At 62.2% G+C, this 57,671-nt stretch carries 52 protein-coding genes (2 of these 52 cut by a window edge); 24 read left to right on the forward strand and 28 right to left on the reverse strand.

The window, feature by feature from the left end; translation table 11 throughout:
• From DIE21_RS14515 to DIE21_RS14525, 3 genes are all read right to left on the reverse strand, one after another.
• A protein-coding gene (locus tag DIE21_RS14515) for a proline racemase family protein (RefSeq protein WP_124498343.1) crosses the window boundary here: on the reverse strand, nucleotides 1-510 show its beginning. 528 nt of this gene lie to the left of the window's left edge; only the first 510 of its 1,038 coding nucleotides appear in the window; it begins with the start codon at nucleotides 508-510; its stop codon lies off the left edge, out of view.
• 101 nt (nucleotides 511-611) lie between these two features.
• Complete coding sequence (locus DIE21_RS14520; protein ID WP_124498344.1) at nucleotides 612-2,105, reverse strand: aldehyde dehydrogenase family protein; 1,494 nt, start codon at nucleotides 2,103-2,105, stop codon at nucleotides 612-614.
• Nucleotides 2,106-2,154: 49 nt separating this feature from the next.
• Nucleotides 2,155-3,189 carry a proline racemase family protein gene (locus tag DIE21_RS14525; protein WP_124498345.1) on the reverse strand — a complete coding sequence of 345 codons (1,035 nt, stop codon included), beginning with the start codon at nucleotides 3,187-3,189 and terminating at the stop codon, nucleotides 2,155-2,157.
• Between the two features lie 342 nt (nucleotides 3,190-3,531).
• On the opposite strand from DIE21_RS14525, the gene DIE21_RS14530 reads away from it, so the two are divergent.
• From DIE21_RS14530 to DIE21_RS14545, 4 genes are all read left to right on the forward strand, one after another.
• Entirely contained in the window at nucleotides 3,532-4,656 is a 1,125-nt protein-coding gene (locus tag DIE21_RS14530) for a LacI family DNA-binding transcriptional regulator (protein ID WP_124498346.1), read from the forward strand.
• Between the two features lie 500 nt (nucleotides 4,657-5,156).
• Nucleotides 5,157-6,536, forward strand: coding sequence for a cytosine permease (locus DIE21_RS14535; RefSeq protein WP_124498347.1), 1,380 nt, complete (start codon nucleotides 5,157-5,159; stop codon nucleotides 6,534-6,536).
• A gap of 197 nt (nucleotides 6,537-6,733) precedes the next feature.
• Entirely contained in the window at nucleotides 6,734-7,861 is a 1,128-nt protein-coding gene (locus DIE21_RS14540) for a porin (RefSeq protein ID WP_124498348.1), read from the forward strand.
• Between the two features lie 100 nt (nucleotides 7,862-7,961).
• Nucleotides 7,962-9,110 (forward strand): branched-chain amino acid ABC transporter substrate-binding protein, encoded by a 1,149-nt coding sequence (locus DIE21_RS14545; RefSeq protein ID WP_124498349.1) that lies wholly within the window; start codon nucleotides 7,962-7,964, stop codon nucleotides 9,108-9,110.
• Between the two features lie 55 nt (nucleotides 9,111-9,165).
• On the opposite strand, the gene DIE21_RS14550 is transcribed toward DIE21_RS14545, so the two are convergent.
• The 7 genes from DIE21_RS14550 to DIE21_RS14580 all read right to left on the reverse strand — a co-directional run bounded on the left by DIE21_RS14550 (nucleotide 9,166) and on the right by DIE21_RS14580 (nucleotide 15,060).
• Nucleotides 9,166-10,335, reverse strand: coding sequence for an MFS transporter (locus tag DIE21_RS14550; RefSeq protein WP_260432489.1), 1,170 nt, complete (start codon nucleotides 10,333-10,335; stop codon nucleotides 9,166-9,168).
• Nucleotides 10,328-11,380: a glycosyltransferase family 4 protein gene (locus DIE21_RS14555; RefSeq protein ID WP_124498351.1), complete on the reverse strand. Its 1,053-nt coding sequence runs from the start codon at nucleotides 11,378-11,380 to the stop codon at nucleotides 10,328-10,330. The genes DIE21_RS14550 and DIE21_RS14555 overlap by 8 nt, the downstream gene beginning before the upstream one ends.
• Nucleotides 11,381-11,499: 119 nt before the next feature.
• Entirely contained in the window at nucleotides 11,500-12,084 is a 585-nt protein-coding gene (locus DIE21_RS14560; RefSeq protein ID WP_124498352.1) for an NIPSNAP family protein, read from the reverse strand.
• Between the two features lie 15 nt (nucleotides 12,085-12,099).
• The gene (locus DIE21_RS14565) at nucleotides 12,100-12,852 is read right to left on the reverse strand and encodes an SDR family oxidoreductase (RefSeq protein WP_124498353.1); all 753 of its coding nucleotides are present in this window, start codon (nucleotides 12,850-12,852) and stop codon (nucleotides 12,100-12,102) included.
• Between the two features lie 11 nt (nucleotides 12,853-12,863).
• Nucleotides 12,864-13,736, reverse strand: coding sequence for an aspartate dehydrogenase (locus tag DIE21_RS14570; protein WP_124498354.1), 873 nt, complete (start codon nucleotides 13,734-13,736; stop codon nucleotides 12,864-12,866).
• Complete coding sequence (locus DIE21_RS14575; protein WP_124498355.1) at nucleotides 13,733-14,494, reverse strand: alpha/beta fold hydrolase; 762 nt, start codon at nucleotides 14,492-14,494, stop codon at nucleotides 13,733-13,735. The genes DIE21_RS14570 and DIE21_RS14575 overlap by 4 nt, the downstream gene beginning before the upstream one ends.
• A gap of 14 nt (nucleotides 14,495-14,508) precedes the next feature.
• Entirely contained in the window at nucleotides 14,509-15,060 is a 552-nt protein-coding gene (locus DIE21_RS14580; RefSeq protein ID WP_124498356.1) for a cupin domain-containing protein, read from the reverse strand.
• A gap of 382 nt (nucleotides 15,061-15,442) precedes the next feature.
• Between DIE21_RS14580 and aspA the strand changes: the two genes are divergently transcribed.
• The 4 genes from aspA to DIE21_RS14595 all read left to right on the forward strand — a co-directional run bounded on the left by aspA (nucleotide 15,443) and on the right by DIE21_RS14595 (nucleotide 18,871).
• On the forward strand, nucleotides 15,443-16,873 hold the full coding sequence (gene aspA / locus DIE21_RS14585; protein ID WP_124498357.1) for an aspartate ammonia-lyase: 1,431 nt from the start codon (nucleotides 15,443-15,445) through the stop codon (nucleotides 16,871-16,873).
• Nucleotides 16,874-17,029: 156 nt separating this feature from the next.
• On the forward strand, nucleotides 17,030-17,188 hold the full coding sequence (locus DIE21_RS37205) for a hypothetical protein (protein ID WP_185642773.1): 159 nt from the start codon (nucleotides 17,030-17,032) through the stop codon (nucleotides 17,186-17,188).
• A gap of 33 nt (nucleotides 17,189-17,221) precedes the next feature.
• Complete coding sequence (locus tag DIE21_RS14590) at nucleotides 17,222-17,929, forward strand: HAD family hydrolase (protein WP_124498358.1); 708 nt, start codon at nucleotides 17,222-17,224, stop codon at nucleotides 17,927-17,929.
• 51 nt (nucleotides 17,930-17,980) lie between these two features.
• Nucleotides 17,981-18,871 carry a LysR family transcriptional regulator ArgP gene (locus DIE21_RS14595; RefSeq protein WP_124498359.1) on the forward strand — a complete coding sequence of 297 codons (891 nt, stop codon included), beginning with the start codon at nucleotides 17,981-17,983 and terminating at the stop codon, nucleotides 18,869-18,871.
• An 87-nt stretch (nucleotides 18,872-18,958) separates the two neighbouring features.
• Here the strand turns inward: DIE21_RS14595 and DIE21_RS14600 are convergent, their stop codons facing one another.
• From DIE21_RS14600 to DIE21_RS14610, 3 genes are all read right to left on the reverse strand, one after another.
• On the reverse strand, nucleotides 18,959-20,257 hold the full coding sequence (locus DIE21_RS14600; protein WP_124498360.1) for an MFS transporter: 1,299 nt from the start codon (nucleotides 20,255-20,257) through the stop codon (nucleotides 18,959-18,961).
• 100 nt (nucleotides 20,258-20,357) lie between these two features.
• On the reverse strand, nucleotides 20,358-21,701 hold the full coding sequence (locus DIE21_RS14605) for an aminotransferase class I/II-fold pyridoxal phosphate-dependent enzyme (RefSeq protein ID WP_124498361.1): 1,344 nt from the start codon (nucleotides 21,699-21,701) through the stop codon (nucleotides 20,358-20,360).
• Between the two features lie 15 nt (nucleotides 21,702-21,716).
• A complete protein-coding gene (locus tag DIE21_RS14610) occupies nucleotides 21,717-22,622 on the reverse strand; it encodes a fumarylacetoacetate hydrolase family protein (RefSeq protein WP_124498362.1) in 906 nt (301 codons plus the stop codon).
• Between the two features lie 509 nt (nucleotides 22,623-23,131).
• Here DIE21_RS14610 and DIE21_RS14615 point away from each other — a divergent pair.
• From DIE21_RS14615 to DIE21_RS14630, 4 genes are all read left to right on the forward strand, one after another.
• A complete protein-coding gene (locus DIE21_RS14615) occupies nucleotides 23,132-24,493 on the forward strand; it encodes an MFS transporter (protein ID WP_124498363.1) in 1,362 nt (453 codons plus the stop codon).
• Nucleotides 24,494-24,514: 21 nt separating this feature from the next.
• A complete protein-coding gene (locus DIE21_RS14620) occupies nucleotides 24,515-25,516 on the forward strand; it encodes a LysR family transcriptional regulator (RefSeq protein ID WP_124498364.1) in 1,002 nt (333 codons plus the stop codon).
• Nucleotides 25,494-26,909 (forward strand): aspartate ammonia-lyase, encoded by a 1,416-nt coding sequence (locus DIE21_RS14625; protein WP_124498365.1) that lies wholly within the window; start codon nucleotides 25,494-25,496, stop codon nucleotides 26,907-26,909. Before DIE21_RS14620 ends, DIE21_RS14625 begins: the two co-directional genes overlap by 23 nt.
• Before the next feature lie 89 nt (nucleotides 26,910-26,998).
• The gene (locus DIE21_RS14630) at nucleotides 26,999-27,484 is read left to right on the forward strand and encodes a prolyl-tRNA synthetase associated domain-containing protein (protein ID WP_185642774.1); all 486 of its coding nucleotides are present in this window, start codon (nucleotides 26,999-27,001) and stop codon (nucleotides 27,482-27,484) included.
• Nucleotides 27,485-27,799: 315 nt separating this feature from the next.
• Here DIE21_RS14630 and DIE21_RS14635 read toward each other — a convergent pair whose 3' ends face one another.
• The 14 genes from DIE21_RS14635 to DIE21_RS14700 form a co-directional block, all read right to left on the reverse strand.
• Nucleotides 27,800-28,588, reverse strand: coding sequence for an SDR family NAD(P)-dependent oxidoreductase (locus tag DIE21_RS14635; RefSeq protein ID WP_124498367.1), 789 nt, complete (start codon nucleotides 28,586-28,588; stop codon nucleotides 27,800-27,802).
• A 202-nt stretch (nucleotides 28,589-28,790) separates the two neighbouring features.
• Nucleotides 28,791-30,263 carry an aldehyde dehydrogenase family protein gene (locus DIE21_RS14640; RefSeq protein ID WP_124498428.1) on the reverse strand — a complete coding sequence of 491 codons (1,473 nt, stop codon included), beginning with the start codon at nucleotides 30,261-30,263 and terminating at the stop codon, nucleotides 28,791-28,793.
• Nucleotides 30,264-30,372: 109 nt separating this feature from the next.
• The gene (locus DIE21_RS14645; protein WP_260432490.1) at nucleotides 30,373-31,215 is read right to left on the reverse strand and encodes a proline/glycine betaine ABC transporter permease; all 843 of its coding nucleotides are present in this window, start codon (nucleotides 31,213-31,215) and stop codon (nucleotides 30,373-30,375) included.
• Between the two features lie 10 nt (nucleotides 31,216-31,225).
• A complete protein-coding gene (locus tag DIE21_RS14650; protein ID WP_124498369.1) occupies nucleotides 31,226-32,050 on the reverse strand; it encodes a proline/glycine betaine ABC transporter permease in 825 nt (274 codons plus the stop codon).
• A 14-nt stretch (nucleotides 32,051-32,064) separates the two neighbouring features.
• The gene (locus tag DIE21_RS14655) at nucleotides 32,065-33,159 is read right to left on the reverse strand and encodes a glycine betaine/L-proline ABC transporter ATP-binding protein (protein ID WP_260432491.1); all 1,095 of its coding nucleotides are present in this window, start codon (nucleotides 33,157-33,159) and stop codon (nucleotides 32,065-32,067) included.
• A gap of 95 nt (nucleotides 33,160-33,254) precedes the next feature.
• A complete protein-coding gene (locus tag DIE21_RS14660; protein ID WP_124498370.1) occupies nucleotides 33,255-34,106 on the reverse strand; it encodes a glycine betaine ABC transporter substrate-binding protein in 852 nt (283 codons plus the stop codon).
• Between the two features lie 52 nt (nucleotides 34,107-34,158).
• The gene (locus tag DIE21_RS14665) at nucleotides 34,159-35,031 is read right to left on the reverse strand and encodes a dihydrodipicolinate synthase family protein (protein WP_124498371.1); all 873 of its coding nucleotides are present in this window, start codon (nucleotides 35,029-35,031) and stop codon (nucleotides 34,159-34,161) included.
• 28 nt (nucleotides 35,032-35,059) lie between these two features.
• Nucleotides 35,060-36,406, reverse strand: a complete 1,347-nt coding sequence (locus DIE21_RS14670) for an FAD-binding oxidoreductase (RefSeq protein ID WP_260432492.1) — start codon at nucleotides 36,404-36,406, stop codon at nucleotides 35,060-35,062.
• 459 nt (nucleotides 36,407-36,865) lie between these two features.
• A complete protein-coding gene (locus DIE21_RS14675) occupies nucleotides 36,866-38,014 on the reverse strand; it encodes a porin (protein ID WP_124498372.1) in 1,149 nt (382 codons plus the stop codon).
• Nucleotides 38,015-38,739: 725 nt separating this feature from the next.
• Entirely contained in the window at nucleotides 38,740-39,345 is a 606-nt protein-coding gene (locus DIE21_RS14680) for a short chain dehydrogenase (RefSeq protein WP_124498373.1), read from the reverse strand.
• Nucleotides 39,346-39,462: 117 nt separating this feature from the next.
• On the reverse strand, nucleotides 39,463-40,071 hold the full coding sequence (locus DIE21_RS14685; RefSeq protein WP_124498374.1) for a helix-turn-helix domain-containing protein: 609 nt from the start codon (nucleotides 40,069-40,071) through the stop codon (nucleotides 39,463-39,465).
• A 145-nt stretch (nucleotides 40,072-40,216) separates the two neighbouring features.
• Nucleotides 40,217-41,164, reverse strand: coding sequence for an electron transfer flavoprotein subunit alpha/FixB family protein (locus tag DIE21_RS14690; RefSeq protein WP_124498375.1), 948 nt, complete (start codon nucleotides 41,162-41,164; stop codon nucleotides 40,217-40,219).
• Between the two features lies 1 nt (nucleotide 41,165).
• On the reverse strand, nucleotides 41,166-41,915 hold the full coding sequence (locus DIE21_RS14695) for an electron transfer flavoprotein subunit beta/FixA family protein (RefSeq protein WP_124498376.1): 750 nt from the start codon (nucleotides 41,913-41,915) through the stop codon (nucleotides 41,166-41,168).
• Between the two features lie 54 nt (nucleotides 41,916-41,969).
• Complete coding sequence (locus DIE21_RS14700; RefSeq protein WP_124498377.1) at nucleotides 41,970-44,420, reverse strand: FAD-dependent oxidoreductase; 2,451 nt, start codon at nucleotides 44,418-44,420, stop codon at nucleotides 41,970-41,972.
• A gap of 322 nt (nucleotides 44,421-44,742) precedes the next feature.
• Here DIE21_RS14700 and purU point away from each other — a divergent pair, with 322 nt between their 5' ends.
• The 4 genes from purU (at nucleotide 44,743) to DIE21_RS14720 (ending at nucleotide 48,698) form a co-directional block, all read left to right on the forward strand.
• Nucleotides 44,743-45,633, forward strand: a complete 891-nt coding sequence (gene purU / locus DIE21_RS14705) for a formyltetrahydrofolate deformylase (protein ID WP_124498378.1) — start codon at nucleotides 44,743-44,745, stop codon at nucleotides 45,631-45,633.
• 26 nt (nucleotides 45,634-45,659) lie between these two features.
• Complete coding sequence (locus tag DIE21_RS14710) at nucleotides 45,660-46,505, forward strand: tetrahydrofolate dehydrogenase/cyclohydrolase catalytic domain-containing protein (protein ID WP_124498379.1); 846 nt, start codon at nucleotides 45,660-45,662, stop codon at nucleotides 46,503-46,505.
• A gap of 355 nt (nucleotides 46,506-46,860) precedes the next feature.
• Nucleotides 46,861-48,336 carry an FAD-binding oxidoreductase gene (locus DIE21_RS14715; RefSeq protein WP_260432493.1) on the forward strand — a complete coding sequence of 492 codons (1,476 nt, stop codon included), beginning with the start codon at nucleotides 46,861-46,863 and terminating at the stop codon, nucleotides 48,334-48,336.
• An 11-nt stretch (nucleotides 48,337-48,347) separates the two neighbouring features.
• Nucleotides 48,348-48,698, forward strand: a complete 351-nt coding sequence (locus DIE21_RS14720) for a cupin domain-containing protein (RefSeq protein ID WP_124498380.1) — start codon at nucleotides 48,348-48,350, stop codon at nucleotides 48,696-48,698.
• A 169-nt stretch (nucleotides 48,699-48,867) separates the two neighbouring features.
• Here the strand turns inward: DIE21_RS14720 and DIE21_RS14725 are convergent, their stop codons facing one another.
• The gene (locus DIE21_RS14725) at nucleotides 48,868-49,521 is read right to left on the reverse strand and encodes a helix-turn-helix domain-containing protein (RefSeq protein ID WP_124498432.1); all 654 of its coding nucleotides are present in this window, start codon (nucleotides 49,519-49,521) and stop codon (nucleotides 48,868-48,870) included.
• Between the two features lie 106 nt (nucleotides 49,522-49,627).
• Here DIE21_RS14725 and DIE21_RS14730 point away from each other — a divergent pair, with 106 nt between their 5' ends.
• The 8 genes from DIE21_RS14730 to DIE21_RS14765 all read left to right on the forward strand — a co-directional run.
• Nucleotides 49,628-50,917: an MFS transporter gene (locus DIE21_RS14730; protein ID WP_124498433.1), complete on the forward strand. Its 1,290-nt coding sequence runs from the start codon at nucleotides 49,628-49,630 to the stop codon at nucleotides 50,915-50,917.
• A 22-nt stretch (nucleotides 50,918-50,939) separates the two neighbouring features.
• Nucleotides 50,940-52,466 (forward strand): amidase, encoded by a 1,527-nt coding sequence (locus tag DIE21_RS14735; RefSeq protein ID WP_124498381.1) that lies wholly within the window; start codon nucleotides 50,940-50,942, stop codon nucleotides 52,464-52,466.
• 16 nt (nucleotides 52,467-52,482) lie between these two features.
• Nucleotides 52,483-52,836 carry a RidA family protein gene (locus DIE21_RS14740; protein ID WP_124498382.1) on the forward strand — a complete coding sequence of 118 codons (354 nt, stop codon included), beginning with the start codon at nucleotides 52,483-52,485 and terminating at the stop codon, nucleotides 52,834-52,836.
• Nucleotides 52,837-52,846: 10 nt separating this feature from the next.
• Nucleotides 52,847-54,082 carry an FAD-binding oxidoreductase gene (locus tag DIE21_RS14745; RefSeq protein ID WP_124498383.1) on the forward strand — a complete coding sequence of 412 codons (1,236 nt, stop codon included), beginning with the start codon at nucleotides 52,847-52,849 and terminating at the stop codon, nucleotides 54,080-54,082.
• Nucleotides 54,082-55,215: a LysR substrate-binding domain-containing protein gene (locus tag DIE21_RS14750; protein ID WP_311767447.1), complete on the forward strand. Its 1,134-nt coding sequence runs from the start codon at nucleotides 54,082-54,084 to the stop codon at nucleotides 55,213-55,215. The genes DIE21_RS14745 and DIE21_RS14750 overlap by 1 nt, the downstream gene beginning before the upstream one ends.
• A 130-nt stretch (nucleotides 55,216-55,345) precedes the next feature.
• Nucleotides 55,346-56,311 (forward strand): hydroxymethylglutaryl-CoA lyase, encoded by a 966-nt coding sequence (locus DIE21_RS14755; RefSeq protein ID WP_124498384.1) that lies wholly within the window; start codon nucleotides 55,346-55,348, stop codon nucleotides 56,309-56,311.
• Nucleotides 56,311-57,546, forward strand: coding sequence for a CaiB/BaiF CoA-transferase family protein (locus tag DIE21_RS14760; protein ID WP_124498385.1), 1,236 nt, complete (start codon nucleotides 56,311-56,313; stop codon nucleotides 57,544-57,546). Before DIE21_RS14755 ends, DIE21_RS14760 begins: the two co-directional genes overlap by 1 nt.
• A gap of 66 nt (nucleotides 57,547-57,612) precedes the next feature.
• Nucleotides 57,613-57,671 carry the beginning of a gamma carbonic anhydrase family protein gene (locus DIE21_RS14765; RefSeq protein WP_124498386.1) on the forward strand. It continues 466 nt past the right edge of the window, so only the first 59 of its 525 coding nucleotides appear in the window; it begins with the start codon at nucleotides 57,613-57,615; its stop codon lies beyond the right edge, outside the window.

A 57,671-nucleotide genomic window follows, 5' to 3' on the forward strand; every position in this document is an offset into this window, starting at 1 on the left:
GTACGCCACGTCGACCTTCAGCGTGCCGAGACCGGGCACGTCGACGGGCAAGTCGAGGCCGAACACGAAACACGGCACGTTCGAGAACCGCACGTTCACGCATTTGCCGTCGCGACATTCGGCGCGCACGCGCACGAGGCCGCCCGGCGCTTCGAGCGTGACATCGGTGTACGGCTCCTGCATCGGGATCATCCCGGTCTCGAGCAACGCGGTAACCGTACAGATCGTGTTGCTGCCCGACATCGGCACATAGTATTCGGCCTCCATGATCACGAAACCCGCGTCCGCTTCCGGATCGCACGGCGGCAGGACCAGGTTCACGCATTGCGTGACGCTGCCGCGCGGCTCGTGCAGGAGAAATTTGCGCAGATCGTCCGCTTGCGTCTCGAGATGGCGCATTTTTTCGAACATCGTGTTGCCGGGCACGTCGAGCACGCCGCCGGTGATGACGTCGTTGCGCTCGCCGCCGGTATGGACGCCGACCACGTTGACCATTCGCTTCAGTTTCATTTTCTCGCTCTGTGCTGGGGCCGGCTCGCCACCCGAGCCGGCCCGATCGTACCTGCTGCCGGCCGCCGCATCGGCGCGGCGAAGCCGGCGAACCCCGCCCGTCAGCCCGCGTCGACGACCGTCGCGGGCAAGGCCGGCGCGCGCTTGCCAAGCTTGATGAAGGTCGATTTGACCTCCGTGTACTCGAGCAGCCCGTCCAGCCCGTTCTCGCGCCCCACCCCGCTTTCCTTGAAGCCGCCGAACGGCATCTGCGGCGCGGACTCCAGGTAGGTATTCACGAATACGGTGCCGCTGCGCAGTTGCTGGGACACCGTGATGGCCTTGTCGATATCCTTGGTCCACAGCCCGTTGCCCAGACCGTAGTTCGTATCGTTGGCAAGCCGCACCGCTTCGTCCGCATCCTTGAACGTCGTGACCGTCAGCACCGGCCCGAAGATCTCCTCGCGGAAAATCCGCATCTCCGGCGTGACGCCGGTGAAGATCGTGGTGCCGACGAAAAAGCCCTTGTCGAGGCCGTTCCCCGTCACGCGTTCGCCACCGACCGCAAGCGTCGCGCCTTCTTCCTTCCCGATCCGAATATAGTCGAGCACCTTGTTCAGGTGCTGTTCGTGGATCAGCGCACCGATATCGGTCCGATCATCGAGCGGCAAGCCGACGACCACCCGCTTCGCGCGTTCGACCAGCTTGCCGACAAACGCGTCTGCGACCGATTCTTCGATCAGCAACCGCGTACCCGCAACGCACTCTTCGCCCTGGTTGAGGATCGTGCCGAACAGCACGCCGTCCAGTGCCGCATCAAGATCGGCGTCCGCAAACACGACGTTCGCCGCCTTGCCGCCGAGCTCGAGCGCGACATGCTTGACCGTTTCCGCCGCATTGCGCGCGATCTGCTTGCCGACCAGCGTCGAACCCGTAAACGACACCATGTCGACACCGGCGTGCTTCGACATCGCCTCGCCGACGATCGGGCCCGTGCCGGTCACGACGTTGATCACGCCGCCCGGAATGCCGGCTTCCGTCGCGAGCGCCGCCACTTCGAGCGCCGTGCCGGACGTGAGTTCCGAAGGCTTGATGACGGTCGTGCAGCCGGCCGCCAGCGCGAACGGGAGCTTCTGGAACAACGTGACCAGCGGGAAGTTCCACGGCACGATCATCCCCACCACACCACGCGCTTCGCGTGTGACGAGACCGAGCTTGTCTGCCCCGAGATTGCTGAACGCGTCGCCACCCAGTTGCCATGCGAGCGATGCCGCATAGCGCGTCAGATCGACCGATGCCGCAACCTCCGCGCGCGCGAACCGGATCGGCTTGCCGACCTCTTCAGCCTCGATGCGGGCGAGTTTTTCCGCATCGCGTTCGATCAGCGCCGCCCACGCGTTCAACAGCGCCGCGCGGGTCGCGCCCGGCAACCGCGACCACGACTGATCGTCGAAGCGCGCGCGCGCCGCACCCACCGCCCGATCGAGGTCCGCCACGCTGCCGGCCGCATATTCGGCGAGTTTGTCGCCATGCGCAGGCGAGTACCGTGCGACGGATTCCGGCGTACTCGCGGCTTGCCATTGACCATCAATCCAAAGATCGTAACGACGTGTCATGCTCGACTCCTGTAATCGATTACCACAAAAAACAAAGAAAACGCATGGCTCAGACCATCTGAGGCCACGTGTCCGAGAGTGTGTAGCCAGACGCCAGCGGATCGGTCGCATCCAGGCAAACCTGGTGCATACCGGTGATCCATGCCTGCCCGGCAACGCTTGTAATGACCGCGGGATAAGGACCTTCCTGGGTTTGCCGCTCGATCGCGCCTTCGAAGCACGTACCGATGATCGACTCGTGAATCAGGGTCTCTCCGGGCGCGATCTGCTTGCGCCGGTGCAACAGCGCGAGACGCGCGGACGTTGCCGTCCCGCCGGGAGACCGGTCGAGCCGTCCCGGCGAGACGATCACCGCATTGCGCGAGCGGATACCGCGGTCGGTCCGCGTCAGCGCGCCCATGAACTGGGCCTGCGTGATACCCGTCAGCGCGGTATTCATCGGGTGGATGGCCTGCAGTTGCAGACTGGCGGCACGCTTGATCAGCTCGCCCAGTTCGCTCAGCTCCTTCGCCTCGTCGGCTTCCAGCCGCAGGCCCAGCATTTCCGCGTCGATCTGCACGAACGTTTCGCCGCCGTACGAGATGTCGACGGGCAACGCGCCGAAGCCCGGGACGTGGATTTCCTGCTGTTCGTAAAAAACGAACGCCGGTTGATTGACGAAGCGCACACGTGTCACCTTGCCGCCGGAACACTGGCAGGTCACCTGGACGGCCCCGGCCGGCGCCTCGAGAATGAACCGGGTCTCGGGCTCCTGCATCGGAACCATCCCGGTCTCGAGCAGCACGGTCGCGACGCACATCAGGTTGGATCCCGACATCGCCGGATAGTCAGTCGCGCCGGCGGTCACAAACCCGACGCGGGTATCCGGGTGCGCGGACGGCAGCACGATGTTGATGCTGTCGATCACGGAGCCGCGCGGCTCGGACAGGCAAAGACGCCGGATGTCGTCCCGGTGGAGCCGCAGATACTCGCGCTTGTCGAACATCGTCTCGCCCGGGACGTCCACCACCCCACCGGTCAGCACCTTGCCGACCTCGCCCTCCGCGTGGCAGTTCACGACCTGATAGTAGTTCTTCCACCGCATCTGCTGTCCCCAGCCGAAATGTAATCAATTACATCTCGAATCGCACACTGTCTCCGTTCGCTCACCACGCGCACCCGTGGCATTGACCCAGCCCGAACGCACATCGAGATTTTACAGAAAACCTGCGTTTTTTCAGAAAAATCTCATCTTCGAGGTGTATCATAGCAGCGTCACAGTGATACGTGTGGTGGAAAGTCGTCGATCGGCCGCATCCGGCCCAGAGCCCCCATCGTAAGTCACTGATATCAATGAAATTATTTGACGAGTCGCAGGATGCCGGCGTGGGTCCGCCACCCTATCGGAAAGTAATCGTTTTCTAATCCGATCCGAAAATTTGCCGCAATGCGCATCTGCGGGCTCGCTCGCGACCTACTTCTCCATTTCGAGCGCATTCACATGAACAAACCAGCGAAACAGCGGACCCAGAAGGTCAATGTCACGGACGTCGCCAAGGCGGCGGGCGTGTCCGTCGCGACCGTGTCGCGTGCGTTCAACCTCCCCCATCTCGTGCGCGAGGAAGCCCGCGAGAAGGTCATCTCCATCGCGCGAAAGATGGGCTACACGCCCAATCCATCGGCCAAGGCACTGCGACTGCAGAAAACGCACATCATCGGTGCCGTGATTCCGACGCTCGACTACTCGTTTTTCGCCCGCCTTGTCGACGGCTTCGAGGAACGCATCACCGCGGCCGGTTACAGCGTATTCGTGCTGACAACGGGTTTCGACAATACGCGGATGTTCGACAAGGTGCGCGCACTCGTCGAGCGCGGCGCGGAAGCGCTGCTGATGGTCGGCCGGGTCGACGATCCGGCGCTTCGAACCTATCTGCTCGAGAAACAGATTCCGTGCGTGACGACTTATTCGTATACGGCCGATGAGCACTTCCCGTCGATCGGATTCGACAACTACAGTGCGACAAAGCAGATGGTGGAATTCCTGATCAGGCTCGGGCACCGCCGCATGGTCATGATCGCCGGCCCCATTCATGGCAACGACAGGCAGCAATCGCGCATCCAGGCATTCGAGGAAACGCTGGCCGCCCACGGCATTACCGACGGATGCCACGTCATCGAGAAAAGCTACGGGTCCGCAGTCTTCCGCGGCGCCGAGGCGATGCGCCAGATCATCGGCGAATATCCGGAAACCACCGCGGTCGTCTGCAACAGCGACACGTTCGCGTTGAGCGCCATTGCCGAGTGCCGTCGAATGGGCGTGCGCGTGCCCGAGGATCTTTCGATCTCGGGGTTCGACAACGACGACTACGCGACCGTATTCGCGCCGGCACTCACGACCATCTCGGTGCCGGCGCGAGACATGGGCGAGCACGCCGCACAAGCGTTGATCGGCTCGCTCGTGGATCAGCGCAAGATCATGCCGATCCGCCTCGAAACGAATCTCGTGGTGCGGGAATCCACCAGCACCGCGCGCCGCGAACTGGCCGACAGCACCGCGACGCGCACCCACTAGACTCGCCCGGGAGCACGCCTCACCCGTCTTGCTTCCGCTTCTTTCGGGGGAATCGCGCGCACCACGGTGCTGCGCGACGCATCAAATTGCTGCATGGTTGCCGCCCCATCGAGCCACCCGCCTCCACTCCCCACCCCGCCGAACCCTCCTGGCATTCATCCGGGGCGGGCGCGCTCGTCTTCTGGCACGCCTCCTGCTTAGTTCGCTGTAATCCTTTACTTACCCGCCGAGAAATTCACCGTCTCCCGACGGATGTTTCGCCGCTTCCGACAACCCGATGAAGCGCGCCTGATTCAGCTCAGACAAGGCATTGCCAACGACTGCGCTACTCCAAATAGGGAAGACCCGCATTGATCTACGGATGTAAAGGATTACATTACGGACCAAGCCACAACACGATCGACGGCCCGGCCGGACGTCATCGAAGCGTCGAACGCCCGAGGAGCAGGACCCAGCGGTCCGGACTCCACGGAGCAACCTTTACCCCCTGTGAGGAAGCGATGGACATCGAAAACAGAAGCATTGAGTTCATTCCGGAGAATGAACGCTATGGGAAACCGAGCCGGCTCTTTACCATCTGGTTCAGCGCCAACATGCAGGTCACGACGCTCGTGGTCGGCACGCTTGGCGTCGCGGCCGGACTGAGCGTGTTCTGGACCATCGTCGGCCTGATCCTCGGCAACCTCATCGGCACGGTTTTCATGGCCGGCCACTCGGCGCAAGGACCTCACCTCGGCATTCCGCAGATGATCCAGAGCCGCGCCCAGTTCGGCGTCCTCGGCGCCGGCATCCCGCTGTTCATCGTCGTCGTGTCGTACGTGCTGTTCACGGCCGCCAACGGTGTCGTGATGCGCGACTCGATCAAGGCGATCTACCCGATGAGCGACAACGAGGCGATCATCCTCTTCGGCGTGCTGACGCTGATCATCAGCTACATCGGCTACGAGCTGATCCACCGGATGGGTGCCTACATGTCCGCACTCTCGGGGCTGATCTTCGCGGCGGCCGCATTCCTCGTGTACCAGCATCCGCTGCCGCCGCATGCCGCTACCGCCGCCGCGAGTCACGGCTACATCAACAGCGCGTTCATGCTGGTGGTCGCACAGGCGGCGTCCTGGACGCTCGGCTTCGGTCCGTATGTCGCCGACTATTCGCGCTATCTGCCGAAGAACATCTCCACGAAGCAGACGTTCTGGTACAGCTATATCGGCAACGCGCTCGGCTCGACGCTCGTGATGATTCTCGGCGCCGTACTCGCTGCCGGCATCGCCGACGTCACGAAGGATCCGGGCACGGGGCTCGCCAGCCTGTTCGGGGGTTGGGGGCGTCCGGCACTCGTGATCATCGTGCTCGGCGTGCTCGAAATCAACGTGCTCAACCTGTACAGCGCGTACATGTCGACGACGACGATCTTCACCGGCTTCAAGGGCATGGCACGCGTCAGCAAGTCGATGAAGTTCGTGATCATGGCGCTCATCGCCGTCATTGCGACGGTCATCGCGATCGGCACGCAATATCACTTCAACGACTACTTCTCCGACATTCTCGTCGCGCAGATCTACGTGCTGGTGCCGTGGAGCTCGATCAACCTCGTCGACTACTACCTGATTCGCAAGGGCCAATACAGCGTGCCCGACATGTACAACGAGGACGGCATCTACGGCAAGTACAACATCAGCACGCTCGTGATCTTCATCGTGGCGGTCGCCGTGCAGGTTCCGTTCATGGACATGTCCTTCTATCACAGCTACTTTGCACGCCTCATCGGTGCCGACGTCAGCTGGATCCCGAGCCTGCTCGTGCCGGGTGCGCTCTACTACTTCGTCAACCGCAATCGCGGCCTGTCGCTGGTTCCGAATCGCGCTTCGGCTGTGCAGTGAAGGGCCGTCAAGCAACATCGACCTGAATCGGGGTGCGCCATCGCGCGCCCTTCATCCAGGGTGTATTGCATCGATTTCCAGCAGGTTCGCGCTTCCCTGATTACATTTTTTTCGATAGATCATTAGGTATACGAATAAATGATCGTCGTAGCGTGACCTGCGATTTTCCACGGCAACACCAGAACGTGAGTGAGACAATGAACAAAATCCACCTGATCGCGGCCGCGGCACTCTGCACGCTCTCCGCTGCAGCCAGCGCGCAGAGCTCCGTTACGCTTTTCGGCATCGTCGATACAGGCATCGCCTACGTCCACAACAGCGGCGGCCAGCATTCGCAATGGAAGATGTCCTCCGGCAATCTCTCCGGGAGCCAGTGGGGCCTGAAAGGCACGGAAGACCTCGGCGGCGGCCTGAGCGCCGTCTTCACGCTGGAAAACGGTTTCGACGCAGGTACCGGCCAGCTCCAGCAGGGTAGCCGGATGTTCGGCCGGCAGGCATTCGTCGGCCTGACCAGTGCCCAGTTCGGCTCGGTGACATTCGGCCGCCAATACGATCCGGTCAGCGACCTGCTGCAGCCGTACACGGCCGATGCGTACAGCGGCTTCTTCGCGACGCCGGGCGACGTCGACAACTACGACAGCAGCGTTCGCTTCAATAACTCGGTGAAATGGACGAGCCCCGTGTGGGGCGGATTCACGCTGTCGGCGATGTACGGGTTCGGCGGTATCGCGGGCTCTGCCGGTTCGGGGCAAACCTATTCCGCTGCGATCGGTTACAGCCAAGGGCCGCTGTCTCTCGGCGCGGGTTACCTCCACGTCGACAACGGCAATGCAACCGCATCGACACGCGGCGTTTCGTCGGCCGACACCTTCTTCAACAGCTCGGTCAACGCCGCGTACGCATCGGCTCGCTCGGTCAGCATCGCGCGCGCCGGCGGCCAGTATGCGATCGGTCCGGTGACGGTAGGTGCGGCCTACAGCTTTTCCGAGTATTCGCCGGACGCGTCGTCGACCTTCAGCCGGTCCGAGAAATACCACAATGGTTCCGTGTTCGCGAACTGGCAGGTGTCGCCGGTCTTTGTCGCGGTCGCCGGCTACAACTACACGAAGTCGAACGGCGATTCGTCCGCGAAGTATCATCAGGTCAACCTCGGCGTCGACTACCTGCTGAGCAAGCGCACGGACGTCTATGCGACGGTCGGGTACACCCACGCCAGCGGACAGAACGGGCTCGGCGCCGCGCAAGCCGTGATCGGCTCGTACGACATCGACGCGGGCGCCAGTTCGCAGATCATCGGTATCGTCGGCATGCGCCACAAGTTCTGATCGTTTCCGCACGTGCGGCCGCGTCGCGCCTGGATGCGTCCGGGCGCGACGCGGCCGCGTACGCGCCACACCGCCCATGAACCAGACTCGCAGGAACGACATGAACAGAATCGTAGCCATGTACGTGACACTGATCACGACAGCCTGCCTCACCTCGCCCGCTCATGCCCAGGAACCGGGCGCAGCGGCGACCGTCGTGAAGCTCGGCTTCGCATCGCCGCTCACGGGTGCGCAGGCGCATCTCGGCAAGGACAATGAAAACGGCGCCCGCCTCGCGGTGGAAGAGATCAACGCGAAGGGACTCAAGGTCGGCGGAAAACCCGTGCGCCTCGAACTCGTGTCGGAGGACGATGCGGGCGATCCGCGCACGGGAACCGTCGTCGCGCAACAACTCGTCGACCTCGGTGTCGTCGCGGTCGTCGGCCACATGAACTCCGGCGTCGCCATTCCCGCGTCGCGCGTGTACCACAACGCGCAGATTGCGCTGCTGTCGAGTGCGTCGAATCCCGCGTACACCGCGCAGGGCTACAAGACATCCTTCAGACTGACGGCGACCGACGCAAGCCAGGGACCGGCGCTCGCGCAGTATGCGGCCGGGCGACTGCATGCGCGACGCGTCGTCGTCGTGGACGACGCCAGCGCCTTCGGTCAGGGGCTCGCCGACGAGTTCTCGAAAAAGGCCAAGGCACTCGGCCTGCAGATCGTGAGCCGCGAAACCGTCAGCGACAAGTCGATCGACTTTCGCGCGGTGCTGACCCGCATCAAGTCGGAACGGGCCGACGCGATCATGTTCGGCGGCATGGACGCCACGGCCGGCCCGCTTGCGAAGCAGGCGCGCACGCTCGGCCTCGCGCTGCCGATTCTCGGCGGCGACGGCATCTGTACGCCGACGATGATCAGCCTCGCGGACAAGGCCGCGGAAACCGTCGTGTGCTCGAGTGTCGGCACGCCGCTCGAAAAGCTTCCGCGCGGCGCCGCTTTCGAGCACGCGTATGAAGCGCGCTACGGCATGCCGGTGAAGTTCCTCGCGCCGTTCTTCTACGACGCGGTCTACCTGGTCGCGGACGCGATGCGGCGCAGCGGGTCGATCGACCATGCCGCCGTGCTCGCCGCATTGCCGAAGGCAGACTATGTCGGCGTCACCGGCCGGTTTGCCTATAGCGATCGCGGCGATATCAAGGATCCGGTGGTCACGCTCTATACGGTCAAGAGCGGGAAACTCGTTCCGGTCGAGACGGTTCGCATGTGAGCGAAACCGCGCCGATCTTTCGGCGCGGCGTCGACCGCGACCGCGGTTCGACTGATCAACGTGCCACTTTCAGCCCGGCGATGCCGGCCGCCAACAGCAGCGCGGCGAGCAATGCGAACGATGCGGCCAGTCCCAGCGCATGCGCGAAAAACCCGACAGCCGCCGGTCCCGCCAGGTTGCCGCCATAACCGAGCGTCGTGAGCGCGGTGATCGCGGCGGACGGTTCCATCGCGCGCTGACGGCCGGCCGCGGCGAACAGCAGCGGCACGATGTTCGCGCAGCCAATGCCGGTGAGTCCGAAACCGACGATCGCACCAATGCCCGACGGCGCGACGATGGCAACGACGAGCCCCAGTGCGCCGAGGATTCCGCCCGCCACGATCATCGCTTGTGCGCCGAACCGGTGAGCGAGGCCGTCGCCGAGCAGCCGGCCACTCGTCATCGCAATGGCGAATACGGTGTAGCCGAATCCTGCGCGCACCTGCTCGTACTGCTTGACGGTCGTCAGGAACAGCGCGCTCCAGTCGAGCATCGCACCCTCGACCAGGAACACACAGAGTGCGATCGCGCCCATCACGGCGACGATGCCCTGCGGCAAGACGAACCGCGTGCCGCCGCCGCCGCCCGCATCCGGCCTCAGATGTCGGCCGTAGAACGCGATCAATGCGACCGCCACCGCGGACACGGCGAGCGACACGGCAAGCGGCGGCGCGCCCGCCGACAGCAGCGCGCCGCCGGCCATCGAGCCCGCGATGCCGCCGACACTGAACAGGCCATGAAACCCCGACATCAGGCGCCGCCCCGTATCGCGCTCGACCAGCATCGCGTGAATGTTCATCGTGACGTCGATCATCCCCATGCCGGCGCCGAACAGCAGCAGTGCGGCCGCCATCGCGCCCATCGTGGGCATCAGCGCAAGCAGCGGCAATGCGATCGCGATCATCGCGGTGCCCGCGGCGACCATGCGCCGGCAGCCGAAGCGCCCCACCAGGCGCTGGCACAACGGCATGCATCCGATCGACCCGATCCCGAGGCACAGCAGCAGGAACCCGAGCTTCGCGTCGTCCACGCCGAGCCGATCCTTCGCATACGGCACGAGCGGTGCCCATGCGGCGACACTCATGCCCGCGACGAAGAATGCGGCCCGGGTCGCCGCGATGCCGTTCCCGGCAGCCGCTTTCCGGCTGGCCGCCGCGGCCGGCTCCGCGTCGCCGGCGTTATACAAGATGCACCTCGGGAACGCGGGCACCGATGATCTCGCGATACACGTCGACATAGTCGTTCGCCATGCGCCGCGCATCGAAACGCTGCTCGAATACCCGGCGAATGGCGCTTCGCGACAGCGTCTTCGACCGCTCGACCGCATCGACGGCCTGAGCGACCGTGTCGACGACGTAGCCCGTCACGCCGTCGTCGATGACTTCGGGAACCGAGCCGCGACGGAACGCGATCGTCGGCGTTCCGCACGCCATCGCCTCGATCATCACCAGCCCGAACGGCTCGGGCCAGTCGATCGGCAACAGCATCGCGCGGGCATTGGACAGGAATTCGGGCTTCTGCCGTTCGTTGATCTCGCCGATGAACTCCACGTTCGCCTGCTCCAGCAACGGCGCGATCTCGCGTTCGAAGTATGCGGCGTCGGCCTTGTCGACCTTCGCCGCGATCTTCAGCGGCAAGCCGGCTTCCGTGGCGATGCGGATCGCCGCATCGACACCCTTTTCCGGACAGATGCGTCCGAGGAACGCGAGATAGTCGCCGTCGCCATCGGCGTGCGGGGTCAGCAGCCGGTTCGGCAGCCCGTGCTGGACGGTCGCGGTCCACCCGGCGTGCGGCATCGGCAGACGCTGCGCGTCGGAGATCGAAACGAGCCGCGTATCGGGATGTTGCGCGAACACCGGATGGATTTCCGGCAGGTCGAGCCGGCCATGCAGCGTCGTCACGAACGGGACGCCGAGATCGCCGAACAGCGAAAACGGCAGATAGTCCAGATGGAAATGAAGGATGTCGAATTCATGGGCGACGGCCCTCACCTGTTCCAGCATCAGGAAATGCGGCGCGATCGGGTCGCGGATCGTCGGATCCAGACGCAGCGCGGTCGGCCAGCACGCACGCAGCGTCGCATCCGTGATCGAGTCGCCACTTGCAAACAGCGTCACGTCGTGACCGAGCTGGACCAGTGCATCCGTCAGATAGGAAACGACGCGTTCGGTGCCGCCGTAAAGCTTTGGCGGAACGGCTTCATGAAGGGGGGCAATCTGTGCAATGCGCATGATGATGGCGAAACTCGAGTTCAATAAAAAAGGCGCAGCGGCATGGCGGCTGCGCCAAAGAGGCTGAGAGCCTCACGCGTGAATGGCTTTCCCCGGCGCCATTCGCCTGGAGATGCCGCTCAATCGAGCGGCGGCTGATACGGGCCAGAGCCGATCCATGTGCTGGTGGTGTTCAAAACCCCAAGCGCTGCCAGCTCCGCGGAATCGGCGATCGGCGCGGCGCTGCCGTTCAGCAGATACACCTCGTTCGGATCGGGAAATTCCGCGACCCAAATGCCATCCGCCCCGGTGTGTGCACGCGCCAGGGCGGCGGCGACCTGAGCCGCCTTCCCGAGCTTGCAGCGAAGCACGTGCAACGCACGCGGCCCCTGCGTCACCGGACCCGCGCCGCCGTCGGCCAGCACGCCGGCTACCGGATTCAGGATCCTGATGTACTGCGAAGACACGCGTGCCGCCGCGCCAGGCAAGAATGCGCCGGTCCATTCGGGCACTTTTCCGAGCGCGGCGCGCTTCTCGGTGCGGTCCGCGAGCGACGCATACGACCAGAGATGCAGGAAGCGAATCGCGCCTTCGTCGATTACCCAGTTGCCCACGAGTCGCCCGTACTCGTTGCCACGTATCGGCATGCCGACGTCACGGAACAGCGTGAAATAGTCCGGCGCCTGCTCGCGTTCGATCACATATTCGCGAAGTTCGTGAATCATCCGTGCCCCCGGTGATCAGCGGGCCGTATAGCCGCCATCGACCGTGATCATCGAACCGGTGACGAACGACGATTCATCCGACGCCAGATAGAGGATCGCGGTGCTGATTTCCTCCGGCGTCGCATAGCGATTCACCGGTGCGCGTGCCTTCAGTGCCGCAACGAAGCCCTCCGGATCCGGCACTTCCTTCAGCATCTTTTCGTAGTAGTTGGACCACGTCACACCCGGTGCCACGCTGTTCACGCGAATGTTTTCCTCCGCGTGGTCGAGCGCCATCGCACGGGTCAGCGCAGCCACGCCGCCCTTGGCCGCCACGTATGCGGCGCGATCGGGAATCCCGGCGACCGACACGGTCGACGCGAGGTTCACGATCGACCCGCCGCCGCGCTTGACCATCTGCGGAATCGCGTATTTCGACACCAGGTACACGCTCTTCAGGTTGACGTCGATCAGGCGGTCCCACTCGTCCTCTTCGATCGTCACGACGCTGCCGCGCGTGCCGAGGCCCGCATTGTTCACGAGGATGTCAAGGCCGTCGAAGCGGTCGAGCGTCGCCTGGATCATCTCCTTGACCTGCTGCGCGCTCGTCACGTCCACCTGCACGGCGAATGCGCCGTCGCCGATGCTTTCCGCCACGTTGCGCGCGCCGTCGTAGTCACGGTCGGCGAGCACGACGCGCGCGCCTTCCTTCACGAAGCGCTCGGCCGTCGCCGCGCCGATGCCTGCAGCCGCACCCGTCACCAGCGCAATTTTTCCTTTCAGTCGCATTTCATCCTCACTCAGATCACGTGCTGAAGACGCCGCAAAATCGCGTCCTCGATACTCAATGCCGCCAGCCACGACGTCCGCGGGTTGTCGGGCAACGGGTTGTTTTCCAGTCGAATGACGAGCCGGCCAAACGGTCCGGTCGCTTCGACCTCGTGTACGTTCTTGTCGACACTCGGATCGGCCATCATCGTGACGACCGTGTTCTCGAAGCCGACGCCTGCCAGCGCGACCGCGGCCGTTACGTTTGCGTTCTTCGGATAAAGCCGGGCCGACTCCGCGGCGCTGCCCTCGAAGATCACGGTCGGCTCGGTGATGGCAGTCAGGTCGAATTGCGCTTCTGCCGGTGAACCGACCCACGCGCGCGGCGGCTTGCGGCCGATGTAGCGCACCGATTGAAGCCCGCTGCCGCGTGCGGCGCTGAGCGCATCGAGACCGCCGATCGCGCCCGACACCACGGTCAATTCGGACTGGCCGCTCAGTTGCGCGTCGTGAAGCTTCGCGCGCAGCGCATCGGACGACAGCGCGCCGACCGACGCAACGATCGCATCGACACCGCGCTCGAGGCATTGCGCGACGACGTGCTCGACGGCCTGGTGGCCCGCGCATTCGACGACGACCGTCGGCTTCCACGCGAGCAGTTCGTCGACGGTCGAAAACAGCTCGACGTTCAGGTCGCGCTTGAGCAACGCGGCGTCACCGTGCGGATCGAAACCCGCCACGGGCAGGTCGCCGTACGCACCCGCCCGGAGCGACGACACGACGCGGCGCCCCATGGCGCCCATGCCGATGACGGCGATCCGCTCTCCGTGCGGCTGCGACACGGACGAACGAACCGTCGAACTCGCCGCTGCAGTGGCGTCTTGATGGGCAGAAACGTGATTCATATGCGCTCCAGAAATGACCATACGAGCATCGCGAATGCGTCGGGGGCGACCTGCGGAAAGAAATGTCCGCCGTCGACCTTTTCCAGCTGGCTACGGGGGATGCGTTCCGCGAGGTCGGCCGAGTTGTAGAACGGGACGATGAAATCGTCCTCCGCGCCGACGACCAGGACGTCCTGCTCCAGGCGCGCCAGCTCGTCGGCGCGCTCGTACGCGAGCAACATGTCGATCCGGCTCGATACCGTCGCCACATCCATCGGCATCTCGGCACCGAAGTCGGGCGGCGCGTCGGCCGCAAGATGCCGGTCGTACCATTGCCCGTCGTAGCCGCCGAGTTTCGACAGCGCCGAATACGCCGACGGCCCGACCCGCTCCAGCAGATAGCGACGAAACGCGAACAGGTCCCGAAAACGCCGATCCGGCTTCGCCCATCCGCCGCTCAGCACGAGCCTGTCGCAGCGGTCCGGGTGATCGAGGCCGAGCGTCTGCGCGACGAGGCTGCCGGTCGAGTGACCGACGATGTGAGCTTGGCCGATCGACTCCCGGTCAAGCACGTCCAGCACGGCGCCGGCAATCGTCGGAATCGTCTGCGCGGCAGGCGGCGCACTGCGGCCGACACCCGGGTGATCGAACGTGAGCACCCGGAAATGCCGCGCCAGCAGCGGCACGACCGGCTTCCAGAACGCACCAAGCCCGCCGAGCCCGGCGATCAGCACGACCGCGCTGCCGTCGCCGTGGCTCTCGTAATGAACGGGGTTCATCGCGCTCGTCGCAGTCACTGCTTGCCCGCACCGGTCGTGAAGACGGTGCGCGCCTCGATCTCGGCCACGTTCTCCGGCCGGTCGAACGGCTCGGGGGTCGGCTCACCCGGCTGACGCGAACGGCCAATATCGCGGAAGAATGTCTCGAGCCCCGACGGAACGAAGAACCACGCCCAGTGCAGGTCGGTATCGCCGTCGTTGATGAACGTATGCGTGCGCAACTTGCCAAGGAACAGCGTCGTGCCGGCGCCCAGCCGATACTCTTCGCCGTCCAGGATCGCCTTGCCCGAGCCCGAGATGAAGTGCAGGACCTCCTCGTTCGCGTCGTGCGAATGCTTGCGCACGACACCGCCCGGCGGCAACGTCTGCGTGCCCGCCGAGAACGGCACGTCCATCGGCACGAGGTGCGGCGCGACATGCACCGACGCATGGCCGTTGGCCGGCTTCGGCTGCCAGTAGCTTTCCTCGCCATCGGGCGTCACGACCATGTACTTGCCACCGAGACGCGCAGCTTCCTGGATGGCGCTCGTCGTTTCCTGCGTATCTGATGTTGCCGGATGATTCATTTGTCACCTCATCTGAAAGCGGGCCTGCCGGTCAACCGAACGATTGCACCGTAAAAACCCTAGTAATCGATTACATTTTCCAGGCTGTTTTTCTCGACGTCCGTGCTTGCCTCGTTGCCCTGACAGCCATCGATTCGGCTTGATCAACCGCACGATCCGGACTCCTAGGCCGATGACTGCATCGTAGCGAGATTCACAACCAATGTAAAGGATTTCATTTTTTGCGGCATTCGACTATGATTTCGATCAAGCTGAGCTACCGGAGCGGATTCGCTGAAAACAGCGTCAGGTCGCCGTTTCAAGGCCCCGTACGTGCCGAGGGACGCAACGCGTGCAAAGCGAGCGTTACTGAAAAAGTTTTCACTTTCGACTGAGGAATGACATGAACGTCTTCGCTGATACCCGCGTCGAGCATGACCTGCTTGGCGATCTCCCGGTTCCGGCCAGCGCTTACTACGGCATCCATACGGCGCGCGCAATCGACAACTTTCCGATCAGCGGCATCGCGGTCGGCAGTTATCCCGCGCTGGTCCGCGCCCTCGCCGAAATCAAGGCGGCTGCCGCGCTCGCCAATGCCGATCTCGGGCTCCTCTCGCAAGACAAGGCGACCTGGATCGTCAACGCGTGCCTCGAGATTCGCGAGGGTGCCCTCCATGACCAGTTCCCGATCGATGTCATTCAAGGCGGCGCCGGCACGTCGACGAACATGAACGCGAACGAAGTCGTTGCGAATCGCGCGCTGGAGCTTGCGGGGCACCGCCGCGGTGAATACGCGTTCCTGCATCCCAACGAGGATGTCAACATGAGCCAGAGTACGAACGACGTGTATCCGACCGCGATCAAGCTCGCACTACAGCGGCTCATCGTCGAGCTCGTTGCGGCAATGGCGGAACTGCGTGGTGCTTTCGATGCGAAAGCCCGGGAATTCGCGACCGTGCTGAAAATGGGGCGGACCCAATTGCAGGATGCGGTTCCGATGACGCTCGGTCAGGAATTCGCGTCCTACGCCGTGATGCTCGCCGAGGACGAAGCGCGCCTGACCGAAGCCGCCGCCCTGCTTCGGGAGATCAATCTCGGCGCCACCGCGATCGGGACCGGCATTACCGCACACCCCGACTATGCGTCCAAGGTCTGCCGCCATTTGAACGCGATCACCGGCCTCACGTTCGAGACGGCATCGAACCTGATCGAAGCGACTCAGGACGTCGGCGCATTCGTGCAACTGTCGGGGGTACTGAAGCGTGTCGCAGTGAAACTCTCGAAGGTCTGCAATGATCTGCGCCTGCTGTCATCGGGCCCGCGCGCCGGCCTCGGCGAGATCAACCTGCCCCCGCGCCAGGCCGGCTCGAGCATCATGCCCGGCAAGGTCAACCCGGTCATCCCGGAAGTCGTCAACCAGATTGCGTTCGAAGTGATCGGCAACGACATCACCATCACGCTTGCCGCTGAAGGCGGGCAACTGCAACTGAACGCATTCGAACCGATCATCGCGCATAGCCTGTTCAAGAGCCTCGTGCATCTGAAAGCCGGCTGCGAAACGCTCACGCGCCGCTGCGTGGTCGATATCACGGCGAATCGGGAGCATCTGCTCGATGGTGTGCAGCGATCGATCGGCATCGTGACCGCACTGAATCCGTATATCGGCTATGCAAACGCCACCGAAGTCGCACGGCTTGCCCTTGAATCAGGGCGAAGCGTCTCCGAGATCGTGCTCGAACGCGGGTTGCTGAGTGCCGACGAGCTGGCGGCAATTCTGCGGCCCGAGGTGCTGACCGAACCGGCAAGCCAGGTCCGTATCCAGCTCGGCCGCTGAATCCGGATGCATTCGGGGGTGCGCCGACCGCACACCCCCGTCGGTCGCTTCAGGGTCGGCCCCGGGCTCGCACCCGCTCGAGACGCGGAACGGAACGCGTCTTGTCCTGACAGGCGCCGCTCGATTCTTCCGGGACAGCCTTTCGAATACATCATCGTGATCGATCGCCTCGTCGCTGCATCGTTTTCCTGGTACGACCTGCTGGCGCAGGCCATTCCGGTGCGTTATCTCACCATGGCAGGACTGGGACTGCTTGGCCTGATCGCGGTCGTGCTCGTGCTGGCAACAACCTGTTACTTCTCCCGCGGCAATTGACCCGTCAGCCGCGGAACGCCACTGGAGGCAAAATTGCCCGATCCCATCGTCACGGAAAATATCAGAGCGATCGCATTCGATTTCGATGGTGTCATCCTGGACTCCGTCCAGCTCAAGGCTGACCTCTTCGTCGAGTGCTATGAAGGCATGCTGGACGCACATCAGAAGAACGCCATTCTCGCCTACCAGGCGCTGCACGGCGGCATTGGCCGGGTTGAAAAGTTTGGGTATTTCGAACGCGCGGTCTTCGGCCGGGAGCCGGACCGCACCACCGTGGCGACGCTCGCGGATCGATACAGCCGGCTGCTGATGACGCGCATTGCGTCGTGCGCCGAGCTCCCCGGCGCGCGCGCGTTCCTGGAACGCATGCGTCAGAGATTGTCGCTGCATCTCGTATCCGGCACGTCACATCCTGATCTCGTCGCAATCACGGCGCAACGCCGTCTCGACCATTACTTCGAGTCCATCGTGGGTGCGCCCACCACCAAGGTCGAAGCATTCGGCGCTATCGTGAAATCCGGGCCCTGGCTGCCCGACCAGGTTCTCGCCATCGGGGACTCGACAACCGAGCTCGAGGCGGCCGAGCAGCTCGAGATGCCGTTCATCGGTATCGTTGCGCCCGGCGAGTCGAATCCGTTTCCACCGCGCATCACGGTATTCCCGAACCTGGACGCGTTGAATCGTGAATGGAGCAGCCCTCGAGGCCTTCAGCCTCTCGACGATCGCGGCAAGGTGACCTAAAGTCCGGAACGTTGGTATCGATTTTTCAACCCGGATCAAGCTTCTCGAACAATGCTCGACTATTCGTTACTGGAAGCGTTGGCTGAAGTGGTGCACGAAGGCAGCTTCGAGCGCGCGGCCCGGGTCTTGCATGTGACCAAGTCGGCGGTGTCGCAGCGCGTGCGACTCCTCGAGGAACGCGTCGGATGCGCATTGGTGGTGCGAAGTCAGCCATGTCGCGCGACCGCAACCGGCCGGCAGTTGTGCCAGCATTTCGACCGGGTGCGCCTGCTCGAAACGGAGTTGCGGGCGACGCTGCCCGCGCTGGATCCGCAAGGGGTATCCCGAGTCCGGATACCGATCGCCGTGAACGCCGATAGTCTCGCCACCTGGTTCGCACCTGTCTTAACGGCGTTCGCGGCCGAGGCATCGGTGTTGATGGACGTGGCGGTAGACCACGAAGGCCACACCGCCGAATGGTTGCGCACCGGCACGGTCCTGGCGGCCGTTACTGCCATGGCAGAGCCGGCGACAGGCTGCAGTAGCCGCCCGTTGGGAGAGATGCGCTATCGCGCCGTTGCCAGCCCCGCGTTCGTGGCTCGCCATTTCGGCAAAGGCGTGGACGCCGACAGCCTCGCACTGGCGCCGAGCCTGCTCTTCAGCACGAAGGACGATTTGCAGTCCCGCTGGGTGCAGCGCCATTGCCGGCACCACGTCGAACTGCACCGGCACACCATTCCGTCATCCCCCGCCTTCGTGACCGCCGCGCTTGCCGGCATGGGATGGGGCTTGCATCCCCAGGCATTGATCCAGCAACACATCGACGCCGGCACGCTCGTCGAACTGGTGGCGGACACGCCGCTCGACGTCACGCTGCACTGGCAACAGGCCCGCATGGCGTCCACACTGCTTGAGAGACTGACACAGGCGGTGCTGGGCGCCGCCAGCGTGCTATCCCGCTGACATACGAAGCCGATCGGTTCGGAATCTGGCGAGCGGGCCATGAAATTTCGCTTCCTCCGGTGGGCCGCTCCCGTCATCAAGCCTGAATCAGCTCGAACGCGCGTCTCTCCCCCGACTCGCGTCGAGTCGCCCACGATCCGGCGCGACGCCCACGCCGACAAGGGCAATCATCATAAGGCCGGTGACCGCCATCAATGCCATCGACAGCGAGACGACCGTCAGCACCGCACTAGCGACGATCACGCCTACCGCGTTGGCGGTACGCAGCAAAGCGAACACTTCGGCCCGTTTATGTGGAGGAGCCAGCGCATCAAGCGCAAGCGAATAGTGCGTCCCCAACGGGGCCACCATCGAGCCGATCAACACCGCGCCAAGAACAGTGACCCATAGCGACATCCCGAGCGCAGCGAGGAATGAACCCGTCGCCATGATCGAAAGCTGAGCCAGCACCTCCCGTTTCGTCGACATCCGGTTTCGAACGCTCACCCATATGCCTCCCGTTATGGACGCGAGACACAACGGGACAGTGAAAAAAATGGCGAGCGCGGGCTCGCGGTTGAACTTCAACGCCAGCGCGACGGCACCGATCTCGATCCCCGCCACCGCGGATGCTCCTGCAGCCGCACACATCAGCCATAAGGCGACTGGGAAATCAAGAATCTTGTCCACGACGACGTCCGGACTCCGGCCGTGCGAGAGACCGGTATCGGGAATGAGGAGCGCTGGAATGGTGCCGAGAGCGGCGATCGCCATCACTGAAAGGACCGGCGAAACAATGCCGAGCCCGGACGCGACAACCGGCGCCGACACGAATGTCAGTTCGTTGAGGGTAGCGGCGATGCCCAGGGTACGCGGCAACTTCGCGGCAGACACCAATTGATTGAGAACAACGCGAATGTACCCGTGGGCCGCACCGTTCACCAGGCCGGCGAGTGCGGCGAGCAGGATCAATCCATCAAGCGAAACGCGTACCCATGCGCCTATTGCGATCGACGCCAGTGCCAACGAGCGGACCGCCACCAATCCCCTCAGGAACCACCCTGCCGGGAATCTCGTGCCTAGCCGCGTCAACGGAACAACGCCTGCAACCTGAGCCACGGTCATCGCAAGAATCATTGCCGCGCCGCCGCTCGCCTTGCCGGTCAGGCTCACGGCAAGCAGTGAAAAGGCGACGGGCCCCGCGGCCTGCGGGACATTCAACGTTGCGGATGACGCAAACCAGCGAAGAAGTAACCGGCGGCCGACTCCCGCACCGGGTGATGGACGAGCCGTCTCTTTCGGAGAATTGTCAGGGCGATGGGGCATTGAGAAACGCGAGCAGCCGAAGGTGTTCAACGTGCGAAATCCGACCGAGTGGCCGACGTAATGCTCAACGATACGCTTCAAACCGGCCCGATGCAGCGCGACCCACGGTCGTCTCCAGCACAGTCACGAATAGACGCCTCGTCACGGCTCCGCCGGTCCACCGACCTGTAGGCCGACCGCGTCAGTCGGCCGGACTCCCCGCCACCGGGCCCGGTTCAGATGACGCTTTCCGCGCAACCGCCCGCCCCGCCGATTCGATCAACTTCTCCAGTGCAGCCAGGCGAACACAGATGCAGAACACGTCGATGGCGGCGCGCAGTTCCGCGTCCGACGGCAAGCTCGGTGCTATCCGGATGTTGGAATCGTCGGGATCGACGCCGTAAGGAAACGTGGCGCCGGCATGCGTCATGAGCACGCCGGCATCCTTGCATAACGCCAGGGTTCGCGTGGCGGTGCCCGGCATCGCGTCGTAACTGATGAAGTAACCGCCCTTCGGACGTCGCCAATGTCCGATCCCCAGATGCCTGATCTCTCGATCCAGGGTATCGCAGACGGCGTCAAACTTGGGTTTCATGATCGCGCCGTGCTGCTTCATCAGCCGCAACGCATGCTGCTTGTCCTTGAGATAACGAACGTGGCGCAGCATATTGACCTTGTCGTAACTGATGATCTCTGCCGACAGGAGCCGCTTCATGTAAGCGATGTTGGCCTCGCTCGTGGCAAACACGGCCACGCCGGCACCCGGCAGGGTTACCTTCGAAGTCGACGCGAATTCAAACACCATGTCCGGATTCCCGGCCTCGCGGCACACGGTCAGCATGTCCGGAATGGGTACGAATTCGCCGTCGAACTCATGAATGAAGTAGGCGTTGTCCCACATGATCGTGAAGTCCGGCGCTGCCGGCCGCAGCGCGGCCAACCTCGCGATGGTCTGGTGCGAGTAGATGATTCCCTGCGGGTTCGAGTACTTTGGCACGCACCAGATGCCTTTGACTGCCAGGTCCGCGACTGCCTCTTCCACCGCAGCCATGTCGGGCCCGGTCTCGGTCATGCGGATAGTGATCAATTCAGCGCCAAGCGACTCGACCATCCTGAAGTGGTTGTCGTAGCCCGGCGACGGGCAAAGGAACTTGATCTTCCTTTCCTGTGCCCACGGTTTCGGACTATGCAGCAAGCCGTGAAGATAGGCCCTCGAAAGCACGTCGTACATCAGCTTCATACTGGCGCTCCCCCCGACGAAAATCTCGTCGGGTCGAGTGCCAAGCAGTTCCGCGAACAAGCGCCGACACGATGGGATACCCATGAGGTCGCCGTAGTTGCGAACGTCGATGTCGCCCTCCACGCAGTCGGAAGGGTCCGAGAGCACCGTCAATATGTCGCTCACCAGATCCAGTTGTGCTTTTCCAGGTTTGCCGCGCGACATATCGAGCTGGAAGTTCCTTGCCTTTGCCGCGGCGAACGCCGTGGACACGGTTTCGTATTCCGCACGCAATTGCGCGGGAATCAGCTTCGCATATGCAGCCATTTTCCCGTCTCTCTTTCAGTTGCTGCTCGAATCCGCATCGACCGGGGCTGCCATCACGTTTCGCAGTCTTCCGATACCTTCGATTTCGACGATGACCTCGTCGCCCGGTTTCAGCCACGGTCGCTGGCCGGGTGCCTGCTTCATGCCGTTGATGACGCCCGCGCTGGTACCCGTGAAGATCAGATCACCGGGTTTGAGTGTGATGAACCGGGAGATGTAGCTCACGAGCGTCGGAATATCGAAGATCAGGTCCTGGGTGTTGGCGCTCTGGCGCAGTTCGCCGTTGCACCACAACCGGATCGGCAACCGGCCGCCGTCAATCGCATCGCGGGTAACGATGCAGGGCCCCACAGGGGCGAACTTATCGGACGATTTGCCAATCAACCATTGGCTCACCCGGAATTGCTGTTCGCGGGCTGAAACGTCATTGCCGATGGTATAGCCAAATACATGGTCGAGCGCATGCGCCTTCGACACGCACTTGGCCTGCTTCCCGATCACGACGACCATCTCCGCCTCGTAGTCGAACTGGCCGCCCGCAACCGGAAGCGGAATGCTCTCGTCGTGGGCGGCCAACGCAGTATTGAACTTGCTGAACACTTCGGGCACCACCGGCAGATTCTCGTTTTCCTCCGCCGCGTGCGCCAGATAATTCAGGCCGATGCAGAAGATCTTTTCAGGGGCCGTCACGGCGGGAGCCAAGGTCAATTCGTCCAAATGCTTCCTGGGGGCCTTTCTCGCCATCTCGGCGGCCTGCCTCTTGCCGTCCTCTCCCGCGGCAATGAGCGATTCCATCGCGGCGAGTGCCTGGAGACGCTCGTCGTCAACAGACCGAACCGCCGCGGTCAGATCGGCGACGCCCTCCTCCGTGACGACGCCAACGTGCACTTCTCCGCTCTCGTAGAAATTGATCAACTTCATGAATGCCGTCTCCCTGTCCAGTTGAGCTATACCCGGGCCCGGATGTCACGTATTTCGGACACCTGACTCATCGTCCTGCGACGCAGTATTGATGCAATGTCTCGGACGACTGCCACAACGACAGTGTGCCCGGCGGGCACGGCGTTGTTAAACTCGATTTGCTAAACCGGATAAACGATTTCTGAACGATGCAGCAATGACTGCCCCGGCCGGAGATTGCCGGCACGCCCTACGCGAACGCGAGGAGCGCGACCTGCAACTTCAAACCCGCAAGCGGAATTCCCCTCGTCGGCACACGCCCCTTCGCAATCCCACGATATATCCCTGCTCGCCGCCGCACCGGACGCTTACCTTCAGAGACCACGCGACATAGTATTAGAATCATTGATACTCATCAGAGACATGCTGTTTTCCTGAACTCGAGTCCCTACACTGGTTTCCGAAGGCGCAAGCAAGCGCCTCGGCCATAACCAGAGTCTCAGGAGACGAAAGTGAGCAAGCAGATATTGATGGAGGACGTCCCGCTGCGCGGTTTCCATGTGCGAGTGGCGTTCAGCGGGACGGGCGGGCAATTCAGCGACGGCTTCGTGCTTGGCATCATCGGCATCGCCGTGAGCATGGCGGCCGGCACGCTTCACCTGAATGCGCTCTGGATGGGTGGACTCGGCGCGGCGTCCCTGGCAGGGCTTTTCTTCGGAAGCATGTTCGCGGGCCCTGTCGCGGACAAGTACGGTCGACGCACCATCTTCGCGTTCGACATGCTGCTCTTTGCGGCGATCTCGGCAGCGCAATATTTCGTCACGTCGCCGACCCAACTGCTGGTCCTGCGCGTGCTCCTCGGCCTCATCCTGGGCGCCGACTACGTCGTCAGCAAGTCGCTCGTCACGGAATTCGCGCCACGCCGTTATCGCGGCCGGCTGCTGAGCGTCCTCGCCGCGGCATGGGCGGCGGGTTACGTAGGCGCCTACCTTGCCGGCTTCGCGATTCGCGACATCGGCCCCGACGCATGGCGAATCATGCTGGCCGCCAGCGGCCTGCCGGCGCTGCTGATCCTGCCGTTCCGGCTCGGCGTGCCCGAGTCGCCCATGTGGCTGATGAAACGCGGGCGAAACAGCGAGGCCCTCGACATCATTCGTGCAAAGCTGGGGCCGGATACCGTGCTTCCGGCGTCGCCGACCGCCCCCCAGCAACGCCGCGGCGCCTGGTCCGAGTTGTTTTCGGCACGCTGGCGCAAGCATACGTTGGTCGGCTGCGTGTTCTACACGTGCCAGGTCATCCCGTACTTCGCGCTGGGGACGTTTTCCCCGAAAGTGCTGCAGGCGTTGCAGGTCAAGGACAGTTTCGTCGGCGGTCTCGTCTATAACGTCCTGCTCTTCGCCGGCGCAATATTGGGACTCTTGATCGCCGATCGACTGTCGCGCCGCGCATTCCTGATCGGAAGCTTCTACCTTGCCGCACTCGGACTCGCCGTGCTGGCGTATGCAGGCTTCGGGCCGATCGGAACGATACTCGCGTTCGGCATTTTTGCCTGCATTCTTTCCGCTGCCGCGAACCTCGAATTCGTCTACCCGCCCGAACTTTTTCCGACACATCTGCGCGCATCGGGTGTGGGGCTGGCCGTCGCGTCGAGCCGGTTCGGCTCGGCGATCAGCACATTCCTCTTGCCCGTCGCCGTGCAGCACGTCGGCATTCACGCTGCGCTCGGCACATGCGTCGCCGTGCTCGTGTTCGGCGGCGTGTTCTGCCATTTGTTTGCGCCGGAAACCCGCAACGAAAATCTGTCCGACATGCATTCCGGTCCGGACGAAGACGATGCGGCGTCCGTCACTGCGCGCAATGCCGGCTTCCAGGCAGCCCATCGCAACAGTTGATCGTACCCATTGGAGCCCATCATGCCGGCCAACAAGCCAATCGATATGTATGCCGTACAAGTCTTCGTCGCAGTGGCGGAGGAAGGCAGCATGTCCGGAGCGGCCGGCCGCATGGGCATTTCTCAATCGGGTGTCTCGCAGATCGTCCGGCAGCTCGAAGACGAACTGGGCGTGGTGCTCGTTGATCGGACAACCCGCCCTCTTGCGTTGACGCCTTTCGGCATCGCGCTCAGGAACCGCGGCGCGGTCCTCAGCGAGGAGATCTCCAACCTGAAGGCGCAGGTGGTCGAGGCGGGGCGTGGAATCAAGCCTGACCTTCGTATCGGACTGGTCGACTCTTTCGCGGCGACCTGCGGATCGGTCTTCACGAAGCGACTCCTGGGAAAGGTCTCGCAACTGTCGATACGCACCGGCTTGAGCCCGCAGCAAGGAGAGGCGCTGTTGCGGCGCGATCTCGATCTCGTGGTGACGAGCGATGCGCTGATCGACGCCGGCGACGTCGTGCGATTCCGCCTGCTGTCCGAGAAATATCTCGTCATCACGCCCAGGGATTTTCGCGGATCGGTACGGACGGTAGAGGACATCAGGGCGTTGGCCAATGCGTTACCGATCGTGCGCTTCAACCGGAGTTCACAGGTCGGCATGCAGATCGAGCGCTATCTGAGGCGAATCGAGGTGCGCATTCCGACCAGACTGGAACTCGACAACGCCGATGCCCTCACCTCGATGGTCGCGGAAGGCATCGGATGGGCCGTGACCTCGCCGATGTGCCTGTTGCAGGGCGCAACCTATGCGGACCAGGTCGCGACCCACGTCGTCGACGGACTCGGCCTTGAACGCTCGCTCTATCTGGTGGCCCGCCGGGACGAATACAACGCATTCTTCGAAGACGCGTGCGACACGGCATCCGAAGTCATCGAGCAATCTTTCATGCCACGCGTGCGAAAAGCGCTCGGTCAGGAAATTGAACAACTTATTGATGTTGGAAACAGGAACTCACATGGACAATCGAGCCAAAGCTGAAACGCGTATCGAACGCGACTATGTCGGGGAAGTCGCAATCCCGGCCGATAAACTGTATGGCGTGAACTCGGTACGGGGTGTCGACAACCTGACGGTTTCGCCGCTCAGCATCTCGCACCATCCGGCATTCCCGATCGCCTTCGCGCAATGCAAGTGGGCAGCCGCCCTCGCCAACCGCGACACGGGCACCATCACGCAAGCGCAATGCGAGGCCATCGGCCGCGCTTGTCGCGAGATCATCGATGGCAGGTTTTCCGACTCCCTCGTCGTCGATCTGCTCGAAGGCTCCGGCGGCACGTCGACGAACATGAATTTCAACGAGGTGATCGCGAATCGGGCGCAGCAGATTCTGGGGCATGCCGCGGGATCGTATGAAGTGGTCCATCCCAACGACCACGTCAACCGCTCGCAGTCCACCAATGACGTCTACCCTGCCGCGATGAAGATGGCGACGTTCGCAATGCTCGAACCGCTCATCGACGAGTTGGCGCACCTGGCCAGACAGTTCGATGACAAGGCTGTCGAGTTTGCCGATATTCTCCATCTTGGTCGGACGTGCCTTCAGGACGCGCAACCGATGCGGCTCGGCCAGCTGTTCGGTGGATATGCGTCACTTACTCGACGCCTCGGCGAAGAGCTGGCGATCGTACGTGACAAGCTGCGCACACTCCCGCTGGGCGGCACGGCAATCGGCACTGGATTCGGCGCACCGGCAGGGTATCGGTCGGTGGTCTTCACGCACCTCTCCGAGATCACGGGCGTCGACTACGTCGCCCCGACAAACTCGTTCGATGCCATGCAGAACATGGACGTATTCTCGCGTGTCTCGGGCGAACTGCGGACTTGCGCGGCCTCCCTCGCGAAGATCGCGTCGGATCTGACCATCCTGTCTTCCGGCCCGGTGGGCGGACTGGGTGAATTGACGCTTCCCGAAGCGCAGGCAGGATCGTCCATCATGCCCGGCAAGGTGAATCCGGTGCTGCCGATGTCGATGATTCAACTGAGCTTTGCGGTCATCGGCAATGACGTCGCGGTAGCACAGGCCGTCCAGTACGGCGAGCTCGAGATCAATCATTTCGAGCCTGTCGTGGCTTCCCGCGTGTTCGACAGCATCACGTTGCTGACCAACGGGATCCAGCGGTTTGCGCGGAAGTGCGTGGCCGGTATCACGGCGAACATCACGCGCAATCAGCAAAACCTGATGGACTCGATGGCTGTGGCGACTGCGTTGGTACCGAGACTCGGCTATGCGCGCGTGAGCAAGCTGGCGCGGCAGTCGGTCGCCGAAGGGCGTCCGTTGGCGGTTATCCTGGACGAATCCGGCCTCCTGTCTCGAGACGATGCCTTGTCGGAAATCGACAAGGCTTCATACCCGGTCTTTGAACCGCGATAATCGACACGCGGTCGGCTGTCTGGGGTGATGGCCGACCGTTTCAACGCTGATGGAACGGGAAATAACGGGAAATGATGGAAAGGGACGGATTGCTCGAACTGCTCGAGCGACAAGGCATTCCATTTGAGTACGAGCGCCACGAGCGCGTACTCAATATGGCGGAATCCGGGGCACTCGAGCTTTCGCTCGTCGGCGCCCGCTGCAAGAATCTTCTGCTGCAAGACAAGCAGGGCAACTTGTACCTCGTCGTCACGACAGCGGACAAGGCCCTCGACTTGCGCGCGATCGCGGCCACGCTCGACAGCAAGCGCCTGTCGTTCGCTCCTGCCGAGCGCCTGTCGGATTCGCTCGGTGTGCGGCCCGGGTCGCTGAGCCCGCTCGCGTTGGTCAACGATCCCTTCGGCCGTGTTCGACTTGTGATGGACGAGGATCTGGCCGCGGAACGGGCCTTTCTGTTTCATCCGCTCGACAGCTCGGCGACGGTCGCACTCTCACGGCACGACTTCGAAAATTTCCTGCAGCGTATCGACCACGCCCCCTCCTGGCAAATTCTCGGCGCTCGACAGCCTGCTTAGACGTCGCACCGTGCGGTGCGCCCTCGGTGCAACGCCATGCATGCGAGCCGCGCAATTCGCCGTCGGTGTCGTTTTCCCCGTTATGACTTCGCATCTGATTTATACGTCATGCTTATTTATCTTGATTCATTCACTACCGTTCTGGTGACGGTGTCAACCGTGCATTCTTGAGTCGGAAAACGACAGGCTGGGGCGGCGCTCCACGGCGCGGCAAGCGGTGCCTCGGCCACTCGCGCGGCCGGGCAGTGCGAAGGTGCAGGATCCGTACAGACGTCCGGATAATCGTGGCCAGGCGCGAGCGGTTGAGTGCAGCGATCAAGCCACGGTGCTGCCGGCGTCCAGCACGATACTCGCCCCGTTCATATGAGACGACTCGCGGGCAAGCAGGAATGCGACGGTGTTTGCCACGTCTTCCGGATTTCCGTATGGTGCCGCAGTCGCGCGGGCGATCCCCTGGCCTCGGGATTTGGCCATTTCGTTAAGTGTATCGATCAGCGGCGTCTGAATCGGCCCAGGCAGGACCGCATTAACACGAGCCCCGGTCCCGATTGCTTCAAGCGCCGCACTTCGGACAAGGCCCAGCACGGCGTGCTTGCTGGCAACGTAGGCAGACAGATTCGCTCGGCCGCGGATGGCCGATGTCGATGCGATCGCCACGAAGCTGCCCGCTCCACTTGCGCGAAGCGCCGGCAGCGCGTGCTTGAGTGCCAGAAACGTACCGCGGACATTGACGTTCATTACCAGATCGAATACGTCCTCCGGGTAATCCTCGACGGGTTCGAGTCGACCTGCGGCACCGGCATTGGCGACAAAGCCATCCAGTCGCCCATAACGCTCAATGGCGAAGGCGACCAGTTCCCGAACGTAATCGGCTTGCGTGATATCGCCAGTCACCATATCGGCCGGCGCACCGAGCGCGCGGCAACGCCCGAGTACGTCCGCTGCTGCCTTGTCGGTCCGCGACGATAGCACTACCGCCCAGCCGTCCGCGGCAAGGCGCAGGCAGATGGCCGAGCCGATCCCGCCGCCAGCGCCCGTCACGATCGCTACTTTCCGGCCGGTCCGGGATTCATTGCTGACAGTGACGTGTTGCGGAGAGGACATGTTGAACTCCCGATCCAGCGATAGATGAACGTCGACCTCAAACCGATAACACGATGGCGTCAAGGTCACGAGATATGGATTGCCAAACGATTCGCAGTGCTATGAGTTAAGCCGGGATAGACACCGGACAGGAGCGCAGCGCCGCTGACGCGGCGCTTTCCATTCAAGCGCCGGACAACCTGCGGCGCTTGAACGTGACGGCTCAATCGAGATACCAGCCCCAGGGTTCTTCGCTGACGTAAGCAGTGATCTGCTTGGTCTCGAGGTAGTTCTCGAAACCCCAACGACCGAGCTCGCGGCCAATCCCCGATTGCTTGTAACCGCCCCACGGTGCTTCGGTGAAAGTGGGCTGCGAGCAGTTGATCCAGACGATCCCGGCCCGCAAGGCGGCGGCCACGCGTTCGGCGCGCTCGTCGTCGCTCGTCATCACGGCGGCCGCGAGGCCGAAGCGCGTGTCGTTCGCAAGCGTGATCGCTTCATCTTCCGAGCCAAACGCGCGGACGCAGACCACCGGCCCAAAAATCTCTTCCTTCCAGGCGTGGCTATCGAGCGGCACATTCGTCAAGACGGTCGGCTCGATGAAATAGCCTTCGGACAGATGCGCCGGACGCTCCCCGCCCGTCACGACGGTGGCGCCATCGGCGCGCGCCTGTTCGATGGCGGCAGTCACGCGTTCCAGCTGGATCTTCGATACCAGCGGGCCGAGCAGGATGCCGTCGGTCAATCCGTCTCCGATCGTGATTTTCTTCGCCTCCTGCACGAGTCGCTCGAGGAACCGGTCATGGATGCGCTCGTGGACGAGCACACGGGACGTAGCCGAACATACCTGCCCCTGATTCCAGAAAATCCCGAACATCACCCATTCGACGGCCTTTTCGATGTCGCAGTCGTCGAACACGAGAATGGGCGACTTGCCACCCAGTTCGAGACTGACGCGCTTGATCGACTTCGCAGCCGCCGCCATCAGTTTCGAACCGATTGCGCCCGACCCGGTGAAGGCCAGCTTGTCCACCTCCGGGTGGTCCACAAGCGGCTGCCCCGCATCCGCCCCAATCCCGGTGATCACGTTCAGAACGCCGTGCGGCAGTTCGACTTCTTCCGCAATGGCAGCCAGCTCGAGCGCGGTGAGCGACGTGGCTTCCGCCGGCTTCAACACGACGGTGCACCCGGCAGCGAGCGCTGGCGCCACCTTCCATGCCGCCATCAGAAGCGGATAGTTCCACGGAATGATTGCACCGACGACGCCGATCGGTTCGTGCGCGACCTTGGACGTGAAACGATCGTCGGGAAGACGAAGCGATTCGACACGTTGACCGTCGTACTCCTCTGCCAGATCGGCGTAGAAATTGAAACAGCCGGCCGCGTCCGTGATGTCCCACTTCGCTTCGGGAAGCGGTTTGCCGTTGTCCAGCACCTCGAGTTCCGCGATTTCGTCGAGACGACTCCGGATACGCGAAGCGATCTTTCTCAGGTAGGCCGCCCTTTGCGCGCCGGACATTCGCGGCCATTCGCCGTTGAACGCGCGTCGTGCCGCGCCGACGGCAAGATCGACGTCTTCCGCAGTCGCGGCGGAGATTTCGTGGAAAGCCTTGCCGCTCGCGGGATTGATCACTTCAAGCGTGCCGCCGAGCTTGGGCGACACCCATTTACCATCGATGAATAAGCCAGTACGCATCATTGTCCCAACTGTTTGGATTGATCGGCGTGACGCATCTCCCTGTTCCAACCGGCTGAGCCGGCCACAAGAAGGTCACATAGCTGTCTGAAAGCTTGAACCGGTGTGCTCAGACATGCGTCAGAAATTTCTTCGGAATTGCGCCGCGGAACACGCGGTCAAGGACGATCGCGAGCGCGACGATCGCGATACTCGCGCGCATGCCGAGGCCGAATTCCATGCGGGACAGGCCACGGGTGACTTCAGCCCCCAGTCCGCCTGCTCCGACAAGGCCGGCAAGGACGACCATGCCGAGCGAAAACAGCACACACTGGTTCACCCCCACAAGCAGGGTCGGCATGGCAGACGGCAGCTCGATCTTCCAGAAAATCGCCTGCTTGCTCGCGCCGATGGCTCGCCCCAGTTCAACGCGATTTTCCGGGATCTCGCTCATCGCCAGTATGGTGAGACGGATCATCGGCGGGATGCCGTAGATGACCGTCGACAGCATGGCCGGAACGACCCCGAGGCCGAACAGGATGACGGCCGGAACCAGATACACCCACGGCGGCATCGTCTGCATGATGTCCAGCACCGGACGAACCACGGTTCTGAGCCGCTCGCTGCGGGAGAGCAGCACGCCGATCGGAATGCCGGTTACGACCGAGAACGCCACCGCCAGCGTGATCACCGCGATGGTCTCCACCGTTGCGCTCCACATGCCCAGCCCGATGCAGAGTGCCAGGCCGCCGGCGCACAGCAACCCACCACGCCAACCCGCTACGACCAGGGCGATCACCGACAATACACCGACAATCACGAGCGGAGACGCCAGCGACAGCAGGTGGACGACCGCCTGAATCAGGCCGTTGAAGAACACCGCGATCGCAACAAAACCGTCGTGATGGTGAACGTTCAGGTATGACAGGATGGGCGCGACCAGGGACCCGGGGGAAATATGCAGCGTTTCCATCATGCTTTCCTTATCGTTGGCCGAGCCGTTGCGAGAACCGGTCCAGCACGATGGTTACAACGACGATTGCGATACCGGCGTTGACGGCCTTGTCGATCTCGAGCGTGCGCACGGCGTCGTAGATCGACTGACCGAGACCGCCCGATCCTGCGATACCGGCGATGACGACCATCCCGAAGCTGAGCATCAAGCTCTGGTTGATCCCGGCAAAAATCGACGCAAGCGCGATCGGCACACGAATCTTGAAGAGATGGTCGAACAGTGTCATCCCGACCGCCGTGCCGAGTTCCCGATACTGAATCGGCGTCATGCGGATGCCATGAGCCGTGAGGCGCAGCGCCGGCGGAATCGCAACAATCCATGTTGCCCACATCGCGGTTGCCGGACCGTAGCCGAGCAAGGCAATGCCCGGCAGCAAGTAGATATACGGCGGCATCGTCTGGATGAAGTCGAGAACGACTTCGACACTCTTGATGGCTCTCGAGGTCAGGCCAAGCAGGATGCCGGCCGGAATCGCAATCGCGAGCGCAAGCAGCGTCGAGCTGAACACCAGCGTCAGCGTGCTCATCGTTTCAGCCCACAGACCCATCGCCTGACACATCCACAGCCCGATCACCGCGGCGATCGCGAACGTGCGCCCGACGAATCGCCAACCGCATACGCCGGCAGCGAGTACGAGAACCCACCAGGGCACGAACGTCAGAACCGCGTCGATACCGTTGAACGTTCCGTTGAGGACGGCGCTCACGCCATTGAAAACATCGGTCGCGTGATCGGTAAGCCATCCGAGGCCGCTGTCGACGGCCCCATCAAAAATTTCTGTCATGCTTGCCATTGCGTCACCATTCATCAGTCGGTTGCAAGGGCGCGCGAGCGCTCGGCTCTGACATCAATCCCGCGCACGGCTTTCAGAATTGCTTCGCGCGTAACCGTTCCGACGGCGTTGCCGTGTTCGGTAATCAGCAAGCTCTCGCTCCCTTCAGCGAGAGAAAGGTCGATCATCTCCTCCAGATCCGCATTGATGTCGACGCTCGTGTGCGATCCGGAGACGGGCTGCGCGCCAGCAAGCGGCTGCATTACCGAATGCGCCTTGACCAACTTGAGGCGCGAGACGCCCTCCATGAAACTGGCGACGTAGTCGTCGACCGGGCTCAGGGCAATCTCCTCCGGCGTGCCGATCTGAATGATCTTCCCCTCGCGCATGATCGCGATGCGGTCCCCGATCCGGATCGCCTCCTCGATATCGTGCGTAATGAAGATGGTCGTTTTCTTGAGTTTGGTGGAGAGCTGCTTGAATTCCACCTGGAGCTGCTTGCGAATCAACGGATCGAGGGCGCTGAACGGCTCGTCCATCAGCAGCAGTTCCGGATTTGCTGCCAGCGCGCGCGCAATACCGACGCGTTGCTGCATACCACCCGACAGTTCTTTCGGATAGCGCTCCGACCAGCTGCCAAGCCCGACCGTGTCGAGTGCGGTTTGGCTCTTCTGCCGGCATTCTGCCGTCGATAGCCCCTGTACTTCGAGGGGAAGCATCACGTTCTGCAGGACGGTGCGATATGGCAGCAACGCCACCTGCTGGAACACCATGCCGATGCAGGTCGAACGCAGCTTGCGCAATTCGGAGTACGGAAGCTTGCAGATGTTCTTGCCACGCACGATCACCTCGCCGCTCGTCGGATCGATGAGGCGGTTGAAGTGGCGGATCAACGTGGATTTGCCGCTGCCTGAAAGACCGATGATGCAAAACGTCTCGCCTTCGGCAATGGAAAAATTCGCGTTATTGACTGCTGCAACGCAGCCGAATTTCTTGAGCAGTGCCTCTTTATCGTATTGCCCGCTCCGAGCTGCTTCGATCGCAGCTGCGCTGGCGTTACCAAAGATCTTCCACACATCGCGGCATTCGACGATGGTGGTCCGTTGCACATGGGAAAGTTCGTTCATCATGGTCATGCTTCCATCTGGCGGTGGGAACCGGGCCGGCACGTTTGATGGGCGGGCGCGGCGCGGCCGATGGCCGCGCTGCACCCGCTACCGCTCCGTTACTTGGCGGAGAGCGTCGTCCATTTGTCGACCAGTACCGAGTTTTCCTTCCACCAGTCGCCGACTGCCTGGTCCATCGTCTTGCCGTCCTTGACCGCGCCGTTGATGCGCACGACGTCGTCGATCGGAATGAACTCGCTCGCCACCACTTCACGGAGTCGCGGATTTGCGGCCGAGAACCCCTTCTTCGCGATCCAGTAGTAGGTCTGCGGCGGCGCGAAAACATGCTTCGGATCGTTCAGGAACTTGACCTTGAACTTCTGGACCATCCACGACGGCGTCCACAGGACGGTCACCATCGGCTGCTTGCGCTCCAGCGTCGACTGCAACTGTGCAACCATCGCGGCCGTGCTGCCGTCGACGAGCGTGTAGTCGAGACCGTACTGCTTGATCGCATTGGCCGTTTCACGCATGAGGCCCGAGCCCGGTTCGATACCGATGATCTTTCCGCCAATCTGCCCCTTGACCGAGTTCAATTGGTCGACCGAGTTGATGGGCATGTAGTCGGGAACGACGATCCCTTGACGCAGACCGTGCGAAACGACCGATACCTTTTCGAGCCGGTCCTTGTTCTTGGACCAGTAATCGGAAGCGACATAGTTGATCTGCGAGACCAGCATGTCGACATCGCCACGAGCCAGGGCGCTATACGCGATGCCCCATTCGGAGAAGTTCGTCACCTGAACCTGATATCCCTCCTTTTCAAGCAGTCGCTTGGTGATCAACGTCATCGGCAGGAGGTCTTCCCATCCCATCGTGCCAAGCTTGACCAAGGTCTTCTCCGCCGCACCCGCTGCACATGCGAAGCACAACATCGTTACAAACGAAACGAGTCTCCACCACTTGCTCATGGCATTTCTCCATTGATATAGGTCTATTTGCTTCTGCTACCGCGGCGTGGGTTTACCCAAACAGCGGCGCCAGCGCTTCCTGAAGCGCCAGGTCTTGCTCCTTCGACAGCGCGCGGAGCGGCTTGCGCATGCGCCCGGTGCCGTAGCCACGCAGTTGTGCGGCGCGGAGCACGGAAGGAATGTAGTTGCACCTCCAGATGAACAGCAGGGACGGCAACATCTTTTGCCACAGCGCGAACGCTTCGGCGTAGTTCTTGGCCTGCAGCAGGTTGTACAGCGTCGCGGCTTCCTTCGGCATATAGTTCGCGGCGCCCCAGATGGCGCCTTTCGCGCCGGCCATGAACGCGTAGATAGCCGTCGTATCGCAGCCGTTGAGTACGTCAACCGACGTGCGGATGTATTCCTGGTGGGTCGTCATGTCCCCACCGCTATCCTTGATGTACTTGAAATTGGGCAGTTCGCCGAGTCGAGCCAGCAATGAGACGGACACCGAAATTCCCGTCGCCTGCGGAATGTTGTAGCCGATGATCTCCACGCCGACTGCCGCATCGATTTCCTTGTAGAACTCGAACAGCCCATCATCGTCGGTCGGCCCCTCGAAGTACGGCGGGAGGACCATGATCCCGTCGGCCCCGATCGACTCTGCGTGACGCGAACGACGAACCACCTCATCGACGTTCAGGGCGGAGGTCTGGCAGATCACATTGCACCGGCCGTTGACGCGCTTCGCACCGACTTCATAGAGCTTGTTGCATTCCGCCTCCGTGAGGTACGGATGCTGCCCCGTACCTGCACCGAAGACCAGGCCGTGGACGCCTGCGTCGATATATTTTTCGACGAGGTCTTCGAATACCTCGAACGCGATCGACCCGTCATCGTTAAAAGGGGTTTGCATTGCCAGGTTGACACCAGCCAGCTTAGCCATTCTCGAACTCTCCTAAAGTTGCCTGTACTTAAACTTCGATTCCTGCTTCCTTGAAACGCCGGTTAGCGACGAAATTGACGCCAAGGGAGGTAATGATTCGCGGGTAGGCACGACTCGGTGCCGTCTTTTTCCTGAGGATCTCGATAGCGGGCGTATTCATCCCGGCTGCCAGCTCGGCGATTGCCTTTCCGAACCCCGTGCCGCGAGAAACCCCGGTGCCGTTACAGAACGCCGCACCATATACGTTGGGCGCCAACTCGCCCCAGACCATTCCGCCGTTCTGCGCCAACGTCAGCAACCCACCCCAGCTTGCTTCGAAGCCGATGGACGAAAGCTCGGGCCAGCGCCGGTCGAAAGCGACCTGCTGCTGGGTACGCGCGTTCATGACATCCTCGAGCGTGGTCTTGAAGTGATTGGCATACGCGTAGACGTTGCGCAGGAACAAGCGGTTGTCGACCGTGCGTCGCACGGTCGTCCCGAAGCTGTTCGCCGGGATCAGGCCGTACGCCGGCTGGCCGCCCAGGCGCTTGATCTCGTCCTCGGTCAGTTGACGCGTCATGCTGGCGAACGTGTAGACCGGGATGGCGGTATTGCGGTAGAAGCCAAAGTTCGTCAGATACCCCGCCGCGCAGATAATGACCTTTGCGGCACGGATAACGCCGTTCGCGGTTTCGAAGACGTGTTGCGACGGGCCGAACTGGGCCGCCGTGATCGTGGTGTTCTCATAGACGGCGACGTTCTTCGGCAATACCCGCGCCGCGTTCTTCAGGTACTTCGCGGGCTGCAGCAGGATCGTGCCCGGATGGTGCAGCGCCTTGATGTAGTGCTTGCTGCCCGTCATCGCCCGCATTTCGTCACGCTCGATCCAGCGATACTTCTGCCCCATTCTGTCCAGGGCCTTCGAGAACTCGACCAGGTCGGCAACGCCATGCTCGGTAGCGGCGCTGTGATACTTGCCCTGGGGATCCCAGTCGCAATCGACGCCCAGCTCCTCGACAGCGCTCTGCAGGTAGGCGTTGCCTTCCCGGTTCACATAGAGTTCGTCGCGGTTGCCTTGATCGTCCTCGACGAAGTCGTGCTTTCGCGGGTTGTGCGCCAGGTCGATAGCGAAGCCCATGCAGCGCCCGGATGCGTTGTTGCCGATACGGCCTGCATCGACGAGCACGACCTTGGCATCCGGCCGCACTTCGGCATATCGACGGGCTGCATGCAGCCCCATCCATCCGGCGCCAATCACGAGACAATCGCATGTGACGTCGCCCGGCAGCGGGTTCAGCGGCAGATCCGGTCCCGATGTCAGGTACCAGCCGGATACTGTCGCGTCCGGTTGCGGCGGGGCGACTTCAATGCGCTTGTTCAAAACATTCGCAGCCAACTTTCATCTCCTCGATTGACGCTTTTTTGCGACCTGCTGCAGCGTCCTGAACACCTTCCAGTCCTGACTGGCGGGCATCGGCGCGCCTCTGAAAGTCGAGGTCCAGGCAGGCTGGCGAACCTCAACCGTCGTTTCGTCAGCGTGTACACAATGACCCTGACTTCAACGTGATTCGACTATAGAAGCGTCCTAAAATTTTCGCAATAAAAAATTTACCTTATTTTTTTCTCTGACGAGAATTTTAGGCAGTCCGGCATGTTGGGCCATGTCCGTCGCGTTTTCGCGATGGAAATCGTGCCGCCGCGCAACCCGGAAACACGTTCAGCAGTCATCGCCGGTGTTCCGCAGCACTTACATACATCGCGGCCAAACCCGGCAAGCATCGCCAAAACATCGGCCCAGGACGACACAGGGGGCCGCCAAATGGCGGCCCCCTGTGTCGGACAGAAGCGCTTTCGATTAGAACTTGTGCATGATCGCCGCGCGCACGACGACTTGATTGCGGCTGGAGGACACGTCCGCCGCGCCCGGCACGTATGCGACATCAAGCACGGAACCCGTCTTGTCTCCGCTGACATGCTGGTAGGCGCCCTGCAGATAGACGTTCGTCCGCTTCGACAGCTGATAGTTGGCCATCAAACCCGCCTGGTGATAGTTCGGATGTGCGTTACCGGCAGTCGTATTGAAGTTCGTGTGCGTGTAGGTGTAAACCGCCCCGAGCGAAAACGCCGGCGTGAACTGGTACTTGCCGTTGACTTCGAAGTTCTGGAAACGCAGCGACGAAAGCGTCCCCGCCGTCGGCGTGATCGCGCCGACATAGCCGGAGCTCAACGGCTGAGACACGTAGGTGTTCGTGTAGACGAATCCGAGCGTGGCAGCCCCGATCGTGTAGTTGACGCCCGCACCGAAAATCCGCAGTCGCTGCGCCACGAAGTTCTCGTCGCCACCGTTATTGATCGCACCCGATGCTGTCGCAGACGGGTTGTTCGCCTGCAGGTATGCAGCGGCCAGCAGCAGACCGCCCGTGGCATACTGCGCGCCCACGCTGTACTGGCGGTTGTTCGCGAAGTTCGTGTCGTTGCTGAAACTATAGGTGCCGCCGAAGTTCAGACCGCCGGCGATCGTCGGGCTTGCGTACTTGACCGTATTGTTCACGCGGAACGTGTTGGTCGCGTTGTCGTTGTCGTACGGATGAGCAAAGATGTAGCCGCCCCAACCGCCGGTCACCGTCGTCTGCGCCAGATAATCGACCAGCGAGTCGTACTGACGGCCAAGCGTCACACGACCGTAGCGCTCGTTGTCGATACCGACGTACGCTTGACGACCCATGCCAAGGCCGCCTTGGCCGAGCTTGCCCGTATTGACGTCAAACCCGCTCTCGATCTGGAACACAGCCTTATAGCCGCCGCCCAGATCCTCGGTACCTTTCATGCCCCAGCGGCTGCCGGCAAGGTAGCCGCTCTCCATCTGGTAAGCCTTGTGACCCTTGGCGTTGTTGGTGAAATCAATGCCCTCGTCGATCAGGCCGTACAGGGTGACCGTGCTCTGCGCGAGCGCCGGAACCGAGAAAACCAGAAAAACGGATGCTGCAATGCAAGTCTTTTTCATCGATCGTTCTCCAAACCGTCATTGTTTGATTTCAGTCCGCTAACACGTCGCTCGCATCGGCTCGATGGCCCGACCTGTCGAAGGCCGGGCATCGCGCACATGTGCATCGACACCTGACGTGCAAGCAAGTCGCAAGCGGCGATAAGGTTAGGACTGCCACGCTATTTCGTCGCTTGCACCTGCGAACCGCTTTCGTCTCCCCATGTACCGCGAGTCGAATCACTCGGTCCCCGCACGCGCGGCGCAAGAATCGATGACGCCCCTCGCCCCCCACGCGGGTCAGGTGGGGCCACTATAGGAACGTCAATAAATTCCTGCAACAAAAATTTACATGGTATTTTTTTTGCAACAAACCAGTAGCCGGTAATTTTTCTTGAAGCAGATTGTTGGTGATCGTTTTCACTGACAAATGAAACCCATGGCGAGCAAGCGCCCGAGGCCGAAGCGCGCGCGGAATGACGCGCTCGACACCCTCGCCGGCTCCGCGGGCGCGTCAATGACGCAGGGCCGCAAACCTGCCAAGCCGAGGATCAAATGTACGGAAAGGAGCCGCAAGGTAGCGGAAGCGATGAAGGACGTCGTCATCCGATGCGCGGCCAACGCGACGAAACGGCACATCGGTGTGTTCGGATTTCAGGATCCGAACAGAGGCACGTCAAACAGGAAGGAAGGTCGTACGGGGGCCGCCGGACCAGCAGAATGCCGGCGCCGGCGTTAAAAGATGGTCAATATCCGACGCGGTACACGCGACCCGTGTCAGGACCATCGACACTGCGCTGATAGGCAAGCCCGACGCGGGCGCTGCTGACGGGCTCAAAGCCCAGGAAGTAGTCGCCGAAAACCGAAACGGACTCCTCGAGGATGGTGGGGCTGACCAGGTTGATACGCATGCCCCGGCGCAGTTCGGTCGCCGCGCTCATCACAAAACCCTCGAGCGCAAGATTCACGCACGATGCGTTGGTGCCCTCGCGAACGGGCTCGTGCCCGCTGATTCCGCTGGTCAGCGTGAAGGATCCGCCGTCGTTCATCCATTGCTGTCCGGCGAGAACGACGTTGACCTGCCCCATCAGCTTGTCCTGCAGACCGAGCTCGAATTGCTCCACAGTTGTCTCCGACAGTGGACCGAAGTGGACTCGCCCCGTGGTGGTCACGACGCCATCCACCTTTCCGATCTGCTCGAAAAGGCGACGTACGCTACTGATATCGGTGGCGTCCACGTGATACGCGCCGCGCGTGGCGCCGACCTCGATTATGTCGTGGCGCCCTCCCAGTGCCGACACGACTGCCCGTCCGATGGTGCCGGTCGCTCCAATCACTACGATCTTGCTCATTCCTGTCCCGACAAAAGTTCTTCAGACATAAGCCGCCAACGGCCACGATCCACGGGCCGTTGCGCGGATCGGCCCAAACGCCGCGTCGTGACTCGTTGATCGCCGCGCAGGGTGCGCTCAATATGTCGGCGGAGCGATCACCCAAACAACCACCGCGTCCGTATCACCGCGGTTGGCCCACTGGAATTCCTCTCTCGCGATCCGGAAGCTGTCGCCCGCCGACACCTCGAAATGGTTTCCACCGATCCAGATATCCAGCTGCCCCTTGACGACGTAGCCTTCCTCTTCGGTATCCCGCAGCGCCGGCTCTGCGAGCGACGCGCCGGCCGCGAAGGTGCTCAGAAAGGTTTCGAACGCGCCACCGATGTTCGGCGAAAGCAGTTCTTCAACCAAGCCATCGATAGCGCTGCCCAGGCGTCGGCGGGCCCCCGCTCGCACGATCCGTCCCACTTCCGCGGTTGGCTTGGTCTCGGAGACGAAAAACCATCCGAGCGGCACGCCGAGCGTCTGCGCCACGCGCCGCAGATCCGAGATCGAAATCTCCGCGCGACCGCGCTCCAGTTGACTGATAAAACTGATCGAACGGCCGGTCGCGAGCGCAATCTCGGCCAACGTCTTTGATCGAGCCTTGCGCAGCTTGCGGATCTCGTTGCCGAGAGCGAACCGGTCGAATGCAAAATCGTCCAGGGCGGTGCCTTCTCCGCCGTCGCGCGCGACTTGCACCATTTCAATCCTCGCTCGTTGATTGAGTAAAAAATTCCTCCAAAATTTACCACAAAAAAATTTTGGCGTGTTTTTCGATGGCAGAAAAGCTCGGCAGACATTGATACGATGATTTTGATCCGCGAGCGCCGATCGCCTTGCGCCGCCGTCAATCCGCCGCGTCCGAGCCCAGCGCCGCCCTCAATTGGGGCACGATGGCAAAAAGATCCCCGACCAGGCCAACATCAGCGATCTGGAAAATCGGCGCATCCGGATCCTTGTTGATGGCGACGATCGTCTTCGAATCCTTCATGCCGGCAAGGTGCTGGATGGCGCCGGAAATACCGATCGCGACATACAGATCGGGGGCGACCACCTTGCCCGTCTGCCCGACCTGCAAGTCGCTGGGCGCAAATCCGGCGTCGACCGCGGCGCGCGACGCACCGACTGCCGCGTTCATCGTGTCGGCGAGGGCTGCGAGCGAGTCGAACGCCTCCTTCGACCCGAGACCACGCCCGCCCGAGACGACCACGGTAGCGGTCGCCAGATCGGGCCGCTCCGTAATCGACACGTTGTCACGCACGAAGCGGCTGGAAGCCGCGTCTGCGTCGTACTCGAGCTCGTCGATCGACGCTGCAGCGCCGACATCGGCGGCCGGCGCAAATCGGGACGCGCGCACCGTCACCACCTTGACCGGATCCTTCGATCGGACGACGGCAATGGCGTTGCCGGCATAGATCGGGCGTTCGAACGTGTCGTTCGACACAACCGCCGAGATCTCGGAGATCTGCGCAACATCCAGCAGTGCGGCAACACGCGGCAACACGTTCTTTCCGTTGGTCGTCGCAGGGGCGACGATGTGCTCATACTCGCCAGCCATCAGGACCAGCAGCGGTGCAACATTTTCCGGGAGGTAATGCGCCAGCGAAGGTGCCTGGGCCAACACAACTTTCCGGACGCCTTCGAGGCGCGCGATTTCCTCCGCGACATTGCGACAATTCTCTCCACCCACCAGAACGTCGACCGTGCCGGCCATCTCCCGGGCCGCGGTGATTGCGTTTCGGGTTGCCGCAGCAACCGCTGAATTATCGTGATCTGCCAGAACGAGCGCTGCCATGTCAGCGTGCCTCCAATACCGTCTTGATTTCCTTCACGAGCTCCTGCACCGTCGCGACCTTCCGCCCGGCCTGCCGTTGCGCGGGCGGACGTACCTCGAGGACGGCCACGCGCGGTGTCACGTCCACGCCCAGTGCGTCTGGCGTGATCGTATCCAGCGTCTTCTTCTTGGCCTTCATGATGTTGGGCAATGACGCGTGCCGGGGATCATTCAGGCGCAAATCGACGGTCGCGATGGCCGGCATCTTCAACACGAGCTCCTGGGTGCCGGCGTCGACTTCACGCGTGATCCGCAGGTTCCCGCCGTCCAGCGCCAGCGCCGACACGAACGTGGCCTGCGGCCAGTCCAGCAGACCTGCCAGCATCTGCCCGGTCTGGTTGCTGTCGTCGTCGATCGCCTGTTTGCCCAGCAGTACGAGTGTCGGCTCTTCCTTGCGCACCACGGCGACCAGCAGCTTGGCGACCGCGAGCGGCTCCACGTTGACGTCCGTCTGAACATGAATGGCGCGGTCCGCGCCGACCGCGAGAGCGGTACGGAGCGTCTCTGCCACCTTCTCCGGGCCAATCGACACGACGACGACTTCACCGGCGGCCCCAGCTTCCTTCAGCCGTACGGCCTGCTCCACCGCCACCTCATCGAACGGGTTCATCGACATCTTCAGGTTGGCGGTATCAACCCCGGTGTTGTCGGCGTTCACCCGGACATTCACGTTCGGATCGACCACCCGCTTCACGGCAACCACGATCTTCATCTCTGTATCCTTTCCGCCCCGCTCCCGGGGCCGTCACTGACGTTATCCCGGGAACTAGCACTTGATCCGTTCGTTCTTCGGATCGTAGAACGAAGCAAGGCTCGCTTTCGCGGGCACTTTCTCCCACGCGACCTCGATCTCGAACCTGTTTTGAGCCAACCAGTCGGCGGTCACGCCATCGGCGTTGTACACGTATCCCATGCCCAACGACGCGTCGATACGGTGGCCGTACATGCCCGACGTGATCGAGCCCACGATGCTGCCGTTACACCAGATCGGCTCTTCGTGATAGAGCAGCTTGCTCGGATCCTCGAGCTGGAACTGGACCATGCGGCGCGTCAGCGGCCCGGCCGCCTTTGCTTCGCGCAGCGCTTCGAGGCCGATGAAGCCGTCGGGCTTGTCCCATGCGACGCAGAATCCGAGACCCGCTTCGAGCGGATTGTCCTCGATCGTCAGATCGTGGCCCCAGTGTCGATAGCCCTTCTCGGTACGGCAACTGTTCATCGCGTGATAGCCGGCCAGACGCAACCCGAACTGTTCACCTTCCTTGACGAGCAGTTCATAAACGTGAAGCGCGAACTCCACCGGCACATACAGTTCCCACCCCAGTTCGCCGACGAACGTGATACGGCTCGCACGCACTCGCGCATATCCGATCTCGATCTCGCGCGAAGTCGCGAACGGAAACGCGTCGTTCGACAGGTTCGCGCCCGACACCTTTTCAAGCAGCGCGCGCGAGTTCGGCCCCATGATCCCGAACACGGCAAGGCTCGAAGAAATGTCCGTGGCGATACATTGCGCACCAGCCGGAATATTGCGCTCCAGCCAGGAGAAGTCGCGGCTCTGGGTCGCGCCCGCGGTAACGACCATGTACGACGTGGGTCCCGTTCTCGTGATCGTCAGATCGGCCTCGATGCCGCCCTTCTCGTTGAGCCACTGCGTGTACACCATCTTGCCGACAGGCACGTCGACGTCCGAAACGGAGATCCGGTTGAGCGCGCGCGTGGCGTCCGGACCTTGCACGAGAAACTTGGCAAACGACGTCTGGTCGAACAGCCCGACAGCGTCGCGCACCGCGCGACATTCTTCGCCGGCGTTCTCGAACCAGTTTTGCCGCCCCCAGCTGTATTCGTAGCTCGCATTCTGTCCGGGCTTCACATACCAGTTTGCACGTTCCCATCCGGAGACTTCCCCCATCACGGCCCCGGCCGCGACAAGGCGGTCGTGCAGCGGAGAACGGCGTGCACCACGGGCCGTGTCGAACTGGCGGAACGGCCAGTGCATCGCATACAGAAGGCCGAGCGTTTCCACGGTACGGTCATGCAGGTAGCGCTTCGTGCCCTGGAACGGGTGCATGCGTCGCACATCGACATCAGACAGATCCATCGGAGGACGGCGATCCCGGATCCATTCCGCGAGCGCCTTGCCCGCGCCGCCGGAACTCTGGATACCGATCGAATTGAAGCCGCAGGCCACGAACAGGTCTTTCACCTCCGCCGTCTCGCCGAGCAGATAGCGGTCGTCAGGGGTGAAGCTTTCAGGTCCGTTGAAAAACGTCTTGATTCCCGTGTTCTCGAGGACGGGGACACGGTTGGCCGCGTCGAGAAGGATCGGTTCGAAATGATCGAAATCGTCGGGAAGCGCGTCGAAGCAAAAGTCTTCCGGAATGCCCTTCATCCCCCACGGTTTCGCGACGGGTTCGAACGCACCCAACAGCAGTTTGCCGGCGTCTTCCTTGTAGTAGGCGCACTCGTCCGGCACGCGCAGCACCGGGAGATTGCCGGGCAGCCCTTCGACCGATTCGGTCACGATGTAGAAGTGCTCCGCCGCATGCAGCGGCAGTGACACACCAATCTGCGCGGCGAGCTCGCGCGACCACATGCCGGCCGCCAGTACAACGGTATTGGCCTTGATCACGCCTTCGGCCGTCTGCACACCGACCGCTCGACCGTTCTCGACCAGCAGCTTCTCGACCTTCTGATTCTCGAGGATCTTCGCGCCACGCATTCGTGCGCCCTTCGCGAAAGCCTGCGTGATGTCGGTCGGATTGGCCTGGCCGTCCTTGGGAAGAAACACCCCGCCGACCACCCCGTCGAGATTGAGCATCGGCCAGAGCTCCTTGATGTCGGATGAACCGATCACCTGCACGTCCAGCCCGAAGTTCTTCGCCATCGATGCGCCGCGCTTGAGCTCCTCGAAACGCGACGGGTTGAGGGCAAGGCTGATGGAGCCATTTTGCTTGAAACCGGTCGCCTGCCCCGTCTCGCGCTCCAGTTCGTAGAGAAGCTCCGACGTGTACTTCGCCAGCTCGGTCATCTGGCGGCTGTTGCGCAGTTGCCCGATCAGGCCAGCGGCATGCCACGTAGTCCCGCAAGTCAACTGCTTCCGCTCCAAAAGCGTGACATCGGTAATGCCGAGCTTGGTCAGATGGTATGCGATCGAGCATCCGACAATGCCCCCTCCGACGATAACTACGTCTGCGTGAGCAGGAACCTGGTTCATCATTTCGTTGACCTTTTTGGGTGCACTTCCAGAACTCATTCCACCGAAGGCTGCATCGGGTAGGGTGGCGTAGTCGCCCGCTGCATGACTCCATCGCGTGCGATAGCCCGGCAGGCGCCCGCGATGCCGAACGCTGCGTCGCTTCGTTGCGACAGGCCGCTTCGGCATCCAGGAGTTCCAACGACCCGGGTTTGTAGGGAAAATATATTCGCGAGAAAAAATTCTTGCAACAAAAAACATAGCGAGTTATTTTTTTGCACATGCAACCCAAGCTGTCATCTTGCCGTCCTGACGCATGCTCGTTTTCCCTCTTAGGAATAACCCGATGTCCTCCATCAATGAAGCGCTGCCGCCGCGATCCGCGCAAACTTTTGTTCTGAAAGTCATCTGCCGCGGAAAGCGCGGCATCGTCGCAGCCATCGGAAATTTCCTGGCTGATCGCGGGTGCAACATCACCGAGATGGCGCAGTTCGATGACGAAGACCAGGGGCGATACTTTTCGCGCGTGGTATTTCACACCGAGACGGACCCTGGCCCGACTGCGGACGAACTGCGTGAAGCATTCAAGGCCACGGCATCCGCTTTCGGCATGCAATGGGAAATGCGAGCGCTGGACGATCGAGCCCGAGTGCTGATCATGGTGTCGAAGTTCGATCACTGCCTGGAAGACCTGCTGTATCGCCAGCGCATGGGCGAGCTGCCGATGATCATTCCGGCCGTCGTTTCCAATCACCCGGATCTTCGCTCCCTGGTCGAGCGACACGATGTTCCCTTCCACGTTCTGCCGGTCACGGCGGAGAACAAGCGCGAGCAGGAAGCCAAGCTGCTGCAGATTTTCGCGGACACGCGCAGTGATCTGGTGGTACTTGCCCGCTATATGCAAGTACTGTCGAACGATTTGTGCAGGGAACTCTCAGGCAAGGCGATCAACATTCACCACTCGTTCCTGCCCGGATTCAAAGGCGCCAAACCCTATCACCAGGCTTTCGACCGCGGCGTAAAACTCATCGGTGCGACGGCGCACTACGTTACCGGCGATCTCGATGAAGGGCCGATCATCGAGCAGGTCGTGGAACGGGTCGACCATACGTTCTCCCCCGAACAGCTGGTCGCCGCCGGTCGCGACTCCGAAAAACTGGCGCTCGCTCGAGCCGTCAAGTTCCATATCGAGAGCCGTGTGTTCCTCAACGGAAACAAGACGGTCGTATTCAAGTAACGCAATTCGCGCCCCTGGAAAGTGACATGGTGAGCATCACCCTCGATGGCAAGGGACTGGCAGGACAAGTGGCGACCAGTCTCGCCGAACGCACGAAGGCCCTGCGGCACCGAAATGGTGGCCGTACGCCGATCCTCGCGACGATCCTTGTCGGCGACGACCAGTCGTCCGCAACCTACGTCAAGATGAAGGGGAACGCCTGCCGGCGAATCGGAATGGATTCCCGCGCGCTCGTCTTGCCCCGCGAAACCACGACGGAAGAGCTGCTTGCACGCATCGATTCCCTGAACGCGGATCCCGATGTCCATGGCATCCTGCTCCAGCATCCCGTGCCTCCCCAGATCGATGAACGGCAGTGCTTCGACCGGATCGCGCTTCAAAAGGATGTCGACGGCGTAACAAGTTCAGGGTTCGGCCTCATGGCGCTGGGCGAGCCGGCGTTCGGTTCCGCCACGCCAGCCGGCATCATGGCGCTACTGGAGCATTACGGAATCGACGTGTCGGGCAAACGTGCGGTCGTGGTGGGCCGGAGCCCTATTCTCGGCAAACCGATGGCCCTGATGCTCTCGAACGCGAACGCCACGGTCACGTTGTGCCATTCGAAGACGGTCGACCTGGAGCAGGAGATCGGGCGCGCCGACATCGTCGTCGCTGCGGTCGGGAGACCGCACTTCATCAAGTCCTCGTGGATCAAGGACGGCGCGATCGTCATCGACGCAGGGTATCACCCGGGCGGCATTGGCGACGTCGATCCATCAGGCCTACGCGAGCGCTGTGCGGCGCTCACGCCCGTACCGGGTGGAGTGGGTCCGATGACGATCGCGATGCTGGTCGCACAGACGCTCATTGCAGCGGAAAGGGCTGCCGGATAGCTGCGCCACAACGGGAAAAACCGAAACCGCGTACCCGTCGGCACCTTCCTGCCCTTCACTGAATATCTCCACGCATCGCGTGTTGGCCGGTCCCAGGACCGGCATTTTTTTTATCGCAGAGGCCGACTGCAGACAAAGGCAGGAGCGCTTGGGCAATGGATAGCCGCCATCAGATCAGCGCGTTGCAACTGCGGATATGAACGGCTCGACGTTGTTCAATGTGCAACCCGGACCTGCCGGTGGCAGATCATCACGCGTACCCTCGTTCACAGGAAAGCACCGCCCCACAAATTTCTTGCACGAAAAAATATTTGCGTGTATTTTTTTACCGTGCAATTTCAGAGCACGCCCATGCGTGGGCAAACGCCTGTTTTGCCGCCATGGCTGCGGCCCCTTGTTGCTCGTCACGCCCGCCACGTTGGCCGACGACGAGTTGTTCCATGATGACCGAGAATCAGAAATGCCTTCGCAAATGAGCCCGAGTGTGTCAACCAAGCCGCTGTGGTTTCAGCCCGGGCCGGGACGCCAGCAGCTAACCCGTTCGATCGATGCGGATGTGGTCATCGTCGGCGCTGGCTACACGGGACTCTGGACCACGTACTACTTGTTGAAAGCCCGGCCCTCGCTGCGAGTGGTGCTTGTCGAGCGAGATGTCGTCGGGTTTGGTGCCTCCGGACGCAATGGTGGATGGGCATCGGCGATTTTCCCGATCTCACTTTCGCGCGTGGCGCAGATGTATTCGCATGATGCCGCCCTGCATCTGCAGGCGGCCATGAACGAGACTGTCGACGAGATCGGCCGGGTGCTCGATCTGGAACGTCTGGATGCGGATTTCAAAAAGGAAGGCTTCATATCCCTGGCTCGCAGCGACGCACAACTTGTCCGGGCTCGCGCGGCCGTGGAGGCTTCCACGCGTTTCGGCCTTCCTGCTCAATGGCGGGCGCTGGATTCCGCTGCAGCGCGCGAAAAGGTGCGTGCGACGAATGTGATCGGTGCGCTCTACACGGAGCATTGCGCGGTCATCCATCCAGGAAAACTGGTGCACGGCCTGGCGAAATTGGTCGAAAGCATGGGCGCGCGCATCTACGAGCGCTCCGAGGTCATCAGCATCGGACCGGGGGTCGTCAGCACGGACAACGGAAAGGTAAAGGCAGAGACGGTCGTCCGTGCAACGGAGGCGTTCTCGTGTCAGCAACCCGAAAATCATCGCTCCGTCGTTCCCCTCTACTCCCTCGTCCTTGCCACGGAGCCTTTGCCGCTCGAGTTGCGCCGGAAATTGCACCTCGACCATCGTCTCGCGTTCAACGATATGCGCCATCTTCGCGTGTATGGCCAGGTGACGGCCGAAGGGCGACTGGTTTTCGGCGGTCGCGGCGCCCCATATAGATGGGGATCGACGATGTCGGATGACCTCGGGGATGCTCATGACCAAATCCGGGAATCGATGGTGGAGCTCTTTCCGGAACTGGCCGACGCGGCCATCACTCACCGCTGGGGCGGTGCGCTCGGTGTCGCCCGTGATTGGTGTCCAAGCGTGAGCATGGACAGGCGTACTCGCATCGCTTGGGCCGGCAACTATGCGGGGGACGGTGTCGCGACCAGCAATCTGGCCGGGCGCATTCTGCGCAATCTCATCCTTGGTGTTGACGAGGAAGTCAATAGCTTGCCGCTCGTCAATCACCGGTCGCCTGCGTGGGAAGCAGAACCGTTGCGTTGGCTCGGCATCAACGGCGGCCTTTTCGCTGCGGGGTTGAGCGATCGCGAAGAGAAGTGGACCCATCATCCATCGCGTACTGCCATGCTTATGGAAAAGCTGACGGGCGCGCATTAAGAGAGGCTTGCATGAACCAATTCACCGTCTTGAAGGCACAGCAAATTGCATCGGCCGAGCTGACCCCTCGCGGGCAACGCACCGGCGCCGACAGGGGCGATCCTCAGATCGCCACTCAAGAACTCGCGAAGAACGCAACGGGCAACCTTGGAATATGGGAGTGCCAACCCGGCGGCTGGCCGATCGTCAACCGTCCCGATACGGAGTTCACGTACATCCTGTCGGGGCGCGCTACCCTGACCGATGACGCGAGCGGCGAAGTCGTCGAAATCGGCGCGGGCGATCTCGTCATCCTGCCGCCGGGCTGGACCGGGCGTTGGGACATCATTGAACCGGTGAAAAAAGTCTACGCGATCTACTGATGCGCGGCTCGCGTGCGTGGCCCGCAGTGGTGGGGCATGCCGCGGGCCGAGAGACTGCGGAAGAAGGCAGAAGCAGCGGGACGCCAAGGTATCGCACTTGTCCGCAGCAGCGCGACGACGATTGGTTGGTGCAGCCTGGCCGGCAACGTCGCGCGCGGTTGCAACACGGTCAGATACCCGGCGACGCATCGGCACGCCGATGCGCGTCAGTGTCAACGCAGCACACCAGCACCTCCGCGGGCGCTTTTCCGGTGCTGAGATACACGTGTCCGACGGAACTGTCGAAATACAGGCTGTCGCCGGGCTTGAGTTGAAACACCGCTCCAGTCTCGAACCTGAGCTCGAGCGAACCCTGCAGCAGGAACACGAACTCCTCGCCACTGTGGCGAATGTAGTCTGGAAAGTCGGAGAGCTTGCGGGCCCGCACATGGCCACGCATCGGCACCATGCGCTTGCCCGTCAGCTCGTTGGCGAGCATGTGGTATTCGTAGTTCGGCGTGTTGTAGACCATCTGCTGCCCGGCGGCCGTGAAGGTCGGCACGATATGACCCGTGGCGGCCGGCCGCGCGCGTCCGAACAGTTCGTCGAAGCCGATTTCCAGCGCATGGGCGAGCGCCGCGAACTTGTCGTAGGTAAGGGCGATGTCGCCGCGCTCCGCCTTCGAGATCGTCGACACGGCAATGCCGGACCGCGCCGACAAATCCGTCAACGTCAGGCCCTGCGCCTTGCGCGCCTCGCGCAAACGCGCGCCAACCGCCTTGTGATCGATTTGCGCTGAAGCCTCGACAGGTGCGGGCGCCTTGCGCGCGGCGGATCTTGCCATCAAACGTACTCCCTGGACAGTCATACGGGTTTTGTCGTATACGAGAATTAATTTTTTCTCGTATATGATAACTCGCATCGAGGCCTGTCCAGAAGGAGCCGCCACCGTGTCAGCGCTTGCATTGGAGAAAGCCGGTCTGTCGAAGACCCAGGTCATTGCCGCGACGACGCTCGGCACGGCGCTGGAGTTCTACGATTTCACCATCTACAGTTTCTTCGCGATTCAGATAGGACAACTGTTTTTCCCGTCTGCTTCGCCAGTGAACCAGTTTCTGCTGTCGATCGGCGTGTTCGGCGTGGGGTTTGTCGTGAGACCGCTCGGCGGCGTCGTCATCGGCGCATACGCCGATCGTGCCGGGCGCAAGAAGGCGATGGTGCTGACCATCATGCTGATGGCACTCAGTTGCGCGCTGATCGCCTGCGCGCCGACCTATGCGGCGGCGGCGGGCATGGTCGCACCGTTCATCGTGCTTGCGGCGCGATTGATTCAGGGTTTCGCGGCAGGCGGCGAGTTTGGCCCCGGCACGACATTGCTCGTCGAATATGCATCCGATTCGACCCGGGCCTACTTCGCAAGCTGGAATTTCTCCGCAACCGCGCTCGGTGTCGCGCTGGGCGCGGCGGTAGCGACACTCATTAACACGATGCTGCCCAAGGAAGCCGTGCTCGCCTGGGGCTGGCGCATTCCGTTCGTATTAGGCATCGTTGCGGCGCCGGTCGGCATGCTGATCCGTCGACGCCTCGAGGAAACACTGAGCGATTCCGCGTCCGGCGGCACGCATCGACGTGGCGCGTTGAAGGCCGCACTCACCACGCACCTCAGGCTGACCATTCTCGGCACGTTCGCGGAGCTCGGCGGCTCGGTGTCCGTCTACATCACGGCGTTCTTCCTGCCAAGCCACGCCGTGCGGGCGCTGCACCTTTCGCCGACCGCATCGGTTGTGTCAGGCATGGTCAGTTCGCTCGTGCTGTTCGCCGCCGCACCCATTGCCGGCAAGCTCGCGGATCGCTACAGCCGCAAGCGCGTGCTCGTGGTGTCGCGGGTGATCCTGATGCTGACCGTTTATCCCGCGTTTGCGTGGTTGTCGGCCCAGCCTTCGGCATGGCGGCTGTGCGCCGTGTCCGTGTTCCTGTCGCTGTTCGTCGCCGGGCAGATCGTGCCCGTGCTCGTGATGATACCGGAGCTGTTCCCGAAGCACGTGCGTGCGACAGGCATCGCACTGACCTACGTCGTGAGCGCGTCGTTTTTCGGCGGATTCTCACCGTTCGTCGCGAGCTGGCTCGTCGCGCGCACCGGCAATGCGCTCGCGCCCGCGTGGTATGTCGCTGCAGCTTGCGCGATCTCGCTCGTACCCGTGATCTGGCTGCGCGATCGCACGGGCGAAGCGCTCTCCTGAACCTTGGCATCCAGGAAAACCCATGTCCGATAACGACGATCTCGTCAGCCGCAATGCCGTCGAGTTGCGACGCATGATCGGCGCGAAAGAGATTTCGCCCGTCGAACTGCTCGATGCGTGCATCGAACGGATCGAAGCCATCAACCCCGCGGTCAATGCGATCACGGCTACCTGCTACGACGCGGCGCGCGACGCAGCGAAGGCAGCCGAGCGCAAAGTGCTCGCCGGTGAACGCCTGGGACTGCTGCACGGCCTGCCGCTCGGGGTGAAGGATCTCGAAGATACGGCAGGGCTGCTCACCACCTACGGCTCGCCGATGTCGCGCGGCCATGTACCGTCTCGCGACGTGGTGCTGGTCGAAAGGCTGCGCGCCGCCGGCGCGATTCTCGTCGGCAAGACGAACGTGCCGGAACTCGGGGCGGGCGCCAACACGCGCAATCCGGTATGGGGCGCGACCGGCAATCCGTTCAATCCTGAACTGAATGCGGGTGGCTCGTCGGGCGGGTCGGCCGTCGCCCTCGCCTGCGACATGCTGCCGATTTGCACCGGCTCGGATACGGGCGGTTCGCTCCGCATTCCCGCATCGAAATGCGGCGTAGTCGGATTCAGGCCATCGCCGGGGCTCGTGCCGAACTCCCGGCGGCTGCTCGGATGGACACCCATCTCCGTCGTCGGACCGATGGGCCGCGACGTCGAGGAAACAGCATTGCAGCTTGCAGCGACGGCCGGGCTCTCGTCGGGCGACCCACTGAGCTACGAGACGGATGCACCCGGTTTCACGGCGTTGCCCGCGCTTGATCTCGCCACCCTGCGCGTCGGCTATACGGAAGACTTCGGTGCGTGCGACGTCGACGACGATATCCGGGCACTGTTCCGTTCCCGGATGTCCGCGCTTCGCAAGATGGTACGCACATGCGAGCCCGTTGATTTCGATCTCGGCGACGTGCACCGCGCATTCGATGTGATCCGCGCGGAAAGCTTCGTCGCGGGACTTCGCGACGCCTACGCGCGCGAGCCGGATGCGCTCGGACCGAATACACGCGCGAACTACGAGATCGGCGCCGCGATGACCCTCGCGGACAGTGCCTGGGCACACGCGGAACAGACGCGTATTTTCGGGCGCTTCCAGCGCGCATTCGAACGTTACGACGTGATCGTGTCGCCCACCACGCCCGTTTCTCCCTTTCCGTGGCGCGAGCTGCATGCCACGCAAATCAACGGCCGCGCACAGGCGAACTACTATCGCTGGCTGGCGTTGACGTACGTCGTCACGCTCACGACACATCCCGCGATTTCGCTGCCGTGCGGCGTCGATCACGCGGGCATGCCCTTCGGCTTGCAGATCGTCGGCCCGTTTCGCGACGATCTCAAGACGCTGGCCGTTGCGCATGCGATGGAGCAGGCGTTCGCCAAGGAGCCCACGCTGCGCCGGCCGCGCCCCGACCTGTCGACACTCACGCAAGCAAACCCGGCGCTCAAGTCAATCGTCACCGCGCCGCCCATTCTCGATGCCGCGGGCGACGGCCCGGCCGGCATGCCATCGGTATAAACAACCCCAATCCATCATGTCCAATCAAATCGAACGCCTGCAAACCAATGCACGCATGAGCCAGATCGTCATCGCCAACGGCATCGTTCATCTGTCGGGACAGATACCCGCTACGGCTGGCGCATCGATCACCGTGCAGACGACGGAAGTCCTGAGTCGTATCGATACGCTGCTTGCTGCGGCGCATATCGACAAGACCCGCGTCATCACGGCCAACGTGTGGCTCAGCGACGCGAAACACTTCGACGAATTCAACGCGGTCTGGGACGCGTGGGTACCTTCCGGCCATGCACCGGCACGCGCCTGCGTGCAGGCATTGCTGATGAAAACCGGCCTCGATGTCGAGGTGGCCGTGACCGCGCTTGCATGACTTCATGGCCATGAAGTTCGATACGCTGGTCCTCGGCGGCGGCATGGTGGGCGTATCCGTCGCCGTGCACTTGCAACAGCGCGGCTTGTCCGTTGCGCTGGTCGACCGCAAGGCGCCCGGCAACGAGACGTCGCTCGGCAACGCGGGGTTGATTCAGCGCGAGGGCGTCTATCCGTATGCGTTTCCACGCGACCCCGCCACGCTGCTGCGCCACGCCCTTAATCGCTCCCTCGATGTGCGCTATCATGCGCGCGCCCTGCCGAAGCTGCTGCCGTTCCTGCAACGCTACTGGTATCACTCGCGCCAGGATCGCCATGCTGCCATCGCGCGGTCGTACTCGACGTTGATCGAGCATTGCGTCAGCGAGCACCGTGCGCTGGTCGAAGCTTCGGGCGCACAGGCCTTGCTACGCACGGGCGGCTGGCTCAAGGTGTTCCGCAGTGCGCACAAGCAGGACGCCGAGTTGCGCGCAGCGGAACGATGGCGCGCCGAATATGGCGTTGCATATCAGGCGCTCGATGCCGAACAACTGCGGCGCGACGAGCCATCGTTGAGTCATGTGCTGGCTGGGGCACTGCGCTATGTCGACGCCGACTCCGTCAGCGATCCCAACGCGCTCGTCACCGCGTATGCGCGCTACTTCGAGACGCTCGGCGGCCGAATCTTCATTGGCGATGCGGCGACGCTCGAGCCGCAGTGGCGTGTCGCAACGGATGCGGGCCGCATCGACGCGCGTAGTGCCGTCGTCGCACTGGGACCGTGGTCTGACATCGTCACCACACGCCTGGGTTATCGACTGCCGCTTGCCGCCAAGCGGGGTTATCACATGCACTACGCGACAAAGGAAGGTGCACGCCTGAATCAGCCGGTGCTCGATGCCGAGATCGGCTACTTGATCACGCCGATGGCGCGCGGCATCCGTCTCACGACGGGCGTCGAACTCGCGAAATGCGACGCGCCGCCCACCCCGGTGCAACTCGACGCGATCGAACCCATCGCACGCGAAACCTTTCCGCTCGGCGAACGGCTGGACGAACATCCGTGGCTCGGCCGCCGGCCGTGCACGCCGGACATGATGCCAATCATTGGTCCCGCGACGCATCACAAGGAATTGTGGTTCGCATTCGGGCACGCGCATCATGGATTGACGCTCGGCCCCGTCACCGGGCGTTTGCTTGCGGAAATGATGACCGGGGCCGAACCGATCGCCGATCCGTTTCCGTTTCGGGTCGATCGCTTCGGTTGATGACGAGATCGCGGCGCACGACGGGCGTGTTCAACCACGGCACGCCCCGGCGGTCGGCGCCGCGGGACCAATTCGGCAACGCCGACGGTCACGAGGTCAGCCGACCCGGCACCGCCGTCGAGTGCAGCGCGCCCATTTGGGCTAAGCTCTTGCGCGACAGCGCCGACCTCGATATCGATCGTCATCGGCATTTGCGACAGGAGATATACGAGATGTGGCAACCCGATCCGACCTCGCTCAAGGTCTTCATCGCCACCTGCGAGGAAGGCAGCATCGCGCGCGCGAGCACACGGGAATCGATGGCGGCGGCAGCGATCAGCAAGCGCATTGCCGATATGGAACAGGCGCTGGAAACCACGTTGTTGTTGCGGCGGGCACGCGGGGTCGCCCCGACACCGGCCGGCGAAATTCTCCTGCGCCACGCCCGGCATCTCATGAGCGGCATCGAAGCCCTGCAAGCGGACTTGAGCGAGTTCTCGACCGGCGTGCGAGGGCTTGTTCGCGTGCTTGCAAACGTCTCTTCCATCGTCGAATTCGTGCCGGACCTGATTGCGTCGTTCCTGAAATCGAACGAGAAGATCAGCGTGGTTCTCGAGGAGCGGGTGAGTACGGAGGTTGTGCGGGGCATCGCCGACGGAATCGCGGACATCGGCATCTGCCGTGATTTCGTGGGGGGGACGGACGTACAGATGCTGCCGTTCCGCACCGACCACTTCGCGATCGCGGTCAATGGCAGTCACCCGCTCGCCGGCGCAGCCACCCTGTCGTTCGCGGATACGCTGGACCATGAGCAAATCGGTCTCTCGGTCAATGCCGCCCTCAACTCGCTGATGAAACGCGTCGCTTCCCAGCACGGGCGTCAGCTACGGTATCGTGCAAACGTATCGACCTTCGAGGCGGCCTGCCGCCTCGTTCAACTCAACCTCGGACTTGCAATTCTGCCACTCGAGGCGATCGCGAAATACCGCCAAACATACGATCTCCACGCAATACCGCTATCAGACGAATGGGCCACCCGGCAGTTCGTCATCTGCGTTCGGCAAGTCGATGGACTGTCCGTTGCCGCACGCCGATTTTTCGACCACCTGATGGACGCGGCCCCGCCCCCCTCACAGCGACCGGATTTGCCCTGACAGGGATTACACGGACGCGCCCGAAGGCCCGCCCAAAGGCCCTGCCAAGCCATCGCGAAGGACGATGGATGCCGTCGCGCTCTGCACGTTGTTCCATCGAACCCGAATCGGCAATCTCAAGGTTCGTTAGATGAGCAGAGGCTGCAACGTGACAAAAACCGCCGTTGTACAGGAAGTCGGACTTCGAGATGGGCTACAAAGCATCCCGGAGATCATGCCGACGGAAGACAAGAAAGCATGGATCGACGCCGCCTACGACGCTGGCGTACGGCACATCGAGGTCGCCTCGTTCGTTCCGGCCCGATTGCTTCCGCAGATGGCCGATGCCGAACAGATCGTCGCACACACCGTCACCCTTCCAGGGCTGCATGTTACGGCACTCGCCCCCAATCTGAAGGGCGCCGAGAATGCGCTGAAAGCAGGCGCGCATCGAATCGTCGTGCCCATTTCCGTCAGCGAAAAGCACAGCCTTGCCAACGTCCGCAAAACGCCCGACGCGATGCTTGCCGAGTTTCAACGCATGCGGGAACTGCGGGACAGCGATCCGGCGTGGGCCCGCACCACACTGATTGCCGGATTGTCGACGGTCTTTGGATGCCCTTTTCAAGGATATACGCCCGAGCGCGATGTACTGAGAATCGTCCTCCATGCACTTGAAGCGGGCGCGGACGTTGTTGCGCTCGGAGACACCACCGGCCATGCAACGCCGCTGCATGTCGGCCGCCTCCTCGACCTCCTCCTTGCCGCGGCTGGCAACAAAATAGCCAGCCTGCACTTTCACGATACCCGAGGACTGGCCCTGGCGAACACCGTAGTCGCCCTGGAGCACGGCATTCGAGAATTTGACGCGTCGCTCGCCGGTCTGGGCGGTTGCCCGAACGCACCGGGCGCAACAGGTAACGTCGCGACCGAAGACCTTGTCTACATGCTGCACTGCATGGGCTTCGAAACCGGGATCGATCTGCAGAAGCTCATCGCGAACAGGGCCATCCTGAACCGCGCCATCCCCGAAGCACCGCTCTATGGCTGTATCGCGCGCGATGGCATTCTTGAAAGCTCGGTCCCTCGGCAACTGAGCGCACACGGGGTGCAGTAATGAACCATATCGAACACGACGCTTGCACCATCGCTTCCGGCCTCCCTCTTGATGGCATTCGCGTCGTCGAACTATCGCACATGGTCATGGGACCGACATGCGGCATGATCCTGGGCGATCTGGGTGCGGAGGTGATCAAGGTCGAACCCCCGAAGGGAGACAATACGCGACGGCTTCTCGGAGCGGGTGCCGGATTCTTCCGGACCTTCAATCGAAACAAGAAAAGCATTGCCCTTGATCTCGGCACCGAGAGCGGACGCGAAGCTTTGTCGAAACTGGTCGACACTGCCGATGTCTTTGTCGAAAACTTCAAACCCGGCAGGATGAAGGAACTGGGTTTCGATTATGCAACGCTGCGCGACCGTAACCCCGGCCTCGTCTACGTTTCGCACAAGGGCTTCCTGAACGGCCCATACGATAAGCGACTCGCCCTCGACGAGGTGGTACAGATGATGGCGGGGCTCGCCTACATGACGGGGCCGGTTGGGCGCCCGCTTCGCGCCGGTAGCTCGGTCAACGACATCATGGGCGGCATGTTCGGAGTAATCGGCGTTCTTGCCGCGCTTTACGAACGCAAATCCACCGGCCGCGGCAAGGAAATACAGTCGGCGCTGTTCGAGAACTGTGTCCTGTTGTCCGCGCAGCACATGCAACAGTTTGCCGTGACCGGTCAGCCGGCAGCGCCAATGCCCGAGCGCATCAATGCGTGGGCCGTCTACGACGTGTTCCATCTCGCAGACGGGCATCAAATGTTTATCGCGGCGACGGGCGATGCGCAATGGAAGGCGCTCTGCAGCATCGTCGGTCGGCTTGATCTGCTTGCGGACGCGCGCCTGCAATCGAACAACGATCGTGTCCTTGCAAGGGAATGGATGATTCCGGCTCTCGCGGAGACACTCCGATTTCGGGAGCCGTCCGAACTCGCCACGGCGTTCGAGTCGAACCACGTTCCGTTCGCCAACATCACGCGCCCCGAAGAGTTGTTTGACGACCCACACCTCAGAGCGAGTGGAGGCCTGGCCAGGCTCCGGCTGGAAGACGGATCGGAAACCGACATGCCTCTGCTGCCGCTGTCAATCGATGGCGTTCGGCTTCAGCCACGATTGCCGATCGCCTCGATTGGCCAGCACACGCTCGAAGTGCTTCGATCGTTGGGCTACACGTTGGATCAGATCGACGAAATGGGCTGCATCGGACCGTTGGAAGCTCGGCATCCACCTGTTTCGGCAGGCTAATCGAATGCTCTGCACGTCAAGAGCCTATCCATATCGCATTTCGCACATCACTGAACAAGGACTCGTATGCCGATTTACGGTTTGGGCGATCGCCTGCCTGTCATTGCGGAGTCTGCCTTCGTCGC

The organism is Burkholderia sp. Bp9140, from assembly GCF_003853425.1.
Classification (GTDB): domain Bacteria; phylum Pseudomonadota; class Gammaproteobacteria; order Burkholderiales; family Burkholderiaceae; genus Burkholderia.

Bases quoted from the DNA above. Each gene is read 5' to 3' on its own strand.
- DIE21_RS14545 (WP_124498349.1), top strand. From the start codon at position 7,962: ATGAACAGAATCGTAGCCATGTACGTGACACTGATCACGACAGCCTGC.
- DIE21_RS14720 (WP_124498380.1), top strand. From the start codon at position 48,348: ATGAACCAATTCACCGTCTTGAAGGCACAGCAAATTGCATCGGCCGAG.
- DIE21_RS14675 (WP_124498372.1), bottom strand. From the start codon at position 38,014: ATGAAAAAGACTTGCATTGCAGCATCCGTTTTTCTGGTTTTCTCGGTT.
- DIE21_RS14760 (WP_124498385.1), top strand. From the start codon at position 56,311: ATGAACCATATCGAACACGACGCTTGCACCATCGCTTCCGGCCTCCCT.
- DIE21_RS14610 (WP_124498362.1), bottom strand. From the start codon at position 22,622: ATGAAGTTGATCAATTTCTACGAGAGCGGAGAAGTGCACGTTGGCGTC.
- purU (WP_124498378.1), top strand. From the start codon at position 44,743: ATGTCCTCCATCAATGAAGCGCTGCCGCCGCGATCCGCGCAAACTTTT.
- aspA (WP_124498357.1), top strand. From the start codon at position 15,443: ATGAACGTCTTCGCTGATACCCGCGTCGAGCATGACCTGCTTGGCGAT.
- DIE21_RS14605 (WP_124498361.1), bottom strand. From the start codon at position 21,701: ATGGCTGCATATGCGAAGCTGATTCCCGCGCAATTGCGTGCGGAATAC.
- DIE21_RS14555 (WP_124498351.1), bottom strand. From the start codon at position 11,380: ATGCGCATTGCACAGATTGCCCCCCTTCATGAAGCCGTTCCGCCAAAG.
- DIE21_RS14520 (WP_124498344.1), bottom strand. From the start codon at position 2,105: ATGACACGTCGTTACGATCTTTGGATTGATGGTCAATGGCAAGCCGCG.
- DIE21_RS14620 (WP_124498364.1), top strand. From the start codon at position 24,515: ATGCCGGCCAACAAGCCAATCGATATGTATGCCGTACAAGTCTTCGTC.
- DIE21_RS14615 (WP_124498363.1), top strand. From the start codon at position 23,132: ATGGAGGACGTCCCGCTGCGCGGTTTCCATGTGCGAGTGGCGTTCAGC.
- DIE21_RS14625 (WP_124498365.1), top strand. From the start codon at position 25,494: ATGGACAATCGAGCCAAAGCTGAAACGCGTATCGAACGCGACTATGTC.
- DIE21_RS14725 (WP_124498432.1), bottom strand. From the start codon at position 49,521: ATGGCAAGATCCGCCGCGCGCAAGGCGCCCGCACCTGTCGAGGCTTCA.
- DIE21_RS14525 (WP_124498345.1), bottom strand. From the start codon at position 3,189: ATGCGGTGGAAGAACTACTATCAGGTCGTGAACTGCCACGCGGAGGGC.
- DIE21_RS14750 (WP_311767447.1), top strand. From the start codon at position 54,082: ATGACGAGATCGCGGCGCACGACGGGCGTGTTCAACCACGGCACGCCC.
- DIE21_RS14665 (WP_124498371.1), bottom strand. From the start codon at position 35,031: ATGGCTAAGCTGGCTGGTGTCAACCTGGCAATGCAAACCCCTTTTAAC.
- DIE21_RS14635 (WP_124498367.1), bottom strand. From the start codon at position 28,588: ATGTCCTCTCCGCAACACGTCACTGTCAGCAATGAATCCCGGACCGGC.
- DIE21_RS14740 (WP_124498382.1), top strand. From the start codon at position 52,483: ATGTCCAATCAAATCGAACGCCTGCAAACCAATGCACGCATGAGCCAG.
- DIE21_RS14595 (WP_124498359.1), top strand. From the start codon at position 17,981: ATGCTCGACTATTCGTTACTGGAAGCGTTGGCTGAAGTGGTGCACGAA.
- DIE21_RS14575 (WP_124498355.1), bottom strand. From the start codon at position 14,494: ATGAACCCCGTTCATTACGAGAGCCACGGCGACGGCAGCGCGGTCGTG.
- DIE21_RS14735 (WP_124498381.1), top strand. From the start codon at position 50,940: ATGTCCGATAACGACGATCTCGTCAGCCGCAATGCCGTCGAGTTGCGA.
- DIE21_RS14655 (WP_260432491.1), bottom strand. From the start codon at position 33,159: ATGATGAACGAACTTTCCCATGTGCAACGGACCACCATCGTCGAATGC.
- DIE21_RS14695 (WP_124498376.1), bottom strand. From the start codon at position 41,915: ATGAAGATCGTGGTTGCCGTGAAGCGGGTGGTCGATCCGAACGTGAAT.
- DIE21_RS14565 (WP_124498353.1), bottom strand. From the start codon at position 12,852: ATGCGACTGAAAGGAAAAATTGCGCTGGTGACGGGTGCGGCTGCAGGC.
- DIE21_RS14685 (WP_124498374.1), bottom strand. From the start codon at position 40,071: ATGGTGCAAGTCGCGCGCGACGGCGGAGAAGGCACCGCCCTGGACGAT.
- DIE21_RS14645 (WP_260432490.1), bottom strand. From the start codon at position 31,215: ATGGAAACGCTGCATATTTCCCCCGGGTCCCTGGTCGCGCCCATCCTG.
- DIE21_RS14745 (WP_124498383.1), top strand. From the start codon at position 52,847: ATGAAGTTCGATACGCTGGTCCTCGGCGGCGGCATGGTGGGCGTATCC.
- DIE21_RS14570 (WP_124498354.1), bottom strand. From the start codon at position 13,736: ATGAATCACGTTTCTGCCCATCAAGACGCCACTGCAGCGGCGAGTTCG.
- DIE21_RS14690 (WP_124498375.1), bottom strand. From the start codon at position 41,164: ATGGCAGCGCTCGTTCTGGCAGATCACGATAATTCAGCGGTTGCTGCG.
- DIE21_RS14560 (WP_124498352.1), bottom strand. From the start codon at position 12,084: ATGATTCACGAACTTCGCGAATATGTGATCGAACGCGAGCAGGCGCCG.
- DIE21_RS14755 (WP_124498384.1), top strand. From the start codon at position 55,346: ATGAGCAGAGGCTGCAACGTGACAAAAACCGCCGTTGTACAGGAAGTC.
- DIE21_RS14580 (WP_124498356.1), bottom strand. From the start codon at position 15,060: ATGAATCATCCGGCAACATCAGATACGCAGGAAACGACGAGCGCCATC.
- DIE21_RS14700 (WP_124498377.1), bottom strand. From the start codon at position 44,420: ATGATGAACCAGGTTCCTGCTCACGCAGACGTAGTTATCGTCGGAGGG.
- DIE21_RS14640 (WP_124498428.1), bottom strand. From the start codon at position 30,263: ATGCGTACTGGCTTATTCATCGATGGTAAATGGGTGTCGCCCAAGCTC.
- DIE21_RS14540 (WP_124498348.1), top strand. From the start codon at position 6,734: ATGAACAAAATCCACCTGATCGCGGCCGCGGCACTCTGCACGCTCTCC.
- DIE21_RS14680 (WP_124498373.1), bottom strand. From the start codon at position 39,345: ATGAGCAAGATCGTAGTGATTGGAGCGACCGGCACCATCGGACGGGCA.
- DIE21_RS14530 (WP_124498346.1), top strand. From the start codon at position 3,532: ATGCGCATCTGCGGGCTCGCTCGCGACCTACTTCTCCATTTCGAGCGC.
- DIE21_RS14710 (WP_124498379.1), top strand. From the start codon at position 45,660: ATGGTGAGCATCACCCTCGATGGCAAGGGACTGGCAGGACAAGTGGCG.
- DIE21_RS14660 (WP_124498370.1), bottom strand. From the start codon at position 34,106: ATGAGCAAGTGGTGGAGACTCGTTTCGTTTGTAACGATGTTGTGCTTC.
- DIE21_RS14650 (WP_124498369.1), bottom strand. From the start codon at position 32,050: ATGGCAAGCATGACAGAAATTTTTGATGGGGCCGTCGACAGCGGCCTC.
- DIE21_RS14535 (WP_124498347.1), top strand. From the start codon at position 5,157: ATGGACATCGAAAACAGAAGCATTGAGTTCATTCCGGAGAATGAACGC.